The sequence below is a fragment of the Pseudomonas sp. SDO5522_S412 genome (assembly GCF_054071215.1).
Map to the genome: position 1 here is coordinate 1 of NZ_JBSVWQ010000026.1, position 50220 is coordinate 50220.

58 protein-coding genes and 4 tRNA genes are annotated in these 50220 nt (G+C 57.1%); 55 read left to right on the forward strand and 7 right to left on the reverse strand.

From position 1 onward, the window contains the following. Positions 1-176 precede the first annotated feature (176 nt). From birA to bfr, 49 genes are all read left to right on the forward strand, one after another. Positions 177-1136: a bifunctional biotin--[acetyl-CoA-carboxylase] ligase/biotin operon repressor BirA gene (gene birA, locus ACW9I6_RS08630; protein WP_457339187.1), complete on the forward strand. Its 960-nt coding sequence runs from the start codon at positions 177-179 to the stop codon at positions 1134-1136. Beyond that, a complete protein-coding gene (locus ACW9I6_RS08635; RefSeq protein WP_087692333.1) occupies positions 1126-1875 on the forward strand; it encodes a pantothenate kinase in 750 nt (249 codons plus the stop codon). Before birA ends, ACW9I6_RS08635 begins: the two co-directional genes overlap by 11 nt. Before the next feature lie 7 nt (positions 1876-1882). After that, complete coding sequence (locus ACW9I6_RS08640; RefSeq protein WP_003210101.1) at positions 1883-2329, forward strand: hypothetical protein; 447 nt, start codon at positions 1883-1885, stop codon at positions 2327-2329. Positions 2330-2472: 143 nt separating this feature from the next. Continuing rightward, positions 2473-2557: transfer RNA gene (locus ACW9I6_RS08645), tRNA-Tyr, on the forward strand. A gap of 23 nt (positions 2558-2580) precedes the next feature. Next, a tRNA-Gly gene (locus ACW9I6_RS08650) sits at positions 2581-2654 on the forward strand. 26 nt (positions 2655-2680) lie between these two features. After that, positions 2681-2756: transfer RNA gene (locus tag ACW9I6_RS08655), tRNA-Thr, on the forward strand. 163 nt (positions 2757-2919) lie between these two features. Further along, positions 2920-2995, forward strand: a tRNA-Trp gene (locus ACW9I6_RS08660). 45 nt (positions 2996-3040) lie between these two features. Next, a complete protein-coding gene (gene secE, locus ACW9I6_RS08665; protein ID WP_003210099.1) occupies positions 3041-3409 on the forward strand; it encodes a preprotein translocase subunit SecE in 369 nt (122 codons plus the stop codon). A gap of 9 nt (positions 3410-3418) precedes the next feature. Continuing rightward, positions 3419-3952 (forward strand): transcription termination/antitermination protein NusG, encoded by a 534-nt coding sequence (gene nusG, locus ACW9I6_RS08670; protein WP_003176436.1) that lies wholly within the window; start codon positions 3419-3421, stop codon positions 3950-3952. Positions 3953-4069: 117 nt separating this feature from the next. Beyond that, the gene (rplK, locus tag ACW9I6_RS08675) at positions 4070-4501 is read left to right on the forward strand and encodes a 50S ribosomal protein L11 (protein ID WP_003210097.1); all 432 of its coding nucleotides are present in this window, start codon (positions 4070-4072) and stop codon (positions 4499-4501) included. Beyond that, positions 4501-5196: a 50S ribosomal protein L1 gene (gene rplA / locus ACW9I6_RS08680; RefSeq protein WP_003176434.1), complete on the forward strand. Its 696-nt coding sequence runs from the start codon at positions 4501-4503 to the stop codon at positions 5194-5196. The genes rplK and rplA overlap by 1 nt, the downstream gene beginning before the upstream one ends. 198 nt (positions 5197-5394) lie before the next feature. Beyond that, a complete protein-coding gene (gene rplJ, locus ACW9I6_RS08685) occupies positions 5395-5895 on the forward strand; it encodes a 50S ribosomal protein L10 (RefSeq protein WP_003210095.1) in 501 nt (166 codons plus the stop codon). A 78-nt stretch (positions 5896-5973) separates the two neighbouring features. Further along, positions 5974-6339, forward strand: coding sequence for a 50S ribosomal protein L7/L12 (gene rplL, locus ACW9I6_RS08690; RefSeq protein ID WP_003210093.1), 366 nt, complete (start codon positions 5974-5976; stop codon positions 6337-6339). Positions 6340-6559: 220 nt separating this feature from the next. After that, positions 6560-10633: a DNA-directed RNA polymerase subunit beta gene (gene rpoB / locus ACW9I6_RS08695; protein WP_017476319.1), complete on the forward strand. Its 4074-nt coding sequence runs from the start codon at positions 6560-6562 to the stop codon at positions 10631-10633. 64 nt (positions 10634-10697) lie between these two features. Beyond that, complete coding sequence (gene rpoC / locus ACW9I6_RS08700) at positions 10698-14897, forward strand: DNA-directed RNA polymerase subunit beta' (protein ID WP_003210090.1); 4200 nt, start codon at positions 10698-10700, stop codon at positions 14895-14897. 216 nt (positions 14898-15113) lie between these two features. Then, on the forward strand, positions 15114-15485 hold the full coding sequence (rpsL, locus tag ACW9I6_RS08705; RefSeq protein ID WP_002555494.1) for a 30S ribosomal protein S12: 372 nt from the start codon (positions 15114-15116) through the stop codon (positions 15483-15485). Positions 15486-15603: 118 nt separating this feature from the next. After that, positions 15604-16074, forward strand: coding sequence for a 30S ribosomal protein S7 (gene rpsG / locus ACW9I6_RS08710; RefSeq protein ID WP_002555493.1), 471 nt, complete (start codon positions 15604-15606; stop codon positions 16072-16074). Between the two features lie 30 nt (positions 16075-16104). Then, complete coding sequence (gene fusA / locus ACW9I6_RS08715) at positions 16105-18210, forward strand: elongation factor G (RefSeq protein WP_003210087.1); 2106 nt, start codon at positions 16105-16107, stop codon at positions 18208-18210. A 30-nt stretch (positions 18211-18240) separates the two neighbouring features. Then, positions 18241-19434: an elongation factor Tu gene (tuf, locus tag ACW9I6_RS08720; RefSeq protein WP_003210085.1), complete on the forward strand. Its 1194-nt coding sequence runs from the start codon at positions 18241-18243 to the stop codon at positions 19432-19434. A 141-nt stretch (positions 19435-19575) separates the two neighbouring features. Further along, positions 19576-19887 (forward strand): 30S ribosomal protein S10, encoded by a 312-nt coding sequence (gene rpsJ, locus ACW9I6_RS08725; protein WP_003210084.1) that lies wholly within the window; start codon positions 19576-19578, stop codon positions 19885-19887. 81 nt (positions 19888-19968) lie between these two features. Next, the gene (gene rplC, locus ACW9I6_RS08730; protein WP_003194649.1) at positions 19969-20604 is read left to right on the forward strand and encodes a 50S ribosomal protein L3; all 636 of its coding nucleotides are present in this window, start codon (positions 19969-19971) and stop codon (positions 20602-20604) included. Positions 20605-20616: 12 nt separating this feature from the next. Then, a complete protein-coding gene (rplD, locus tag ACW9I6_RS08735) occupies positions 20617-21219 on the forward strand; it encodes a 50S ribosomal protein L4 (RefSeq protein ID WP_003210082.1) in 603 nt (200 codons plus the stop codon). Continuing rightward, positions 21216-21515 (forward strand): 50S ribosomal protein L23, encoded by a 300-nt coding sequence (gene rplW / locus ACW9I6_RS08740; protein WP_002555488.1) that lies wholly within the window; start codon positions 21216-21218, stop codon positions 21513-21515. The genes rplD and rplW overlap by 4 nt, the downstream gene beginning before the upstream one ends. Before the next feature lie 14 nt (positions 21516-21529). Beyond that, positions 21530-22354 (forward strand): 50S ribosomal protein L2, encoded by an 825-nt coding sequence (rplB, locus tag ACW9I6_RS08745; protein WP_003210080.1) that lies wholly within the window; start codon positions 21530-21532, stop codon positions 22352-22354. A gap of 16 nt (positions 22355-22370) precedes the next feature. Next, the gene (rpsS, locus tag ACW9I6_RS08750; RefSeq protein ID WP_002555486.1) at positions 22371-22646 is read left to right on the forward strand and encodes a 30S ribosomal protein S19; all 276 of its coding nucleotides are present in this window, start codon (positions 22371-22373) and stop codon (positions 22644-22646) included. 13 nt (positions 22647-22659) lie between these two features. After that, positions 22660-22992, forward strand: a complete 333-nt coding sequence (rplV, locus tag ACW9I6_RS08755) for a 50S ribosomal protein L22 (RefSeq protein ID WP_003210077.1) — start codon at positions 22660-22662, stop codon at positions 22990-22992. A 13-nt stretch (positions 22993-23005) separates the two neighbouring features. Next, on the forward strand, positions 23006-23692 hold the full coding sequence (rpsC, locus tag ACW9I6_RS08760; RefSeq protein WP_003176422.1) for a 30S ribosomal protein S3: 687 nt from the start codon (positions 23006-23008) through the stop codon (positions 23690-23692). Positions 23693-23704: 12 nt separating this feature from the next. Continuing rightward, the gene (rplP, locus tag ACW9I6_RS08765) at positions 23705-24118 is read left to right on the forward strand and encodes a 50S ribosomal protein L16 (protein ID WP_003210075.1); all 414 of its coding nucleotides are present in this window, start codon (positions 23705-23707) and stop codon (positions 24116-24118) included. Then, complete coding sequence (gene rpmC / locus ACW9I6_RS08770; protein ID WP_002555481.1) at positions 24118-24309, forward strand: 50S ribosomal protein L29; 192 nt, start codon at positions 24118-24120, stop codon at positions 24307-24309. Before rplP ends, rpmC begins: the two co-directional genes overlap by 1 nt. A 2-nt stretch (positions 24310-24311) precedes the next feature. Further along, positions 24312-24578: a 30S ribosomal protein S17 gene (gene rpsQ / locus ACW9I6_RS08775; protein WP_003176419.1), complete on the forward strand. Its 267-nt coding sequence runs from the start codon at positions 24312-24314 to the stop codon at positions 24576-24578. Between the two features lie 23 nt (positions 24579-24601). Beyond that, the gene (gene rplN / locus ACW9I6_RS08780; RefSeq protein WP_002555479.1) at positions 24602-24970 is read left to right on the forward strand and encodes a 50S ribosomal protein L14; all 369 of its coding nucleotides are present in this window, start codon (positions 24602-24604) and stop codon (positions 24968-24970) included. A gap of 11 nt (positions 24971-24981) precedes the next feature. Next, on the forward strand, positions 24982-25296 hold the full coding sequence (gene rplX / locus ACW9I6_RS08785; RefSeq protein WP_007896770.1) for a 50S ribosomal protein L24: 315 nt from the start codon (positions 24982-24984) through the stop codon (positions 25294-25296). 20 nt (positions 25297-25316) lie between these two features. Then, a complete protein-coding gene (gene rplE / locus ACW9I6_RS08790; RefSeq protein ID WP_003210069.1) occupies positions 25317-25856 on the forward strand; it encodes a 50S ribosomal protein L5 in 540 nt (179 codons plus the stop codon). A gap of 13 nt (positions 25857-25869) precedes the next feature. After that, positions 25870-26175 (forward strand): 30S ribosomal protein S14, encoded by a 306-nt coding sequence (rpsN, locus tag ACW9I6_RS08795; RefSeq protein WP_003176414.1) that lies wholly within the window; start codon positions 25870-25872, stop codon positions 26173-26175. Between the two features lie 208 nt (positions 26176-26383). Continuing rightward, positions 26384-26776 carry a 30S ribosomal protein S8 gene (gene rpsH / locus ACW9I6_RS08800; RefSeq protein ID WP_003186040.1) on the forward strand — a complete coding sequence of 131 codons (393 nt, stop codon included), beginning with the start codon at positions 26384-26386 and terminating at the stop codon, positions 26774-26776. Between the two features lie 12 nt (positions 26777-26788). Then, positions 26789-27322 (forward strand): 50S ribosomal protein L6, encoded by a 534-nt coding sequence (gene rplF, locus ACW9I6_RS08805; RefSeq protein WP_003176412.1) that lies wholly within the window; start codon positions 26789-26791, stop codon positions 27320-27322. A gap of 10 nt (positions 27323-27332) precedes the next feature. Then, positions 27333-27683 carry a 50S ribosomal protein L18 gene (gene rplR, locus ACW9I6_RS08810; RefSeq protein ID WP_003186037.1) on the forward strand — a complete coding sequence of 117 codons (351 nt, stop codon included), beginning with the start codon at positions 27333-27335 and terminating at the stop codon, positions 27681-27683. Between the two features lie 3 nt (positions 27684-27686). After that, positions 27687-28187 carry a 30S ribosomal protein S5 gene (gene rpsE / locus ACW9I6_RS08815; protein WP_003186035.1) on the forward strand — a complete coding sequence of 167 codons (501 nt, stop codon included), beginning with the start codon at positions 27687-27689 and terminating at the stop codon, positions 28185-28187. 2 nt (positions 28188-28189) lie between these two features. Continuing rightward, the gene (gene rpmD / locus ACW9I6_RS08820) at positions 28190-28366 is read left to right on the forward strand and encodes a 50S ribosomal protein L30 (protein WP_003186033.1); all 177 of its coding nucleotides are present in this window, start codon (positions 28190-28192) and stop codon (positions 28364-28366) included. Positions 28367-28370: 4 nt separating this feature from the next. Next, complete coding sequence (rplO, locus tag ACW9I6_RS08825) at positions 28371-28808, forward strand: 50S ribosomal protein L15 (protein ID WP_003210066.1); 438 nt, start codon at positions 28371-28373, stop codon at positions 28806-28808. Beyond that, positions 28809-30137: a preprotein translocase subunit SecY gene (secY, locus tag ACW9I6_RS08830; protein WP_003210064.1), complete on the forward strand. Its 1329-nt coding sequence runs from the start codon at positions 28809-28811 to the stop codon at positions 30135-30137. Between the two features lie 27 nt (positions 30138-30164). Next, the gene (gene rpmJ / locus ACW9I6_RS08835; protein ID WP_002555468.1) at positions 30165-30281 is read left to right on the forward strand and encodes a 50S ribosomal protein L36; all 117 of its coding nucleotides are present in this window, start codon (positions 30165-30167) and stop codon (positions 30279-30281) included. A 129-nt stretch (positions 30282-30410) separates the two neighbouring features. Continuing rightward, positions 30411-30767 (forward strand): 30S ribosomal protein S13, encoded by a 357-nt coding sequence (gene rpsM / locus ACW9I6_RS08840; protein WP_003210063.1) that lies wholly within the window; start codon positions 30411-30413, stop codon positions 30765-30767. A 30-nt stretch (positions 30768-30797) separates the two neighbouring features. Next, positions 30798-31187: a 30S ribosomal protein S11 gene (gene rpsK, locus ACW9I6_RS08845; RefSeq protein ID WP_002555466.1), complete on the forward strand. Its 390-nt coding sequence runs from the start codon at positions 30798-30800 to the stop codon at positions 31185-31187. Positions 31188-31205: 18 nt separating this feature from the next. Beyond that, the gene (gene rpsD, locus ACW9I6_RS08850; protein ID WP_003210056.1) at positions 31206-31826 is read left to right on the forward strand and encodes a 30S ribosomal protein S4; all 621 of its coding nucleotides are present in this window, start codon (positions 31206-31208) and stop codon (positions 31824-31826) included. Between the two features lie 22 nt (positions 31827-31848). Continuing rightward, on the forward strand, positions 31849-32850 hold the full coding sequence (locus ACW9I6_RS08855) for a DNA-directed RNA polymerase subunit alpha (protein ID WP_003176403.1): 1002 nt from the start codon (positions 31849-31851) through the stop codon (positions 32848-32850). 41 nt (positions 32851-32891) lie between these two features. Continuing rightward, the gene (gene rplQ, locus ACW9I6_RS08860; RefSeq protein WP_003210053.1) at positions 32892-33278 is read left to right on the forward strand and encodes a 50S ribosomal protein L17; all 387 of its coding nucleotides are present in this window, start codon (positions 32892-32894) and stop codon (positions 33276-33278) included. A 248-nt stretch (positions 33279-33526) separates the two neighbouring features. Beyond that, entirely contained in the window at positions 33527-34975 is a 1449-nt protein-coding gene (locus ACW9I6_RS08865; protein WP_457339188.1) for a catalase, read from the forward strand. A 155-nt stretch (positions 34976-35130) separates the two neighbouring features. Further along, positions 35131-35595 (forward strand): bacterioferritin, encoded by a 465-nt coding sequence (gene bfr, locus ACW9I6_RS08870; protein ID WP_003210048.1) that lies wholly within the window; start codon positions 35131-35133, stop codon positions 35593-35595. Positions 35596-35663: 68 nt separating this feature from the next. On the opposite strand, the gene uvrA is transcribed toward bfr, so the two are convergent. Beyond that, positions 35664-38498: an excinuclease ABC subunit UvrA gene (uvrA, locus tag ACW9I6_RS08875; protein WP_003210046.1), complete on the reverse strand. Its 2835-nt coding sequence runs from the start codon at positions 38496-38498 to the stop codon at positions 35664-35666. A gap of 178 nt (positions 38499-38676) precedes the next feature. Here uvrA and ACW9I6_RS08880 point away from each other — a divergent pair, with 178 nt between their 5' ends. Both ACW9I6_RS08880 and ACW9I6_RS08885 read left to right on the forward strand, forming a co-directional pair. Beyond that, positions 38677-40071 carry an MFS transporter gene (locus ACW9I6_RS08880; RefSeq protein WP_457339190.1) on the forward strand — a complete coding sequence of 465 codons (1395 nt, stop codon included), beginning with the start codon at positions 38677-38679 and terminating at the stop codon, positions 40069-40071. Positions 40072-40080: 9 nt separating this feature from the next. Beyond that, on the forward strand, positions 40081-40599 hold the full coding sequence (locus tag ACW9I6_RS08885; protein WP_003210042.1) for a single-stranded DNA-binding protein: 519 nt from the start codon (positions 40081-40083) through the stop codon (positions 40597-40599). A gap of 91 nt (positions 40600-40690) precedes the next feature. Here the strand turns inward: ACW9I6_RS08885 and ACW9I6_RS08890 are convergent, their stop codons facing one another. Continuing rightward, positions 40691-41599 carry a LysR family transcriptional regulator gene (locus ACW9I6_RS08890; protein ID WP_174717791.1) on the reverse strand — a complete coding sequence of 303 codons (909 nt, stop codon included), beginning with the start codon at positions 41597-41599 and terminating at the stop codon, positions 40691-40693. Between the two features lie 103 nt (positions 41600-41702). On the opposite strand from ACW9I6_RS08890, the gene tam reads away from it, so the two are divergent. After that, entirely contained in the window at positions 41703-42464 is a 762-nt protein-coding gene (gene tam, locus ACW9I6_RS08895) for a trans-aconitate 2-methyltransferase (protein WP_457339191.1), read from the forward strand. Between the two features lie 11 nt (positions 42465-42475). On the opposite strand, the gene ACW9I6_RS08900 is transcribed toward tam, so the two are convergent. Further along, complete coding sequence (locus tag ACW9I6_RS08900) at positions 42476-43027, reverse strand: cysteine hydrolase family protein (RefSeq protein WP_102370002.1); 552 nt, start codon at positions 43025-43027, stop codon at positions 42476-42478. Positions 43028-43122: 95 nt separating this feature from the next. On the opposite strand from ACW9I6_RS08900, the gene ACW9I6_RS08905 reads away from it, so the two are divergent. The 3 genes from ACW9I6_RS08905 (at position 43123) to ACW9I6_RS08915 (ending at position 46126) form a co-directional block, all read left to right on the forward strand. Then, positions 43123-44103 carry a GlxA family transcriptional regulator gene (locus ACW9I6_RS08905; RefSeq protein ID WP_457339192.1) on the forward strand — a complete coding sequence of 327 codons (981 nt, stop codon included), beginning with the start codon at positions 43123-43125 and terminating at the stop codon, positions 44101-44103. A gap of 171 nt (positions 44104-44274) precedes the next feature. Further along, positions 44275-45384 (forward strand): DUF3182 family protein, encoded by a 1110-nt coding sequence (locus tag ACW9I6_RS08910; RefSeq protein ID WP_457339193.1) that lies wholly within the window; start codon positions 44275-44277, stop codon positions 45382-45384. Next, on the forward strand, positions 45374-46126 hold the full coding sequence (locus ACW9I6_RS08915; protein ID WP_003210032.1) for an alpha/beta hydrolase family protein: 753 nt from the start codon (positions 45374-45376) through the stop codon (positions 46124-46126). The genes ACW9I6_RS08910 and ACW9I6_RS08915 overlap by 11 nt, the downstream gene beginning before the upstream one ends. Here the strand turns inward: ACW9I6_RS08915 and ACW9I6_RS08920 are convergent. The 4 genes from ACW9I6_RS08920 to ACW9I6_RS08935 are packed head-to-tail and all read right to left on the reverse strand — an operon-like array spanning position 46113 to position 50065. Further along, positions 46113-47093 carry a lysylphosphatidylglycerol synthase domain-containing protein gene (locus tag ACW9I6_RS08920; protein ID WP_177021471.1) on the reverse strand — a complete coding sequence of 327 codons (981 nt, stop codon included), beginning with the start codon at positions 47091-47093 and terminating at the stop codon, positions 46113-46115. The two genes, ACW9I6_RS08915 and ACW9I6_RS08920, sit on opposite strands and share 14 nt — an antisense overlap. Beyond that, positions 47071-48369: a cardiolipin synthase ClsB gene (gene clsB, locus ACW9I6_RS08925; RefSeq protein WP_457339194.1), complete on the reverse strand. Its 1299-nt coding sequence runs from the start codon at positions 48367-48369 to the stop codon at positions 47071-47073. Before clsB ends, ACW9I6_RS08920 begins: the two co-directional genes overlap by 23 nt. After that, positions 48366-49142, reverse strand: coding sequence for an endonuclease/exonuclease/phosphatase family protein (locus ACW9I6_RS08930; RefSeq protein WP_008436458.1), 777 nt, complete (start codon positions 49140-49142; stop codon positions 48366-48368). Before ACW9I6_RS08930 ends, clsB begins: the two co-directional genes overlap by 4 nt. Beyond that, positions 49139-50065, reverse strand: coding sequence for a DUF72 domain-containing protein (locus tag ACW9I6_RS08935; protein WP_457339195.1), 927 nt, complete (start codon positions 50063-50065; stop codon positions 49139-49141). The genes ACW9I6_RS08930 and ACW9I6_RS08935 overlap by 4 nt, the downstream gene beginning before the upstream one ends. Positions 50066-50220 lie beyond the last annotated feature (155 nt).

Here is a 50220-nt window from a genome sequence, read left to right on the forward strand (position 1 = left end):
CGTCAAGATTAAATTCCAGAACCCCTGATTGCTTATGCAGTCAGGGGTTTTGTTTTGCGCGGTCGGAAAATTTGGGTGGTCGAATTTCAGGCATCTTCAATGCTAACGTCCTGCCTTTCTATGCAATGGCCTAATGCATGGCTATCATGCGTGCCTCATTGTGAGGCGAGACCTGCATGCTGACGTTGTTGAAACTTCTAAAAGATGGTCGATTCCACTCCGGGGAGGCGCTCGGTGCTGCCTTGGGTGTCAGTCGCAGTGCTGTATGGAAGCAGCTTCAGCATCTCGAGGCGGAATTGGGTCTACCTATCCATAAAGTGCGCGGCAGGGGGTATCAGTTGGCTGCGCCCCTGATACTGTTAAGTGCCGATGAAATAGCTCGGCATGTACCTGTTCCTGCATGGCCTGTTCATATCTCTGACTCCATTGACTCTACCAATGCCGAGGCATTGCGGCTGATTGAATCGGGTCGCACTGCGCCATTTCTTGTGCTTTCAGAGCAGCAAACTGCAGGCAGGGGAAGGCGCGGACGAAAGTGGGTCAGTCCTTTCGCTCAAAACGTCTACTACAGCCTTGTGATGCGGATCGAAGGCGGCATGCGTCAGTTGGAAGGGCTAAGCCTGGTGGCCGGACTTGCAGTTATGCAGGCGCTGCGCGACGCGGGTGTTCGTGGTGCAGGATTGAAGTGGCCAAATGACGTTTTGGTCGGGCAGAAAAAAATCGCCGGAATTCTCCTGGAACTGGTCGGGGATCCCGCTGACGTCTGTCACGTCGTTATTGGTATCGGCATCAACGTGAACATGCAGAAGGCGGATGAGGTCGATCAGCAATGGAGCTCCGTACAGTTGGAGAGCGGCAGTGCTGTTGATCGCAACTACCTGGTAGCGCGTCTTGGAGTGCAGCTGCAGGCTTATCTTGAGCGTCACCAGGCATCTGGATTTTCGGCAATCCAGGGTGAGTGGGAGCAAAGCCATTTATGGCAGGGCCGGCCTGTATCGCTCATCGCGGGCGTGAACCAGATTGACGGCGTGGTGCTGGGGGTCGATGGGCAAGGTGCATTGCGGTTGAGCGTGGATGGTGTTGAGAAAGTATATAGCGGTGGTGAGCTAAGCCTGAGGTTGCGTGATGATTCTTGAGCTCGACTGTGGGAATAGCTTTATCAAATGGCGGGTACTTGAGTCGGATAAGGCTCGTATCTTTGCCGAAGGTGTCGTTGGGTCGGATGCCTCGCTGATCGACAGCCTGTTCGCGCTCACGGGGCTCGCGTTAAAAGACTGCCGGCTGGTGAGTGTTCGCGCTTCGGATGAGACAAGTCAACTGGTCGCTACCCTGGTCGAGGCATTTGGCGTCAAGGTGCTGTGTGCTGCTTCGGCGAGGCAGATGGGTGGGGTGCGGAACGGGTACGAAGATTTCGAGCGCCTGGGACTGGATCGTTGGCTCGCGATGCTGGGTGGGTTTCAGCTGGCGTCGGGCGCGTGCCTGGTGCTCGATTTTGGCACCGCCGCAACAGCAGACTTCATTTCCGCAGACGGTGAGCATCTCGGCGGTTTCATTTGTCCGGGGATGCCGCTGATGCGAAATCAGCTTCGAACACATACCCGCAAAATACGCTATGACGATATCGCCGCTGAACGGGCTCTTGAGGCGCTGTCTCCAGGGCGCACAACTGTGGAGGCGGTAGAGCGCGGCTGTACGCTCATGCTGAGGGGTTTTGTGTTGACCCAGCTGGAGTTGGCTCGAAGCTATTGGGGGAGCGATTTTACCGTCTTCCTTACCGGTGGGGACGCTGAGCTCGTGGCTGACGCTGTGCCTCACGGTAGGCTTGTCCCTGATCTGGTTTTTGTTGGCTTGGCGATGGCGTGCCCTTTGTCCTGAGGTTTTTATGCGTTGGCTGTTTCTGCTTTTGCTGGTCCTCAATGTCTTCTATTACATCTGGCATCAGCAGGAGGCCCCTCTGCGCGCTAAAGATGTCACGCCTTTGGCTCTCTATCGTGGTTCTCAGCAAGATATCCGCCTGTTGAGCGAATCGGCTGATGCGATGGTTCGGCGAGACAGGGCAAAAGCGCCTGATGCGCAGGCGATGTGCTTGTATATCGGCGGTTTGCCTGATCAGAAAGAGGCTCAATCCGTTGAGCAGCGCCTCACGAGCCTGGATATCAAGGTCAGGCTGCAGTCTCTGAACCTGCCTGATGCGTCGGGATACTGGCTGCGAGTGGCCCCTGAAAGCAGGCGTCTGGCCGATGATCTGCCCTTTGAAAACCTTGCTAATGAATTCAATGAGTTAAAACATAAAATAATGCCGTGCGAAGGCATTGCAACCTTCGAATAGTTTGCATAGAATGGCGCCCGCTTCGCAGTGAAGACCTTCTAGGTCGACAGGGTGAAGTGAAGGTCAACGCAGCTAACCTCATATTTTTTAATGAGAAAATGCTTGACAGAAGGCTGGCATGATGTAGAATGCCGGCTCGCTTAGGAGGGGTTCCCGAGCGGCCAAAGGGATCAGACTGTAAATCTGACGTCTACGACTTCGAAGGTTCGAATCCTTCCCCCTCCACCATTTTAGCGTGAGCTGCAAGCTCCGCGGGTATAGTTTAGTGGTAGAACCTCAGCCTTCCAAGCTGATGATGCGGGTTCGATTCCCGCTACCCGCTCCAAGTTTGCAGGTTGTGCAAGTTGTTTCGCTCTTGTAGCTCAGTTGGTAGAGCACACCCTTGGTAAGGGTGAGGTCAGCGGTTCAAATCCGCTCAAGAGCTCCATATAACAAGGCAGATATGAAAATATCTGCCTTTGTTTTAACAGCTACCTCCGGTTGAATATGCCCTCTCTCGCTGTTTTGTTTGGGTGGGTTTCAGGTCTGCAGGGGTTTGTTGTTGTAAAGTCTTTTTCAGATCGGCATAATTGTCGGCCTGATTTTGTTTTAGGTCAGTAGCTCAATTGGCAGAGCGACGGTCTCCAAAACCGTAGGTTGGGGGTTCGATTCCCTCCTGACCTGCCAGATTCACTTGGTGTGTCTGGCTTTCTTTTCACAGGATCTTCATAGATGACTCCTAAGGCTGAAGCTCAAGGCTCTCGCTTCGATCTGCTCAAGTGGCTTGTAGTAGTCGCTGTTGTGGTTGTAGGCGTTGTTGGCAACCAGTACTACTCTGGGTCGCCAATCCTGTACCGTGTCCTCGCATTGCTCGCCCTTGCTGCTGTTGCTGCCTTTGTTGGCCTGCAGACTGCAAAAGGCAAGTCGTTTGCGGTCCTGGTGAAGGAAGCTCGTACCGAGATCCGTAAAGTCGTTTGGCCGACTCGCCAAGAAACCACGCAGACCACGTTGATCGTGGTAGCTGTTGTTCTGGTTATGGCGTTGCTGTTGTGGGGGCTTGATTCCCTGCTCGGCTGGCTTGTTTCCTTGATTGTTGGCTAAGGGTGTCCCGTGGCTAAGCGTTGGTACGTTGTGCATGCTTACTCGGGTTACGAGAAGCATGTCATGCGCTCTTTGCTAGAGCGCGTAAAGCTGGCAGGCATGGAAGATGGCTTCGGCGAAATTCTGGTTCCCACTGAAGAAGTGGTTGAAATGCGTAATGGCCAGAAACGCAAAAGCGAACGTAAGTTCTTCCCTGGCTACGTGCTGGTTCAAATGGACATGAATGAGGGTACTTGGCACTTGGTCAAGGACACTCCTCGCGTCATGGGTTTCATCGGCGGTACCGCTGATAAGCCTGCTCCGATCACTGACAAAGAAGCAGAAGCAATTCTGCGTCGCGTTGCTGATGGTAGCGACAAGCCCAAGCCGAAGACGTTGTTCGAGCCGGGTGAGGTTGTTCGTGTCACAGATGGTCCGTTCGCTGATTTTAACGGCACCGTCGAAGAAGTTAACTACGAAAAGAGCCGGATCCAAGTGGCAGTGCTCATTTTCGGTCGCTCTACTCCGGTAGAGCTAGAGTTCAGCCAGGTCGAAAAAGTCTAGCTGAGCAAGCATCCCAACCCCGCAGCCTTAGGCTGTGGGGTTTTGTCGTCACTGGGATAAACGCGCAAGTAACCGGGGAGCCTTTCGAGGCGTTCGAACCCGTAATTGGAGTGCCTCATGGCCAAGAAGATTACCGCTTACATCAAGCTGCAAGTGAAGGCCGCTCAGGCCAACCCAAGCCCACCTGTTGGTCCAGCTCTGGGTCAGCACGGCGTGAACATCATGGAGTTCTGCAAGGCCTTCAACGCCCGTACTCAGGGTATTGAGCCAGGTCTGCCGACTCCAGTGATCATCACTGTATACAGCGACCGTAGCTTCACCTTCGAAACCAAGTCGACCCCGGCTTCGGTTCTGTTGAAGAAAGCTGCTGGTCTGACTAGCGGTTCCGCTCGTCCTAACACCGTTAAGGTTGGCACCGTGACCCGTGCTCAGCTGGAAGAAATCGCGAAAACCAAAAACGCGGATCTGACTGCAGCTGATATGGATGCAGCCGTGCGTACCATCGCCGGTTCTGCTCGTAGCATGGGCCTTAACGTGGAGGGTGTGTAATGGCTAAGCTGACCAAGCGCCAAAAGGCTATCGCCGGCAAAATCGAAGCGGGCAAGTCCTACAATTTTGTAGACGCTGCTGCTCTGCTGACCGAGCTGTCGACTGTCAAGTTCAGCGAGTCTGTTGACGTTGCTGTAAACCTGGGCGTTGACCCACGTAAATCCGACCAGGTCGTTCGTAGCGCTACTGTGCTGCCACACGGTACTGGCAAGACCGTACGTGTAGCTGTCTTCACCCAAGGCCCAGCAGCTGAAGCTGCTCTGGCCGCCGGCGCCGATCGCGTTGGCATGGACGACCTGGCTGCCGAAATGAAAGGCGGCGACCTGAACTATGACGTCGTAATTGCTTCCCCGGATGCAATGCGCGTTGTAGGTCAGCTGGGTCAGATCCTTGGTCCACGTGGTCTGATGCCTAACCCTAAAGTCGGCACCGTGACTCCAGACGTAGCTACCGCGGTTAAAAACGCCAAGGCTGGTCAGGTTCGTTATCGCACCGACAAAAACGGCATCATTCACACCTCCGTTGGCAAAGTCGGCTTTGATGCCGTCAAGCTGAAGGAAAACGTTGAAGCCCTGATCGCTGATCTGAAGCGTATCAAGCCAGCTTCCTCGAAAGGTATCTACGTCAAGCGCGTTACCCTGAGCACCACTATGGGCCCAGGTCTGGTCATCGACCAAGGCTCGCTGGACGTATAAGACGCAAATTGGCGCAAGTAATTGCGCCAATTGAAAGATTGGGGTCCCTGCCTGGCGGGGGCTATCCAAGACCGTAGGCGACGCAAGTCTTAAACCACAAGCCTACGCAGATGGTGCTCCCGGTTCCTTACCGAATCAGACACCAAAACGACATCCGGCCCAGGCCAGATGAAACGGTAACAAGCAGGAGTTAAACCCGTGGCAATTAATCTCGAAGACAAGAAGGCCATCGTCGCTGAAGTCAACGAGGCTGCCAAAGCTGCTCTGTCCGCTGTCGTGGCTGATGCCCGTGGTGTGACAGTAAGCGCTATGACCGGACTCCGTAAAGAGGCTCGTGAAGCTGGCGTATACGTACGTGTTGTACGTAACACCCTGCTCAAGCGCGCTGTTGCTGACACTGAATACAGTGTCCTCAACGACGTGTTCACCGGCCCGACCCTGATTGCGTTCTCCAAGGAACATCCTGGCGCTGCTGCCCGTTTGTTCAAGGAATTCGCCAAGGGTCAGGATAAGTTCGAGATCAAGGCAGCTGCGTTCGAGGGCAAGTTCCTCGCAGCTAACCAAATCGACGTACTGGCAACACTGCCGACCCGTAACGAAGCTATTTCTCAGCTGATGAGCGTGATTCAAGGCGCTACCAGCAAGTTGGCTCGTACTCTGGCCGCAGTTCGCGAGCAAAAAGAAGCTGCCGCAGCCTAAGGCTGAGCATCTCCTCTCGCGTATTTTTGTTTATTTCGATGGCCGCGTAGGCCGTCCCCCAATTCAGGAATTACAGCAATGTCTATCTCCCAAGACGATATCCTCAACGCCGTAGCTGAAATGTCGGTTCTGCAGGTTGTTGAGCTGATCAAAGCTTTCGAAGAAAAATTCGGTGTTTCCGCTGCCGCTGCTTCGGCTGGCCCAGCTGTTGCCGCTGTTGCTGCTGAAGAGCAAACCGAATTCAACGTCATGCTGCTGGAAGCTGGCGAGAAGAAAGTAAACGTGATCAAGGCAGTACGTGAACTGACCGGTCTGGGCCTGAAAGAAGCCAAGGCAGTAGTTGACGGCGCCCCTGCCCAGGTTCTGGAAGCAGTGTCGAAAGACGCAGCTGACAAAGCTAAAGCAGTGCTGGAAGAAGCAGGCGCTAAAGTCGAGCTGAAGTAAGCATCGACCTTGCGTCTCCAGCCCAAGCGTTAAGCTGAAGGCTGATGGCTGGTGGCTCTTGCCACCGGCCTTTTTCCGTTATTGGCAATCGACTCGGTCGTCGCCTATAACGCGCTGTAACCACCCGATGCGGTGGCGCAAACCATGGGGTTTGCAAGATTTTCTGGCTGCTCCCGTCGGGAGGGGCCAAACAAGCAGGTGACCAAGCTGGGGAACGCTGATGGCTTACTCATATACTGAGAAAAAACGTATCCGCAAGGACTTTAGCAAGTTGCCGGACGTCATGGATGTCCCGTACCTTCTGGCTATCCAGCTGGATTCGTATCGTGAATTCTTGCAGGCGGGAGCGACCAAAGATCAGTTCCGCGACGTGGGCCTGCATGCGGCCTTCAAATCCGTTTTCCCGATCATCAGCTACTCCGGCAATGCTGCGCTGGAGTACGTCGGTTATCGCCTGGGCGAACCGGCATTTGATGTCAAAGAATGCGTGTTGCGCGGTGTTACGTACGCCGTACCTTTGCGGGTAAAAGTCCGTCTGATCATCTTCGACAAAGAGTCGTCGAACAAAGCGATCAAGGACATCAAAGAGCAAGAAGTCTACATGGGTGAAATCCCCCTGATGACTGAGAACGGTACCTTCGTTATCAACGGTACCGAGCGCGTTATCGTTTCCCAGTTGCACCGTTCCCCGGGCGTGTTCTTTGACCACGACCGCGGCAAGACGCACAGCTCCGGCAAGCTCCTGTACTCCGCGCGGATCATTCCGTACCGCGGTTCGTGGTTGGACTTCGAGTTCGACCCGAAAGACTGCGTGTTCGTGCGTATCGACCGTCGTCGCAAGCTGCCGGCCTCGGTACTGCTGCGCGCGCTCGGCTATACCACTGAGCAAGTGCTGGACGCTTTCTACACCACTAACGTATTCCACCTGAGCGGCGAAACCCTCAGCCTGGAACTGGTGCCTCAGCGCCTGCGTGGTGAGATTGCCGTTCTGGACATCCAGGACGAAAAAGGCAAGGTCATCGTTGAAGCCGGCCGCCGTATTACCGCGCGCCACATCAACCAGATCGAAAAAGCCGGTATCAAGACGCTGGAAGTGCCTCTGGACTACGTCCTGGGTCGCACCACCGCCAAGGTCATCGTGCACCCGGCCACCGGCGAAATCCTGGCTGAATGCAACACCGAGCTGAACACCGAGATCCTGGCGAAAATCGCCAAGTCCCAGGTTGTTCGCATCGAGACCCTGTACACCAACGACATCGACTGCGGCCCGTTCGTCTCCGACACCCTGAAGATCGACTCCACCAGCAACCAATTGGAAGCGCTGGTCGAGATCTATCGCATGATGCGTCCTGGCGAGCCACCAACCAAAGACGCTGCCGAGACCCTGTTCAACAACCTGTTCTTCAGCCCTGAGCGCTATGACCTGTCTGCGGTCGGCCGGATGAAGTTCAACCGTCGTATCGGTCGTACCGAGATCGAAGGTTCGGGCGTGCTGTGCAAGGAAGACATCGTCGCGGTACTGAAGACCCTGGTCGACATCCGTAACGGCAAAGGCATCGTCGATGACATCGACCACCTGGGTAACCGTCGTGTTCGCTGCGTAGGCGAAATGGCCGAGAACCAGTTCCGCGTTGGCCTGGTACGTGTTGAGCGTGCGGTCAAAGAGCGTCTGTCGATGGCCGAAAGCGAAGGCCTGATGCCGCAAGACCTGATCAACGCCAAGCCAGTGGCTGCGGCGGTGAAAGAGTTCTTCGGTTCCAGCCAGCTCTCGCAGTTCATGGACCAGAACAACCCGCTCTCCGAGATCACCCACAAGCGCCGTGTTTCCGCACTGGGCCCGGGCGGTCTGACTCGTGAGCGTGCAGGCTTTGAAGTTCGTGACGTACACCCGACTCACTACGGTCGTGTATGCCCGATTGAAACGCCGGAAGGTCCGAACATCGGTCTGATCAACTCCCTGGCTGCCTATGCGCGCACCAACCAGTACGGCTTCCTCGAGAGCCCGTACCGCGTGGTGAAAGACGCACTGGTCACCGACGAGATCGTGTTCCTGTCCGCCATCGAAGAAGCTGATCACGTGATCGCTCAGGCTTCGGCCACGATGAACGACAAGAAAATGCTGATCGACGAGCTGGTAGCTGTTCGTCACTTGAACGAGTTCACCGTCAAGGCGCCGGAAGACGTCACCTTGATGGACGTATCGCCGAAGCAGGTAGTTTCGGTTGCAGCGTCGCTGATCCCGTTCCTGGAGCACGATGACGCCAACCGTGCGTTGATGGGTTCCAACATGCAGCGTCAAGCTGTACCGACCCTGCGCGCTGACAAGCCGCTGGTAGGTACCGGCATGGAGCGTAACGTAGCCCGTGACTCCGGCGTTTGCGTCGTGGCTCGTCGTGGCGGCGTGATCGACTCCGTTGATGCCAGCCGTATCGTGGTTCGTGTTGCCGATGACGAAGTTGAAACTGGCGAAGCCGGTGTCGACATCTACAACCTGACCAAATACACCCGCTCCAACCAGAACACCTGCATCAACCAGCGTCCGCTGGTCAGCAAGGGTGATCGGGTTCAGCGCAGCGACATCATGGCAGACGGTCCGTCCACCGATATGGGTGAGCTGGCACTGGGTCAGAACATGCGCATCGCGTTCATGGCCTGGAACGGTTACAACTTCGAAGACTCCATCTGCCTGTCCGAGCGTGTGGTTCAGGAAGATCGCTTCACCACGATCCACATTCAGGAACTGACCTGTGTGGCGCGTGACACCAAGCTTGGGCCAGAGGAAATCACTGCAGACATCCCGAACGTGGGTGAAGCTGCACTGAACAAGCTGGACGAAGCCGGTATCGTTTACGTAGGTGCTGAAGTTGGCGCAGGCGACATTCTGGTAGGTAAGGTCACTCCGAAAGGCGAGACCCAACTGACTCCGGAAGAGAAGCTGTTGCGTGCCATCTTCGGTGAAAAAGCCAGCGACGTTAAAGACACTTCCCTGCGTGTACCTACCGGTACCAAGGGCACTGTCATCGACGTACAGGTCTTCACCCGTGACGGCGTTGAGCGTGATGCTCGTGCACTGTCCATCGAGAAGACCCAACTCGACGAGATCCGCAAGGATCTGAACGAAGAGTTCCGTATCGTTGAAGGCGCGACCTTCGAACGTCTGCGTTCCGCCCTGGTAGGCCACAAGGCTGAAGGCGGCGCAGGTCTGAAGAAAGGTCAGGACATCACCGACGAAGTACTCGACGGTCTTGAGCACGGGCAGTGGTTCAAACTGCGCATGGCTGAAGATGCTCTGAACGAGCAGCTCGAGAAGGCCCAGGCCTACATCGTCGATCGTCGCCGTCTGCTGGACGACAAGTTCGAAGACAAGAAGCGCAAACTGCAGCAGGGCGATGACCTGGCTCCAGGCGTGCTGAAAATCGTCAAGGTTTACCTGGCAATCCGTCGCCGCATCCAGCCGGGCGACAAGATGGCCGGTCGTCACGGTAACAAAGGTGTGGTCTCCGTGATCATGCCGGTTGAAGACATGCCGCACGATGCCAATGGCACCCCGGTCGATGTCGTCCTCAACCCGTTGGGCGTACCTTCGCGTATGAACGTTGGTCAGATCCTTGAAACCCACCTGGGCCTCGCGGCCAAAGGTCTGGGCGAGAAGATCAACCGTATGATCGAAGAGCAGCGCAAGGTTGCGGACCTGCGCAAGTTCCTGCACGAGATCTACAACGAGATCGGCGGTCGCAACGAAGAGCTGGACACCTTCTCCGACCAGGAAATCCTGGATCTGGCGAAGAACCTGCGCGGCGGCGTTCCAATGGCTACCCCGGTGTTCGACGGTGCCAAGGAAAGCGAAATCAAGGCCATGCTGAAACTGGCAGACCTGCCAGAAAGCGGCCAGATGCAGCTGTTCGACGGCCGTACCGGCAACAAGTTTGAGCGCCCGGTTACTGTTGGCTACATGTACATGCTGAAGCTGAACCACTTGGTAGACGACAAGATGCACGCTCGTTCTACCGGTTCGTACAGCCTGGTTACCCAGCAGCCGCTGGGTGGTAAGGCTCAGTTCGGTGGTCAGCGTTTCGGGGAGATGGAGGTCTGGGCACTGGAAGCATACGGTGCTGCTTACACTCTGCAAGAAATGCTCACAGTGAAGTCGGACGATGTGAACGGTCGGACCAAGATGTACAAAAACATCGTGGACGGCGATCACCGTATGGAGCCGGGCATGCCCGAGTCTTTCAACGTGTTGATCAAAGAAATTCGTTCCCTCGGCATCGATATCGATCTGGAAACCGAATAACACGTGACGCGAATCGAGAGCGGGGCTGTTTAGCCCGCTCTCTGCTCCGCCAGGAGGAAAGGCCTTGAAAGACCTACTGAATTTGCTGAAAAACCAGGGTCAAGTCGAAGAGTTCGACGCCATCCGTATTGGGTTGGCATCGCCTGAGATGATCCGTTCGTGGTCGTTCGGTGAAGTTAAAAAGCCGGAAACCATCAACTACCGTACGTTCAAACCAGAGCGTGACGGCCTGTTCTGCGCCAAGATCTTTGGCCCGGTAAAGGATTACGAGTGCCTGTGCGGTAAGTACAAGCGCTTGAAGCACCGTGGTGTGATCTGCGAGAAGTGCGGCGTTGAAGTTGCACTGGCCAAGGTTCGTCGTGAGCGCATGGCGCACATCGAGCTGGCTTCGCCGGTTGCCCACATCTGGTTCCTGAAATCACTGCCGTCCCGTATCGGCTTGCTGATGGACATGACCCTGCGTGATATCGAACGCGTTCTCTACTTCGAGAGCTATGTCGTTATCGATCCAGGCATGACCACCCTTGAAAAGGGTCAGCTGCTGAACGACGAGCAGTACTTCGAAGCGCTGGAAGAGTTCGGCGACGATTTCGATGCCCGCATGGGTGCCGAAGCTGTCCGCGAACTGCTGCACGCTATCGACCTGGAACACGAGATTGGCCGTCTGCGTGAAGAAATTCCGCAAACCAACTCCGAAACCAAGATCAAGAAGCTGTCCAAGCGTCTGAAGTTGATGGAAGCCTTCCAGGGTTCCGGCAACTTGCCAGAGTGGATGGTGCTGACCGTTCTGCCGGTTCTGCCGCCAGACCTGCGTCCGCTGGTACCGTTGGATGGCGGTCGCTTCGCGACTTCCGACCTCAACGACCTGTACCGTCGCGTGATCAACCGTAACAACCGCTTGAAGCGTCTGCTCGACCTGTCCGCTCCGGACATCATCGTGCGCAACGAAAAGCGTATGTTGCAGGAAGCTGTCGATGCCCTTCTCGACAACGGTCGTCGTGGCCGCGCTATCACCGGTTCGAACAAGCGTCCTCTGAAATCCCTGGCTGACATGATCAAGGGTAAGCAGGGTCGTTTCCGTCAGAACTTGCTCGGTAAGCGTGTTGACTACTCCGGTCGTTCGGTAATTACCGTAGGCCCGACCCTGCGTCTGCACCAGTGCGGTCTGCCGAAGAAGATGGCTCTCGAGCTGTTCAAGCCGTTCATTTTCGGCAAGCTGGAAATGCGTGGTCTCGCGACCACCATCAAAGCTGCCAAGAAAATGGTCGAGCGCGAGCTGCCAGAGGTTTGGGACGTTCTCGCTGAAGTGATCCGTGAACACCCGGTTCTCCTCAACCGTGCACCGACCCTTCACCGTCTGGGTATCCAGGCGTTTGAACCAGTACTGATCGAAGGTAAGGCTATCCAGCTGCACCCGCTGGTCTGTGCTGCGTACAACGCCGACTTCGACGGCGACCAAATGGCCGTGCACGTACCGCTGACGCTGGAAGCCCAGCTGGAAGCGCGTGCGTTGATGATGTCGACCAACAACATTCTGTCGCCAGCCAACGGTGAGCCAATCATCGTTCCGTCGCAGGACGTTGTATTGGGTCTGTACTACATGACTCGTGAAGCGATCAACGCCAAGGGCGAAGGTCGTGTGTTCGCGGATCTGCAGGAAGTTGACCGTGTGTTCCGTGCCGGCGAAGCCGCACTGCACGCCAAGGTTAAAGTCCGCATCCACGAAACCATCAACGATCGTGACGGTGGCAGCGTCAAGAACACCCGTATCGTCGACACCACTGTCGGCCGTGCGCTGCTGTTCCAGGTTGTTCCACCTGGCCTGTCGTACGACGTGGTCAACCAGCCAATGAAGAAAAAGGCGATCTCCAAGCTGATCAACCAGTGCTACCGCGTGGTTGGTTTGAAAGAGACCGTTATCTTCGCTGACCAGTTGATGTACACCGGTTTTGCTTATTCGACCATTTCCGGCGTTTCCATCGGTGTTAACGACTTCGTTATCCCGGACGAGAAAGCCGCCATCATCGGTGCTGCCACCGATGAAGTGAAAGAGATCGAAAGCCAGTACGCCTCCGGCCTGGTAACCCAGGGCGAGAAGTACAACAAAGTGATCGACCTTTGGTCCAAGGCCAACGACGAAGTGTCGAAGGCGATGATGTCGAACCTCTCGAAAGAGCGTGTTATCGACCGTCATGGCGTGGAAGTCGATCAAGAGTCGTTCAACTCGATGTACATGATGGCCGACTCGGGCGCACGGGGTTCTGCTGCGCAGATCCGTCAGCTCGCCGGTATGCGTGGCCTGATGGCCAAGCCGGACGGTTCCATCATCGAAACGCCGATTACTGCGAACTTCCGTGAAGGTTTGAGCGTACTTCAGTACTTCATCTCGACTCACGGTGCTCGTAAAGGTCTGGCGGATACCGCGTTGAAAACCGCTAACTCCGGTTACCTGACTCGTCGTCTGGTAGACGTTGCGCAAGACTTGGTTGTGACTGAAGTTGACTGCGGCACCGAACACGGTCTGCTGATGACTCCGCACATCGAAGGCGGCGACGTTGTAGAACCGTTGGGTGAGCGCGTACTGGGTCGAGTAATCGCCCGTGACGTATTCAAGCCAGGTACCGAGGAAGTCATCGTTCCTGCCGGCACCCTGGTAGACGAGAAGTGGGTCGAGTTCATCGAACTCAACAGCATCGACGAAGTGATTGTTCGCTCGCCGATCAGCTGCGAAACCCGCTACGGCATTTGTGCCAAGTGCTACGGCCGTGACTTGGCTCGTGGTCACCAGGTGAACATCGGTGAAGCGGTCGGCGTTATCGCTGCCCAGTCCATCGGTGAGCCGGGTACCCAGCTGACCATGCGTACGTTCCACATCGGTGGTGCGGCAAGCCGGACCTCCGCAGCCGACAGCGTTCAGGTGAAGAATGGCGGTACCGTCCGTCTGCACAACCTGAAGCACGTTGAGCGAGTGGATGGCCACCTGGTTGCTGTGTCCCGCTCCGGTGAGCTGGCAATCGCTGATGACTACGGTCGTGAGCGTGAGCGTTACAAGCTGCCGTACGGTGCTGTGATTTCGGTTAAAGAAGGTGACAAGGTCGACGCTGGCGCAATCGTGGCCAAGTGGGATCCGCACACTCACCCAATCGTTACCGAAATGAAAGGTACCGTGACCTACGTGGGCATGGAAGAAGGCATCACGATCAAGCGTCAGACTGACGAATTGACCGGTATGACCAACATTGAAGTACTCGACGCCAAAGACCGTCCAGCTGCAGGCAAAGATATCCGTCCTGCCGTGAAGATGGTTGATGACAACGGCAAGGATCTGTTGCTGCCAGGCACTGACGTTATCGCTCAGTACTTCCTGCCAGCCAACGCCCTGGTCGGTGTTGCGGATGGTGCGAAGATCGCGATCGGTGATGTTATCGCTCGTATCCCGCAAGAAACTTCGAAGACCCGTGACATCACCGGTGGTCTGCCGCGTGTTGCCGACTTGTTCGAAGCTCGTCGTCCGAAAGAAGCGTCGATTCTGGCTGAAGTCAGCGGCACCATTGCGTTCGGTAAAGAGACCAAGGGCAAGCGCCGCCTGGTTATCACCCCGAACGACGGTAGCGATCCGTACGAAGAGCTGATTCCGAAGTGGCGTCACCTGAACGTCTTCGAAGGCGAACAGGTAAACCGCGGCGAAGTTATCTCCGACGGCCCGAGCGATCCACACGACATCCTGCGTCTGCTGGGTGTGAGTGCGCTGGCCAAGTACATCGTTAACGAGATCCAGGACGTTTACCGTCTGCAAGGCGTGAAGATCAACGATAAGCACATCGAGACCATCCTGCGTCAGATGCTGCGTAAAGTTGAAATCGCTGAATCCGGCGATTCGAGTTTCATCAAGGGCGACCAGATGGAACTGACTCACGTACTGGTAGAGAACGAGCGCCTGGCGAACGACGAGAAATTCGTTTCCAAGTTCACTCGTGTGTTGCTGGGTATCACCAAGGCGTCGTTGTCCACTGAGTCGTTCATCTCGGCGGCCTCCTTCCAGGAGACCACTCGCGTACTGACCGAAGCAGCGGTAACCGGCAAGCGCGATTACCTGCGCGGCCTGAAAGAAAACGTGGTTGTGGGTCGTCTGATCCCGGCCGGTACCGGTTTGGCCTACCACAGCGAGCGTAAGCGTCGCCGTGAACTCGACAAGCCGTTGCGCGTAAGCGCCAGTGAAGTGGAAGCTGCACTGACCGAAGCGCTGAACTCAAGCGGTAACTGAGTTCTGCGGTAAATAAGACCGGGCCCTGGCAGCCCCGTTCGTCGGATCGAGACAGATTTGTCCCGGTTCGATGGAAGGGGAGGTCGGGGCCTTGCCTTGACTGGGGACAAGATCCTCTTTAGACTCTTGTACCCCTAAATTTGGCGGGAATTCGTTCCTGCCATTTTGCTTTTCTTGCAAGACAATAGCGTCGCAAGACAACAGTGGAGCTAGTAGATGGCAACTATCAACCAGCTGGTACGTCAGCCGCGTAAGCGTATCGTCGAGAAATCCGACGTGCCTGCGCTGCAGAACTGCCCGCAACGTCGTGGCGTATGCACTCGCGTGTATACCACTACGCCGAAAAAACCTAACTCGGCACTGCGTAAAGTATGCCGTGTGCGCCTGACCAACGGTTTCGAGGTTTCCTCGTACATCGGCGGTGAAGGTCACAACCTGCAAGAGCACAGCGTGGTACTGATCCGCGGCGGTCGTGTAAAAGACTTGCCAGGTGTTCGTTACCACACCGTACGCGGCTCCTTGGATACTTCCGGCGTTAAAGGTCGTAACCAGGGTCGTTCGAAGTACGGTACCAAGAAGCCTAAGTAGTAGCGGCTTTTTGTAAAACTGAATCATCTTATTTTCTGAGTCGATAAGAGTAAGGTCGGAGGCGTCCCGAAAGGGCACCGATTCCGAGCGAACCTGAAGACCGTTTGAGGGCTTATCCATGCCAAGAAGACGCGTAGCAGCCAAGCGCGAAGTGCTTGACGATCCAAAATACGGAAGCCAAATCCTGGCCAAGTTCATGAACCACGTAATGGAAAGCGGCAAGAAAGCCGTTGCCGAGCGTATCGTTTATGGCGCGCTGGAAAAGGTTAAAGAACGCAAGAACAGCGACCCCCTGGAAATCTTCGAGAAAGCTCTCGACGCCATCGCTCCGCTGGTCGAAGTGAAGTCGCGCCGTGTAGGCGGTGCTACTTACCAGGTTCCGGTTGAAGTTCGCCCGTCCCGTCGTAACGCTTTGGCAATGCGCTGGTTGGTAGACTTCGCCCGTAAGCGCGGCGAGAAGTCTATGGCCCTGCGTTTGGCTGGCGAACTGTTGGACGCTGCTGAAGGTAAAGGTGCTGCTGTTAAGAAGCGTGAAGACGTGCACCGTATGGCTGAAGCCAACAAAGCTTTCTCGCACTACCGCTTCTAATTCTAGCTTCACTAATTTTGCGAGGGCTTTATGGCTCGTACTACTCCGATTAGCCGCTACCGTAACATCGGTATCGTTGCTCACGTGGATGCTGGTAAAACCACCACCACCGAGCGCGTACTGTTTTACACCGGCAAAAGTCACAAAATGGGCGAGGTGCATGACGGCGCCGCGACCACAGACTGGATGGTTCAGGAGCAGGAGCGTGGTATTACCATTACTTCTGCTGCTATTACCGCCTTCTGGAAAGGTTCCGAGAAGCAGTACAAGGACGAGCACCGCTTCAACGTAATCGATACCCCGGGCCACGTAGACTTCACCATTGAAGTTGAGCGTTCCCTGCGTGTACTCGACGGCGCTGTCGTTGTGTTCTGCGGTACTTCGGGTGTTGAGCCTCAGTCGGAAACCGTATGGCGTCAGGCCAACAAGTACGGCGTTCCACGTCTTGTTTACGTAAACAAGATGGACCGTGCTGGTGCCAACTTCCTGCGCGTGATCGGTCAGATCAAACAGCGTCTGGGTCACACTCCGGTGCCAATCCAGTTGGCTATCGGTTCCGAAGACAACTTCCAGGGTCAGATCGATCTGATCAACATGGAAGCTGTTTACTGGAATGACGCTGACAAAGGCATGGTTCCTGTTCGTAAGCCTATCCCTGCAGAACTGCAGGAGCTGGCTGACGAGTGGCGTAACAACATGGTTGAGGCTGCTGCTGAAGCCAGCGAAGAGCTGATGAACAAGTACCTCGAAGGTGAAGAGCTCACCAACGTGGAAATCAAGGCCGCTCTGCGTCAGCGTACTATCGCTGGTGAGATCGTTCTGGCTGTTTGCGGTTCTTCCTTCAAGAACAAGGGTGTTCCCCTGGTTCTCGACGCCGTTATCGACTACCTGCCTGCTCCAACCGACATTCCTGCTATCAAGGGTACCAACCCTGATAACGAGGAAGAAGAGATGGAGCGTCACGCCGATGACAGCGAGCCGTTCTCGGCTCTGGCGTTCAAGATCGCTACTGACCCATTCGTGGGTACTTTGACCTTCGTCCGCGTTTACTCGGGCGTGTTGGCCTCCGGCGACGGCGTGATCAACTCGGTTAAAGGCAAGAAAGAGCGTGTGGGTCGTATGGTGCAAATGCACGCAAACGCCCGTGAAGAGATCAAGGAAGTACGTGCTGGTGACATCGCGGCCCTGATCGGCATGAAGGACGTCACCACTGGTGAGACCTTGTGCGACGCTGCCAAGCCAATCATCCTGGTTCGCATGGACTTCCCGGAGCCGGTTATTTCGGTTGCCGTTGAGCCTAAGACCAAGGATGACCAGGAAAAAATGGGTATCGCTCTGGGCAAGCTTGCTCAGGAAGATCCATCTTTCCGCGTCAAGACTGATGAAGAGACTGGTCAAACGATCATCTCCGGCATGGGCGAGCTTCACCTGGACATCCTGGTTGACCGGATGCGCCGTGAGTTCAACGTCGAAGCCAACATCGGTAAGCCTCAGGTTTCCTATCGTGAGCGCATCACGAAGAACTGCGAAATCGAAGGCAAATTCGTTCGTCAGTCCGGCGGTCGTGGCCAGTTCGGCCATTGCTGGATCCGTTTTGCTCCTGCTGATGAAGGTCAGGAAGGTCTGCAATTCGTGAACGAAGTAGTGGGCGGTGTTGTTCCTAAGGAATACATCCCGGCTATCCAGAAGGGTATCGAAGAGCAGATGAAGAACGGTGTTGTTGCCGGCTATCCGCTCATCGGCCTGAAGGCGACCGTTTTTGACGGTTCTTACCACGACGTCGACTCCAACGAGATGGCGTTTAAGGTGGCTGCTTCCATGGCTACCAAGCAACTGGCCCAGAAGGGCGGTGGTGAGTTGCTTGAGCCAATCATGGCAGTAGAAGTCGTTACGCCTGAAGACTACATGGGTGACGTGATGGGCGACCTTAACCGTCGTCGCGGCATGATCTTGGGTATGGAAGATACGGTTTCCGGCAAAGTGATTCGTGCCGAGGTTCCGTTGGGCGAGATGTTCGGTTATGCGACCGACGTTCGTTCCATGTCTCAGGGTCGCGCAAGCTACTCTATGGAATTCAAAAAATACAACACAGCTCCGGCGCACATCGCTGAAACTGTATCCAAAAAACAAGGCTGATTCAGTCCTTTAGGCAAGGAGTTAATTGTCGTGGCTAAAGAAAAATTTGATCGTTCCCTACCGCACGTAAACGTTGGCACTATCGGCCACGTTGACCACGGTAAAACCACTCTGACCGCTGCTCTGACTCGCGTCTGCTCCGAAGTTTTCGGTTCGGCTCGTGTTGACTTCGACAAGATCGACAGCGCACCAGAAGAAAAAGCTCGTGGTATCACCATCAACACCGCGCACGTTGAGTACAACTCGCTGATCCGTCACTACGCTCACGTTGACTGCCCAGGTCACGCTGACTATGTGAAGAACATGATCACCGGTGCTGCCCAGATGGACGGCGCGATCCTGGTTTGCTCGGCCGCTGATGGTCCGATGCCACAAACCCGTGAGCACATCCTGCTGTCCCGTCAGGTAGGCGTTCCGTACATCGTGGTTTTCCTGAACAAGGCTGACCTGGTAGACGACGCTGAGCTGCTGGAACTGGTTGAGATGGAAGTGCGCGATCTGCTGAGCACTTACGACTTCCCGGGCGACGACACTCCGATCATCATCGGTTCTGCTCGTATGGCTCTGGACGGTCTTGACGACAACGAAATGGGCACCACTGCCGTTCGTAAACTGGTTGAGACTCTGGACAGCTACATCCCAGATCCAGTTCGTGTTATCGACAAGCCGTTCCTGATGCCAATCGAAGACGTATTCTCGATCTCCGGTCGTGGTACTGTTGTGACTGGTCGTATCGAGCGCGGTATCGTTAAGGTTCAAGATCCACTGGAAATCGTTGGTCTGCGTGACACTACCGTCACCACCTGCACCGGTGTTGAAATGTTCCGTAAACTGCTCGACGAAGGTCGTGCAGGCGAGAACTGCGGCGTTCTGCTGCGTGGTACCAAGCGTGACGACGTTGAGCGTGGCCAGGTTCTGGTCAAGCCAGGTTCGGTTAAGCCGCACACTACCTTCGAAGCTGAAGTGTACGTGTTGAGCAAAGAAGAAGGCGGTCGTCACACTCCGTTCTTCAAAGGCTACCGTCCACAGTTCTACTTCCGGACCACTGACGTGACCGGTAACTGCGAACTGCCGGAAGGCGTTGAAATGGTAATGCCAGGCGACAACATCAAAATGGTTGTCACCCTGATCAAAACCATCGCAATGGAAGATGGTCTGCGTTTCGCTATCCGTGAAGGCGGTCGTACCGTCGGCGCTGGCGTCGTAGCCAAAATCATCGCTTAATAAGTGATGACTTGAAAAAGCCCCCGCTCAGCGGGGGCTTTTTTATTGAGTTGACACCCATATGGGGCGTCTATAGAATTGCGCCTCCTTTTAACGGGCGTGTTGCGCTCGCTGGGAATAGCAGCCGGAGTCTGAAATCCAATGGCAAATCAGCAAATTCGTATCAGGTTGAAGGCTTTTGACCACAAACTGATCGACCAATCCACCCAGGAAATCGTGGAAACCGCGAAACGTACTGGTGCTCAAGTGCGTGGTCCAATTCCACTGCCTACCCGTAAAGAGCGGTTCACCGTTCTGGTCTCCCCGCACGTCAACAAAGACGCGCGTGACCAGTACGAGATCCGTACTCATAAGCGCGTGCTGGACATCGTCCTGCCAACGGATAAAACCGTTGATGCACTTATGAAGCTTGATCTGGCGGCCGGTGTGGAAGTACAGATCAGCCTCGGCTAAGACTTGGGTCTTAGTCGTGTAACGCTCTGAAATGGGCGGCCATAGCGGGTGAAAGCCCCGTACACTCATGAGGTTTACAACATGACTATTGGTGTAGTCGGTCGTAAATGCGGTATGACCCGTATTTTCACCGAAGAAGGTGTCTCCATTCCGGTCACGGTCATTGAGATCGAACCGAATCGCGTCACCCAGTTTAAAACTGAAGAAACCGATGGCTATCGTGCAGTGCAAGTCACTGTCGGCGAGCGTCGTGCTTCGCGTGTGACTGCTGCTCAAGCAGGTCACTTCGCTAAAGCAAACGTTGCAGCTGGTCGTACTGTCATGGAGTTCCGTCTAGAAGACGGCGACTACCAGGCTGGCGATCTGATCAACGCTGAAATCTTCGCCGCTGGTCAACTGGTTGATGTAACCGGTCAGTCCAAGGGTAAAGGCTTCCAGGGTACGATCAAGCGTTGGAATTTCCGTGGCCAAGACAACACTCACGGTAACTCCGTTTCCCACCGCGTCCCGGGCTCTATTGGCCAGTGCCAGACTCCTGGTCGTGTATTCAAGGGCAAAAAAATGTCCGGTCATATGGGCGCTGAGCGCGTGACCGTGCAGTCCCTCGAAGTAGTGCGCGTCGACGCTGAACGCAATCTGTTGTTGGTCAAGGGTGCTGTTCCTGGCGCTACTGGCGGCAACCTGGTTGTACGTCCAGCGGCCAAGGCTCGCGGTTAAGGGGAAGCTGACATGCAATTAAACGTAAATGACGCTCAAGCGATCGAAGTTTCCGAACTGACATTTGGCGGCGAATTCAACGAGACGCTGGTTCACCAAGCAGTCGTGGCCTACATGGCCGGCGGCCGTCAAGGTAGCAAGCAGCAAAAGACCCGTTCCGACGTTCGTGGTGGCGGTAAGCGCCCTTGGCGTCAGAAAGGTACTGGCCGCGCTCGTGCCGGTACTATCCGTAGCCCAATCTGGCGTGGCGGCGGTACCACTTTCGCAGCACGTCCACAGGATCACACCCAGAAGCTCAACAAGAAGATGTATCGCGCAGCACTGCGCTCCATCCTTGCTGAACTCGTGCGTACTGATCGTCTGGTCGTGGTTCAGGACTTCGCTGTTGAAGCGCCGAAAACCAAAGATCTGCTGAACAAGCTGAACGGCATGGGCCTGACTGACGTCCTGATCGTGTCTGAAGCTGTTGATCAGAACCTGTACCTGGCTGCTCGCAACCTGCCACACGTTGATGTACGTGACGTGCAAGGTTCCGATCCAGTTAGTCTGATCGCATACGACAAGGTGTTGATCACCGTGTCGGCCGTGAAGAAATTCGAGGAGCTGCTGGGATGAACCAGGAACGCGTATTTAAAGTTCTGCTTGGCCCGCACGTTTCCGAAAAGGCTACGGTTCTGGCTGACAAGAAAGGCCAGTTCGTTTTCAAGGTTGCAACTGACGCAACCAAGCTGGAAATCAAGAAGGCCGTCGAAAGCCTGTTCAGCGTGAAAGTAGAGCGTGTTACTACCCTGAATGTTCTGGGTAAGAGCAAGCGCACTGCTCGCGGTCTGGGCAAGCGTAATGACTGGAAGAAGGCAGTTATCTCCCTTCAGCCAGGCCAAGATCTCGATTTCAGCAGCAGTGCTGAGTAAGGAAGGGGTGCATCATGGCAATCGTTAAATGCAAACCGACTTCCCCTGGCCGCCGTTTTGTGGTCAAGGTGGTCAACCAGGAGCTGCATAAAGGCGCTCCTCACGCACCGCTGCTCGAGAAGAAATCGAAGACTGGTGGTCGTAACAACAATGGTCGTATTACCACTCGTCACATCGGTGGTGGCCATAAGCAGCATTATCGTCTGGTCGACTTCCGTCGCAACGACAAAGATGGCATCGCTGCCACTGTCGAGCGTATCGAATACGATCCAAACCGTACTGCTCACATCGCTCTGCTGCTGTACGCAGATGGCGAGCGTCGCTACATCATCGCCCCTAAAGGCGTGAGTGCTGGTGACCAGCTGATCGCAGGTGCTTTGGCACCGATCAAGCCGGGCAACGCTCTGCAACTGCGCAACATTCCAGTTGGTAGCACCGTACACGGCATCGAATTGAAGCCGGGTAAAGGCGCGCAAATCGCTCGTTCCGCTGGTGCTTCGGCTCAGCTGATCGCTCGTGAAGGTGTCTACGTGACCCTGCGTCTGCGCTCTGGTGAAATGCGTAAAGTATTGGCTGAATGCCGTGCGACCCTGGGCGAAGTCTCGAACTCCGAGCACAGCCTGCGTTCGCTGGGTAAAGCTGGTGCCAAACGCTGGCGTGGCGTTCGCCCAACCGTTCGTGGTGTTGCCATGAACCCGGTTGACCACCCACACGGTGGTGGTGAAGGTCGTACCTCTGGTGGTCGTCATCCGGTATCGCCATGGGGCTTCCCGACTAAGGGCGCGAAGACTCGTGGTAATAAGCGTACCGACAAAATGATCGTCCGTCGTCGCAAGTAAATAGAGGGATACGACAGTGCCACGTTCTCTGAAAAAAGGTCCTTTTATTGATCTTCACCTACTGAAGAAGATCGAAGTGGCGGCGGAAAAGAACGATCGCAAACCGGTGAAAACCTGGTCGCGTCGTTCGATGATCCTGCCACAAATGGTCGGTCTGACCATTGCAGTGCATAACGGTCGTCAACATGTTCCAGTTCTCGTGAACGAAGACATGGTCGGCCACAAACTAGGCGAGTTTGCCGGTACCCGCACATATCGTGGGCACGTGGCAGACAAGAAAGCCAAGCGTTAAGGGGTAAGGAACGATGGAAGTAGCCGCTAAGTTGTCGGGCGCTCGAATCTCCGCCCAGAAAGCCCGCTTGGTCGCCGACCAGATCCGCGGGAAGAAGGTGGGCGAAGCGCTCAACCTGTTGGCTTTCAGCAGTAAGAAAGCCGCCGAGATCATCAAGAAAGTGCTGGAGTCGGCCGTAGCCAACGCCGAGCACAACGAAGGCGCAGACGTTGATGACCTGAAGGTCAGCACCGTTTTCGTCAACGAAGGGCGTTCGCTGAAGCGCATCATGCCTCGTGCCAAAGGCCGAGCTGATCGCATCGTCAAGCGGTCTTGCCATATCACTGTCAAGGTTGCTGACAAGTAACGGAGTCGAAGAGATGGGTCAGAAAGTACATCCCATTGGCATTCGCCTGGGAATCGTCAAGGAGCACACCTCCGTCTGGTACGCAGACGGTCGGACTTATGCGGACTACTTGTTCGCTGATCTGAAGGTGCGTGAGTATCTCCAAGACAAACTAAAAAGCGCGTCCGTGAGCCGTATCGATATCCATCGTCCAGCTCAAACTGCACGTATCACCATCCACACCGCTCGTCCAGGTATCGTTATCGGGAAGAAAGGTGAAGATGTTGAGAAACTGCGTCAGGACCTGACCAAGCAAATGGGTGTGCCTGTGCACATCAATATCGAAGAGATCCGCAAGCCGGAGCTCGACGGTATGCTGGTTGCGCAGAGCGTAGCTCAGCAGCTGGAGCGTCGCGTTATGTTCCGTCGCGCTATGAAGCGCGCAGTACAGAACGCCATGCGCATTGGTGCCAAAGGCATCAAAATCCAAGTGAGCGGTCGTCTCGGCGGTGCTGAAATCGCACGTACTGAATGGTATCGCGAAGGTCGTGTGCCACTGCACACCCTGCGTGCCGACATCGACTATGCCAACTACGAAGCTCACACCACCTACGGTGTGATCGGTGTAAAGGTTTGGATCTTCAAAGGCGAAGTAATTGGTGGTCGCCAAGAAGAACTGAAACCACAAGCACCAGCGCCTCGTAAAAAAGCTGCTAAGTAAGGGGTACGCCAAATGTTGCAACCAAAGCGTACGAAGTTCCGCAAGCAGATGACAGGCCACAACCGTGGTCTGGCTCAGCGCGGTAGCAAAGTCAGCTTCGGCGAATATGCGCTGAAGTCTGTAGCTCGTGGTCGTCTCACCGCTCGTCAGATCGAGTCAGCGCGTCGTGCACTGACCCGTCACGTTAAACGTGGCGGCAAGATCTGGATCCGTGTATTCCCGGACAAGCCTATCTCCAAAAAGCCCCTCGAAGTTCGGATGGGTAAAGGTAAGGGTAACGTGGAATATTGGGTTGCCCAGATTCAGCCAGGCAAAGTCCTGTATGAAATCGAGGGTGTTACTGAAGAGCTGGCGCGTGAGGCTTTCGCCCTGGCTGCTGCAAAGCTGCCGCTCGCCACCTCCTTTGTTAAACGGACGGTGATGTGATGAAAGCGAATGAACTTCGTGAAAAATCCGCACAGCAGCTGAACGAGCAACTGCTCGGCCTGCTGCGCGACCAGTTCAATCTGCGTATGCAGAAAGCAACTGGCCAGTTGGGGCAGTCTCATCTGCTCTCGCAAGTTAAGCGTGACATTGCTCGCGTGAAGACTGTGCTCAACCAGCAGGCAGGTAAGTGATCATGGCTGAAGCCGAAAAGACTGTCCGTACGCTGACTGGCCGTGTTGTCAGCGACAAGATGGACAAAACCATCACCGTTTTGATCGAGCGTCGCGTTAAGCACCCGATCTACGGTAAATACGTTAAGCGTTCGACTAAGCTGCACGCGCACGACGAAACCAACCAGTGCCACATCGGCGACAAAGTCACTATTCGTGAAACTCGTCCGTTGGCCAAGACCAAGTCTTGGGCCCTGGTTGATGTTCTCGAACGCGCTGTGGAAGTCTAAGGACTAGGGGTCGGAGAAATTATATGATTCAGACTCAATCCATGCTCGATGTGGCCGATAACAGCGGCGCACGCCGCGTTATGTGCATCAAGGTGCTGGGTGGCTCCCATCGTCGTTACGCTGGTATCGGTGACATCATCAAAGTTACCGTGAAGGAAGCAATTCCTCGCGGTAAAGTGAAAAAAGGCCAAGTGATGACTGCTGTTGTAGTCCGCACTCGTCACGGCGTACGCCGTGCAGATGGCTCCATTATCCGCTTTGATGGCAACGCTGCTGTTCTTCTGAACAACAAGCAAGAGCCGATCGGCACCCGTATCTTTGGGCCAGTGACCCGTGAACTTCGTACTGAGAAGTTCATGAAGATCGTCTCGCTCGCCCCAGAAGTGCTGTAAGGAGATCCGACATGCAAAAGATTCGTCGTGACGACGAGATCATCGTGATCGCCGGCAAAGACAAAGGTAAGCGCGGTAAGGTGCTGAAGGTTCTTGCTGATGACCGTCTGGTCGTTGGTGGTCTGAACCTGGTCAAGCGTCATACCAAGCCTAACCCGATGTCGGGCGTACAAGGCGGTATCGTCGAGAAAGAAGCGCCACTGCACGCTTCTAACGTCGCCATCTTCAACGGCGAAACCAACAAGGCTGACCGCGTTGGTTTCAAAGTAGAAGACGGTAAGAAAATTCGTGTCTTCAAGTCGACCCAAAAAGCGGTTGATGCTTGAACACTGCTAGGTAGAAGACCATGGCACGACTAAAAGAGATTTACCGGAAGGAAATCGCACCGAAACTTAAGGAAGAACTTAAGCTTTCGAACGTGATGGAAGTTCCGCGCGTTACCAAAATCACCCTGAACATGGGTCTGGGCGAAGCGATCGGCGACAAAAAAGTCATCGAGCACGCTGTTGCTGACCTGGAAAAGATCACCGGCCAAAAAGTCGTTGTGACCTACGCTCGTAAATCCATCGCTGGCTTTAAAGTCCGTGAAGGATGGCCGATCGGCGTCAAAGTGACTCTGCGCCGTGAGCGTATGTACGAATTCCTGGATCGTCTGCTGTCGATCTCCCTGCCTCGGGTCCGCGACTTCCGCGGCCTGAATGCCAAGTCCTTCGATGGTCGTGGTAACTACAGCATGGGCGTTAAAGAGCAGATCATCTTCCCGGAAATCGACTACGACAAGATCGATGCTCTCCGCGGTCTGGACATCACCCTGACCACCACTGCCAAGAACGATGATGAAGGCCGCGCTCTGCTGCGTGCGTTCAAATTCCCGTTCCGCAACTGATTGGAGTAGGACCATGGCCAAGATGAGCATGAAAAACCGCGAGCTGAAGCGTCAGCTCACGGTTGCCAAGTACGCCAAGAAGCGTGCAGCACTGAAAGCAATCATCGTTGATCTGAACGCAAGTCCAGAAGCGCGTTGGGAAGCTACAGTTGCTCTGCAGAAGCAGCCACGTGACGCAAGCGCTTCGCGCATGCGTAACCGCTGCCGCCTGACCGGTCGTCCACACGGCGTTTACCGCAAGTTCGGCCTCGGCCGTAACAAACTGCGTGAAGCGGCAATGCGTGGTGACGTACCAGGTCTGGTTAAAGCCAGCTGGTAAGTACGTTCGAAGTCTCGGTGGCCAGGATCGCAAGATACTGACCGCCGGTGGCCTAGAATCTGGAACAAGCCCCTTTTGGGGCTTGTTTCATTTCCGGAGTGTGTCTAAAATACGCGGCTCGCCTGAGCCCGTGTGTTTTGTGCTCGGAGATTCTCGGCGACACGTAATGGCCGCAAGGCTAATTTTTTTGTATTAGGAGCGTCTAGCCATGAGTATGCAGGACCCGTTAGCGGACATGCTAACTCGTATCCGTAATGCCCAGATGGCTGAAAAGTCCGTCGTAAGCATGCCATCTTCCACGTTGAAGGTTGCTGTTGCCAAAGTCCTGAAAGACGAAGGCTACATTGCGGGTTATCAGATCAGCAGCGAAATCAAACCACTGCTGTCCATCGAGCTGAAGTACTTCGAAGGCCGTCCGGTCATCGAAGAAGTGAAGCGCGTTAGCCGTCCAGGCCTGCGTCAGTACAAGTCCGTTGATGATCTGCCAAAAGTTCGTGGCGGTCTCGGTGTGTCTATCGTCTCCACCAACAAAGGTGTGATGACGGATCGTGCTGCGCGCGCTGCCGGTGTCGGCGGCGAAGTTCTTTGCACTGTGTTCTAAGGGGGGATAAGCATGTCACGCGTCGCTAAGAACCCCGTTAAGCTGCCAGCCGGTGTCGAAGTAAAATTCGCAGGCCAACAGCTTTCGGTGAAGGGTGCCAAGGGCACTCTGGAACTGAACATCCATTCGTCCGTTGAGATCGTTGAAGAAGCTGGTGAGCTGCGTTTCGCTGCTCGCAATGGCGATCAACAAACTCGCGCAATGGCCGGTACCACTCGTGCGTTGGTAAACAACATGGTCCAAGGCGTAAGCCAAGGCTTCGAGCGCAAGCTCCAGCTGGTCGGTGTTGGTTACAAAGCGCAAGCAAAAGGCACGGTTCTGAACCTGGCCCTTGGCTTCTCGCACCCAGTGGATTACGAACTGCCGGAAGGCATCACCGCTGAGACCCCTAGCCAAACCGATATCCTGATCAAGGGTATTGATAAGCAGCTGGTAGGTCAGGTGGCCGCTGAGATCCGCGACTTCCGTCCACCAGAGCCGTACAAAGGCAAAGGTGTGCGCTACGCGGACGAAGTCGTCCGTCGTAAAGAAGCCAAGAAGAAGTAGGGCATAGCAAATGACCGACAAAAAAGTTACTCGACTGCGTCGCGCTCGCAAAGCACGCCTGAAAATGCACGAACTCGAAGTCGTGCGTCTCTGCGTGTTCCGCTCGTCGCAGCACATCTACGCCCAGGTCATCTCGGCCGACGGCAACAAAGTCCTGGCAAGCGCCTCGACTTTGGATAAAGAACTGCGTGATGGTGCCACTGGCAACATCGACGCGGCCACTAAGGTTGGCCAGCTGGTCGCTACGCGTGCTAAGGCCGCCGGCGTCTCGCAAGTGGCTTTCGACCGCTCTGGCTTCAAGTACCACGGCCGCGTGAAAGCGCTGGCTGATGCTGCTCGTGAAGCTGGGCTGGAGTTCTAAGTTATGTCAAATAACGACCAAAAGCGCGACGAAGGCTACATTGAGAAGCTGGTTCAAGTTAACCGCGTAGCCAAAACCGTTAAAGGCGGCCGTATCTTCACTTTCACCGCGTTGACCGTGGTAGGTGATGGTAAAGGGCGCGTTGGCTTCGGCCGTGGCAAGTCACGTGAAGTGCCTGCTGCGATCCAGAAGGCAATGGAAGCTGCTCGTCGCAACATGATCCAAGTTGATCTGAACGGCACCACTCTGCAGTACGCAATGAAGTCCGCTCACGGCGCTTCGAAGGTGTACATGCAGCCTGCCTCTGAAGGTACCGGTATCATCGCTGGCGGCGCTATGCGTGCTGTCCTCGAAGTTGCTGGCGTTCAGAACGTTCTGGCCAAGTGCTACGGCTCGACTAACCCGGTAAACGTGGTTCACGCCACTTTCAAGGGTTTGAAAGCAATGCAGTCTCCTGAATCCATTGCCGCCAAGCGTGGCAAAAGCGTCAAGGAGATCTTCTGATCATGGCTACCGTTAAAGTAACGCTGATCAAAAGCATGACCGGCCGCATCCCTAACCACAAATTGTGCGTTAAGGGTTTGGGTCTGCGTCGCATCGGTCACACTGTAGAAGTACTTGATACTCCCGAGAATCGCGGGATGATCAACAAGGCTTACTACATGCTGCGTGTCGAGGGTTAATTCGATGAAACTCAATGATCTGAGTCCAGCGCCGGGTTCCCGTCGCGAAAAGCATCGTCCGGGCCGTGGTATCGGTAGTGGTTTGGGCAAGACCGGTGGCCGTGGCCACAAAGGTCAGTCCTCCCGCTCCGGTGGCACCATCGCTCCAGGCTTTGAAGGCGGTCAACAGCCGCTGCATCGTCGCCTGCCGAAGTTCGGTTTCGTTTCCCTGAAAGCCATGGATCGCGCAGAAGTGCGTCTGTCCGAGCTGGCCAAAGTGGAAGGCGACATCGTTACCGTGCAGACCCTGAAAGATGCCAACGTGATCAACGTCAACGTACAGCGTGTGAAAATCATGCTGTCCGGTGAAGTGACTCGCGCTGTCACTATCGGCAAGGGAATCGGCGCCACCAAAGGTGCGCGTTCGGCTATCGAAGCAGCTGGCGGCAAGTTCGAGGAATAAATGGCTAAGCAAGGTGCTCTCTCAGCGCTCGGCAAAGGCGGTATGTCTGAACTTTGGGCTCGTCTGCGTTTTCTGTTCCTGGCGATTATCGTCTACCGAATAGGCGCACACATCCCGGTTCCAGGTATCAACCCGGACCGACTCGCAGACCTGTTTCGACAGAATGAGGGGACCATTCTTAGCTTGTTCAACATGTTTTCCGGCGGCGCGCTGGAACGGATGAGCATCTTTGCACTGGGGATCATGCCGTACATCTCGGCATCGATCATCATGCAACTGATGACCGCCGTCAGTCCGCAGTTGGAGCAGTTGAAGAAGGAAGGTGAAGCTGGCCGTCGCAAGATAAGCCAGTACACCCGCTACGGCACTGTCATCCTCGCCCTGGTCCAGGCTATCGGCATGTCCGTTGGCCTGGCCGGGCAGGGTGTTGCGTTCACTGGTGACTTTGGCTTCCATTTCGTCGCGGTATCCACATTTGTGGCTGGTGCGATGTTCATGATGTGGCTGGGTGAGCAGATTACTGAGCGTGGTGTTGGTAACGGTATCTCGATGTTGATTTTCGCAGGTATCGTTGCCGGTCTTCCGAGAGCGATTGGGCAGTCTTTCGAGTCTGCACGTCAGGGTGATATCAATATCTTCGCCCTGGTTGCCATCGGTTTGTTGGCAGTAGCGATTATCGGTTTTGTGGTGTTCATTGAGCGTGGCCAGCGTCGTATTGCTGTTCACTACGCCAAGCGTCAGCAGGGCCGCAAGGTCTTTGCCGCGCAGACCAGCCACCTGCCGCTGAAAGTGAACATGGCCGGGGTTATTCCTGCCATTTTCGCGAGCAGCATTTTGCTGTTTCCGGCTTCGTTGGGTGCCTGGTTCGGTCAGTCTGAAGGTATGGGCTGGTTGCAGGACATCTCGCAGTCGATCGCTCCTGGTCAGCCGTTGAATATTCTGCTGTTTAGTGCAGGGATTATTTTCTTCTGCTTCTTCTATACGGCGTTGATGTTCAATCCGAAAGACGTAGCGGAAAACCTGAAGAAGTCCGGTGCCTTTATTCCGGGTATTCGTCCAGGTGAGCAGTCTGCGCGCTACATTGATGGCGTTCTGACTCGCTTGACCATGTTCGGTGCTCTATATATGACGGCCGTCTGCCTGTTGCCCCAGTTCCTGGTGGTTGCAGCAAACGTTCCGTTCTACCTTGGCGGGACCTCGTTGCTGATCGTCGTCGTGGTTGTGATGGACTTCATGTCCCAAGTACAATCGCACCTCGTTTCGCACCAGTACGAATCCCTGATGAAGAAAGCCAACCTGAAGGGTTACGGCAGCGGCATGTTGCGCTGAGTACCCATAAGGTTCGAGGAGTTGGTGATGAAAGTTCGTGCATCGGTGAAAAAGCTGTGCCGTAACTGCAAGATTATTCGCCGCGAAGGTGTTGTTCGAGTAATTTGCAGCGCGGAACCGCGTCACAAACAGCGCCAAGGCTGAGTGTGATCCGCTTGAAGCCCGGCAGCTAGTGCGCTGCCGGGTTGATTATTTGTTATTACAGCGATATTATCTCGCGCCCTATTTCTTGGCTTCCGGGGCGTAGGTAGCTGTCAATTGGAGTCCCACTGAATGGCCCGTATTGCAGGCGTTAACATTCCAGATAACAAGCACACTGTTATCTCGCTGACCTACATCTATGGTGTTGGTCGCACTACTGCGCAGAAAATTTGCGCAGACACTGGGGTAAACCCAGCCGCAAAGATCAAGGATCTGAGCGACGAGCAGATTGAGCTGTTGCGTGGCGAAGTGGCGAAGTTCACCACTGAAGGTGACCTGCGCCGCGAAATCAACATGAAAATCAAGCGTTTGATGGACCTCGGTTGCTACCGTGGTCTGCGTCATCGTCGTGGTCTTCCAGTACGCGGTCAGCGTACCAAGACTAACGCGCGTACCCGTAAAGGTCCGCGTAAGCCGATCCGCAAGTAATCGCCCACGCGAATCGACAGGAAATTAATCATGGCAAAACCTGCTGCTCGTCCTCGTAAAAAAGTTAAAAAGACAGTGGTTGATGGCATCGCCCACATCCATGCATCTTTTAACAACACAATCGTGACCATCACCGACCGTCAAGGTAACGCGCTTTCTTGGGCTACCTCCGGTGGTTCGGGTTTCCGCGGTTCCCGCAAGTCCACCCCGTTTGCTGCTCAAGTAGCTGCTGAACGTGCTGGTCAAGCTGCGCTGGAATATGGCCTGAAAAACCTCGACGTCAACGTCAAAGGTCCAGGTCCAGGTCGTGAGTCTGCTGTCCGTGCATTGAACGGCTGTGGCTATAAGATCGCCAGCATCACCGACGTGACGCCAATCCCGCACAACGGGTGCCGTCCGCCGAAGAAGCGCCGCGTGTAATCCAGGAGATTGTAAAGAATGGCTCGTTACATTGGTCCAAAATGCAAACTCGCTCGTCGTGAAGGCACCGATCTCTTTCTGAAGAGCGGCGTGCGCGCGATCGAATCGAAGTGCAACATTGAAGCAGCACCTGGTATCCACGGCCAACGCCGCGGTCGCCAGTCCGACTACGGCACCCAACTGCGTGAAAAGCAGAAGGTCCGTCGTATCTACGGCGTTCTCGAGCGTCAGTTCAGCGGCTACTACAAAGAAGCTGCTGGCAAGAAAGGTGCAACCGGTGAAAACCTGCTGCAACTGCTCGAATGCCGTCTGGACAACGTTGTATACCGTATGGGCTTTGGTTCGACTCGTGCCGAATCCCGTCAGCTGGTATCGCACAAATCCGTCAGCGTAAACGGCCAAACCGTTAACGTCCCGTCGTACCAGGTTCGTGCTGGTGACGTGGTCGCGATTCGCGAGAAAGCAAAAAATCAACTTCGCATTGTCCAAGCTCTCGATCTGTGTGCCCAACGTGGCCGCGTAGAATGGGTAGAAGTAGACACTGAGAAGAAGTCGGGCGTTTTCAAGAACGTTCCTGCTCGCAGTGATCTGTCCGCCGACATCAACGAAAGCCTGATTGTCGAGCTCTACTCCAAGTAAGGGCTAGAAAATAGGTGCATCCATGCAGATTTCGGTAAATGAGTTCCTGACACCCCGTCACATTGATGTGCAGGTTGTCAGTCCAACCCGCGCCAAGATCACTCTCGAGCCTCTCGAGCGTGGTTTTGGCCACACCCTGGGCAACGCGCTGCGCCGCATCCTGTTGTCCTCAATGCCCGGCTGTGCAGTAGTCGAGGCCGAGATTGACGGTGTGCTCCACGAGTACAGCGCCATCGAAGGTGTACAGGAAGACGTAATTGAAATCCTGTTGAACCTTAAAGGTCTGGCTATCAAGCTGCACGGCCGTGACGAAGTTACGCTGACCTTGTCGAAGAAGGGTTCGGGGGTGGTTACCGCTGCCGATATTCAGCTGGATCATGATGTCGAGATCGTTAATCCCGATCACGTAATCGCTAACCTGGCGTCTAACGGCGCCCTGAACATGAAGCTCACCGTAGCTCGTGGTCGTGGTTATGAACCGGCCGACTCGCGTCAGAGCGATGAAGACGAAAGCCGCAGCATTGGTCGCTTGCAGCTCGACTCTTCGTTCAGCCCGGTTCGCCGTATCGCATACGTGGTGGAAAACGCCCGTGTCGAACAGCGTACTAACCTGGACAAGCTGGTTATTGATCTGGAAACCAACGGTACTCTGGATCCTGAAGAGGCTATCCGCCGCGCTGCAACCATTCTGCAACAGCAGTTGGCTGCGTTCGTCGACCTCAAGGGTGACAGCGAACCAGTGGTAATCGAGCAGGAAGACGAGATCGATCCGATCCTGCTTCGCCCGGTTGACGATCTGGAACTGACTGTACGTTCGGCTAACTGCCTTAAGGCGGAAAACATTTACTACATCGGTGATCTGATTCAGCGCACCGAAGTAGAACTGTTGAAGACTCCGAACCTGGGCAAGAAATCCTTGACTGAAATCAAGGACGTTCTGGCCTCCCGCGGTCTGTCCCTCGGCATGCGCCTCGACAACTGGCCGCCTGCAAGTCTTAAGAAGGACGACAAGGCGACTGCCTGATCGTCGTAATCACCGAACGTGAGTTTGGTAAGGAATGAACCATGCGTCATCGTAAAAGTGGTCGTCACCTGAGCCGTACCAGCTCGCACCGTAAGGCTATGTTCCAGAACATGGCGGTGTCGCTGTTCGAGCACGAGCTGATCAAAACTACACTGCCGAAAGCTAAAGAACTGCGTCGCGTTGCTGAGCCGCTGATTACTTTGGCCAAGACAGACAGCCTGGCTAACCGCCGTCTGGCTTTCGACCGTACTCGTTCGAAAGCTATCGTTGGTAAGCTCTTCAACGACCTGGGCAAGCGTTACGCTACCCGTGAGGGTGGCTACCTGCGCATCCTCAAGTGCGGTTTCCGCGCTGGTGACAACGCGCCTATGGCGTACGTTGAGCTGATCGATCGTCCAGTTGGCGGTGAAGCTGTATCCGCTGAGTAAGACGTCAGTCTGTAACGAAGAACCGGGCCTAGTGCCCGGTTTTTTGTGCGCGTTGGAAAACTGGAATTACCTCGAGCGAATACACGTTCATCCCGTGCAGCAACTTTTGATATCCGTTCGGATGTATCGTTAGTTAATTTCTATCGGTTGGCATGATTTAATAAATTTGATGGTGTCATCTTCCTGGTCAATAATCGCTCCAAGCCGATTAGCCGGCAGTTCCAAGACTGACCTGAGGAAGATTGAGCATGAGCCAGAATAAAACCCTTACTACCGCCAGCGGCGCACCTGTCGCGGATAACCAGAATTCCCGTTCCGCCGGTCCACGCGGCCCGCTGCTGCTCGACGACTTTCACCTGATCGAGAAGCTCGCTCACTTCAACCGTGAAAACATTCCTGAGCGTCGTGTACACGCCAAAGGCTCGGGCGCTTACGGTACCTTCACCGTCACTCAAGACATCACGCAGTACACCAGCGCCAAGCTGTTCGATTCTGTGGGCAAGCAAACTCAGACTTTCCTGCGCTTCTCCACGGTGGGTGGCGAGCGTGGTTCGGCCGATACTGAGCGCGACCCGCGTGGTTTCGCGTTGAAGTTCTACACCGAAGAAGGCAACTGGGACATCGTTGGTAACAATACCCCGGTGTTCTTCATCCGCGACCCGCTGAAGTTTCCCGACTTTATCCACACCCAAAAGCGCCTGCCGCAAAGCAACCTGAAAAGTGCACAGATGATGTGGGACTTCTGGTCGCACTCCCCTGAGGCGCTGCACCAGGTCACCATCCTGTTTTCGGACCGTGGCATCCCGGACGGCTACCGTCACATGCACGGCTTCGGCAGTCACACCTACAGCTTGATTAACGCCAAAGGCGAGCGTCACTGGGTGAAGTGGCACTACAAGACCAAGCAAGGTATCAAGAACCTGGCGCCGGCTGACGCTGCACGCCTGGCGGGTACCGACCCTGATTACGCTCAGCGCGATCTGTTCGGTGCTATTGAGCGTGGTGACTTCCCGAAATGGCGCGTGTGCATTCAGATCATGACTGAGGCCCAGGCCAACGCTCACTACGAAAACCCGTTCGACGTGACCAAGACCTGGTCGCAGAAAGAGTTCCCGCTGATCGAAGTGGGTGAGCTGGAACTGAACCGCAACCCGCTGAACTACTTCGCTGAAGTTGAACAGGCGGCTTTCGGTCCAAGCAACATGGTCCCGGGTGTTGGCCTGTCGCCAGACCGCATGCTGCAAGGGCGCGTGTTCGCTTACGCCGATGCCCATCGCTACCGCGTAGGTACCAATCACCAGCAACTGCCGGTGAATGCGCCACGCAGCCCAGTCAACAGCTACCAGCGTGATGGTTCGATGGCATTCGGCTCCAATGGTGGTGCGGCCCCCAATTACGAGCCAAACAGCTACGCCGATGCGCCGAAGCAGGCTCCTCAGTACGCCGAGCCAGCCTTGGCCCTGAGCGGTGCGGCTGATCGTTACGATCACCGCGAAGATACCGACTACTACAGCCATGCCGGTGCGCTGTTCCGCCTGATGAACGATGAGCAGAAAGCCCTGCTGATCAACAATATCGCCGGCGCAATGGCGGGTGTTTCCAGCGACGTGGTGCAGCGCCAGTTGCAGTACTTCTTCAAGGCCGACCCGGCTTATGGAGAAGGGATCGCATCTGCACTGGGTGTATCGCTGAACTGACTCTAAACGATAAGCAGAACCGCCCTCATTTGGGCGGTTTTTGCGTTATTTAAGCTACTTTTCACCGGAAATCTTCACTTTTCTGCCGTTGGTCCCGTGACCTCCGGGTCATCATGGTTCAAACTACAGACTTTCAAGCAGGGAGATGTAGGGCGATGCAAGGTCACCCCGACGTAATCGATTACCTCAACACGTTGCTGACGGGCGAACTGGCAGCTCGTGACCAATATTTCATTCACTCGCGGATGTACGAAGACTGGGGCTTTACCGAACTCTACGAGCGTATCAACCATGAAATGGAAGAAGAGGCACAGCACGCCGACGCACTGATGCGCCGTATCCTGATGCTCGAAGGCACGCCCCGTATGCGTCCCGACGACCTGGATACCGGCACCACGGTGCCTGAGATGCTCGCCAGCGACTTGCGCCTTGAGTACAAGGTCCGTGCCGCGCTCTGCAAGGGCATTGAGCTCTGCGAGCAGCACAACGACTACGTCACGCGGGAAATCCTGCGGGTGCAGTTGAATGACACCGAAGAAGATCACACCTACTGGCTGGAAAAGCAGTTGGGCCTGATCAAGCTGATTGGCCTGGAGAATTACCTGCAATCGCAGTTCTGATTCCTCCAGCTACGAAAAAGCCCCTGTCACTTACACGGTGACAGGGGCTTTTTCGTGGGGCTGAACAATCAGTCCTTGTCGCGAGCCAGCAGAGGCTTGAGGTAGAAGCCGGTGTGAGACTGCTTCATCTCCGAGACTTGCTCCGGTGTGCCGACCGCAATGATCTGCCCACCTTTGGAACCGCCTTCCGGCCCCAGGTCCACCAGCCAGTCGGCGGTCTTGATCACATCCAGATTGTGCTCGATCACTACCACCGTATTGCCGTGGTCACGCAGGCGATGCAGCACATCCAGCAATTGCTGGATATCCGCGAAGTGCAGGCCTGTGGTCGGCTCGTCGAGGATGTACAGCGTCTTGCCGGTATCACGCTTGGACAGCTCGCGAGACAGCTTGACCCGCTGGGCCTCGCCACCCGAGAGCGTCGTCGCCGACTGACCCAGCTTGATGTACGACAGGCCAACATCCATCAGTGTCTGCAGCTTGCGCGCCAGGGCCGGTACCGCGTCGAAGAACACCCGCGCTTCCTCGATCGTCATCTCGAGGGTTTCGTGGATGCTCTTGCCCTTGTACTTGATCTCCAGGGTTTCGCGGTTGTAGCGCTTGCTCTTGCACACGTCGCACGGCACGTAGATGTCCGGCAGGAAGTGCATCTCCACCTTGATCAAGCCATCGCCCTGGCACGCTTCGCAGCGGCCGCCCTTGACGTTGAACGAGAACCGGCCAGGCCCGTAGCCACGGGAGCGCGATTCCGGCACGCCGGCGAACAGCTCGCGAATCGGCGTGAACAGCCCGGTGTAGGTCGCCGGGTTGGAGCGCGGTGTGCGGCCAATCGGGCTTTGGTCGATATCGACCACCTTGTCCAGGTGTTCCAGGCCCTTGATGCTGTCGTGAGCGGCGGCTTCCAGGGTGGTCGCGCCGTTCAGTGCAGTGGCACTCAACGGGAACAGCGTGTTGTTGATCAGCGTTGATTTGCCCGAACCGGATACACCGGTCACACAGGTCAGCAGGCCCAGCGGGATCTCCAGGTCTACATTGCGCAGGTTGTTGCCACGCGCGCCCTTGAGGTGCAGTGCCATCTTCTTGTTGCGCGGGGTGCGTTTGGCCGGCACGGCGATCTTCACGCGACCCGACAGGTACTTACCGGTCAGCGAGTCAGGATGCGCCATCACTTCAGCCGGCGTGCCCTCGGCGACAATATGCCCACCGTGAACGCCCGCTCCCGGGCCGATATCGACCACATAATCGGCCAGGCGAATCGCGTCTTCATCGTGCTCGACCACGATCACCGTATTGCCGATGTCCCGCAGGTGCTTCAGCGTGCCCAGCAAACGGTCGTTGTCCCGTTGATGCAAACCAATCGACGGTTCATCGAGGATGTACAACACGCCCACCAGGCCGGCACCGATCTGGCTGGCCAAGCGAATCCGCTGGGCTTCACCGCCGGAAAGCGTGTCGGCACTGCGGTCCAGCGACAGGTAGTCCAGGCCCACGTTGACCAGGAACTGCAGCCGTTCACGAATCTCCTTGAGGATCTTGTCGGCAATTTCCCCGCGGCGGCCCGTCAGTTTCAGCGTGCCGAAGTATTCGCAGGCATCGCCAATCGGCAGGTTGGTCACTGCCGGCAGGGTCTTCTCGCCAACCCACACATGCCGCGCCTCACGGCGCAGGCGTGTGCCACGGCAATCCGGGCAAGGCTGGGTGCTGAGGAACTTGGCCAGCTCCTCGCGCACGCTGGCGGACTCTGTCTCGCGGTAGCGCCGCTCCAGGTTCGGCACGATGCCTTCGAACGGGTGCGAGCGTTTGACGATATCGCCACGGTCATTCAAATACTTGAAGTCGACGTTCTGCGAACCGCTGCCATGCAGGATGAATTTCTGCTGTTCGGCGGGCAGTTCGTTGAACGGCACTTCCAGGCTGAACTTGTAGTGCGAAGCCAACGACCCCAGCATCTGGAAGTAATAGACGTTACGCCTGTCCCAGCCACGTATCGCACCCTCCGCCAGTGTGAGGTCACCGTTGACCAGGCGCTTGATGTCGAAGAATTGCTTAACCCCCAGGCCATCACAGGTCGGGCAAGCGCCGGCCGGGTTGTTGAAGGAAAACAGCTTCGGTTCCAGCTCGCTGATGGCATGGCCGCAGATCGGGCAGGCGAAGCGCGCGGAGAAGATGATTTCTTCCCCGGGCTCGTCGTCCATCGGCGCCACCAGGGCAATGCCGTCTGCCAGCTTCAGCGCGGTCTCGAAAGACTCCGCCAGGCGCTGCTGCAAATCGGCACGCACCTTGAAACGGTCGACGACCACATCAATCGAGTGCTTCTTCTGTTTATCCAGCTTCGGCGCTTCGTCCAGCTCGTAGAGCTTGCCGTTGATGCGGGCACGCACGAAACCCTGGGCACGCAGTTCTTCAAAGACCGAAAGGTGTTCACCCTTGCGCTCGCGAATCACCGGTGCCAGCAGCATCAGCTTGGCGCCCTCCGGCTGGGCCAGCACCAGGTCGACCATCTGGCTGACGGTCTGGGCTTCCAGGGGAATGTCGTGGTCCGGGCAGCGGGGAATACCCACGCGGGCATACAGCAGGCGCAGGTAGTCGTAGATCTCGGTGATGGTGCCCACGGTGGAACGCGGGTTGTGGGAGGTGGATTTCTGTTCGATGGAAATCGCAGGCGACAGGCCTTCAATGGTGTCGACGTCGGGCTTTTCCATCATCGACAGGAACTGGCGGGCATAGGCCGACAGGGATTCCACATAGCGGCGCTGGCCTTCGGCGTACAGCGTGTCAAACGCCAGGGACGACTTGCCGGACCCGGACAAGCCGGTGATGACGATCAGTTTGTCCCGTGGCAGGGTCAGGTCGATGTTCTTCAGGTTGTGGGTTCGAGCCCCACGAATCAGGATCTTGTCCAAGATGGCCTCGCACGGCGGGCGTAAATAATGCAGGAGTATACGGCTAAAGACTGGATGAATATACACTGTCAAAGTGCCGGGTGCAGCCTTACATGAAAGCTGCGCGGCAAAGCGCCGCATATACCCTCTCAATCGATGGGACTGGTAGAATCGCCGCCGGTTCACACGAGGTTTATCCATGCACGATCCCCACAGCGAACGCATGAGTGGCAGCGAGACCCGCGCAGCAAGCGGTCTGGCCCTGGTGTTCGCATTCCGTATGCTTGGCATGTTTATGGTGTTGCCGGTGCTGGCGACCTATGGAATGGATCTCGCAGGAGCGACCCCGGCCCTGATCGGCCTGGCGATTGGCGCCTATGGCCTGACCCAGGCGCTGTTTCAGATTCCGTTCGGCGTCATTTCCGACCGCATCGGCCGCCGGCCGGTGATCTACCTCGGCCTGATCGTCTTCGCCCTGGGCAGTCTGCTTGCGGCCAATGCCGACTCTATCTGGGGCGTGATCGCCGGACGCGTCCTGCAAGGCGCCGGCGCGATTTCCGCCGCCGTCATGGCACTGCTCTCCGACCTGACCCGCGAACAACACCGTACCAAGGCCATGGCGATGATCGGCATGACCATCGGTCTTTCGTTCGCCGTGGCGATGGTAGTCGGCCCGCTGCTGACCCGCGCGTTCGGCTTGCACGGTCTGTTCCTGGCCACCGGTGGCATGGCGCTGTTCGGCATCGTGATTGTCGCCTTCATGGTTCCGCATTCCACGGGGCCGTTGCAGCACCGTGAGTCGGGCGTCGCCAAGCAGGCATTGCTGCCGACACTCAAGCACCCGGACCTGTTGCGCCTGGATTTGGGTATCTTCGTATTACACGCAATGCTGATGTGCAGCTTCGTCGCCTTGCCCCTGGCCCTGGTGCAAAAAGCCGGGTTGCCCAAGGAGCAGCACTGGTGGGTCTATCTCACCGCGCTGCTGATTTCGTTCTTCGCCATGATCCCATTCATCATCTACGGCGAGAAGAAACGCAAAATGAAACGAGTTCTGCTGGGCGCCGTCGCGACATTGATGCTCACTGAGCTATTCTTCTGGCAGTTCGGCGACAGCCTGCGGGCGCTGGTGATCGGCACGGTGGTGTTCTTCACCGCGTTCAACCTGCTGGAGGCTTCACTGCCTTCGCTGATCAGTAAGGTTTCACCGGCCGGCGGCAAAGGCACGGCGATGGGCGTGTATTCCACCAGCCAGTTCCTCGGTTCTGCACTGGGCGGGATCATGGGCGGCTGGATGTTCCAGCATGGCGGTTTGTCGGTTGTGTTCCTGGGATGCGCAGGTCTGGCTGCCCTCTGGCTAGCCTTTGCTGTTACCATGCGCGAACCTCCCTATGTGACGAGCCTGCGCTTGCCGTTATCGCCCGAAGCGATCCGCGAAGCCGGTCTGGTCGAGCGCCTTAAGGCCGTTGTTGGGGTTACGGATGCTGTGGTTGTTACTGAAGAAGCCGCCATCTACATCAAATTGGACACCGAATTATTGGATCGCGCGACGCTCGAGCAACTGGTCAACCCAGTGCCGACAGCGCGCCCAGCCTAGGAGAACGTTATGGCCCGTGGGGTTAACAAAGTCATATTGGTCGGTACATGCGGCCAGGATCCCGAAGTTCGCTACTTGCCGAACGGTAACGCCGTGACCAACCTGAGTCTGGCGACCAGCGAACAGTGGACCGACAAGCAAACCGGCCAGAAGGTCGAGAAAACCGAATGGCACCGTGTGTCGATGTTCGGCAAGGTTGCAGAGATCGCCGGTGAATACCTGCGCAAAGGTTCGCAGGTCTACATCGAAGGCAAGCTGCAAACCCGCGAGTGGGAAAAAGACGGCATCAAGCGTTACACCACCGAAATCGTGGTCGACATGCAAGGCACCATGCAACTGCTGGGCGGCCGTCCACAGGGCGACCAACAGGGCCAGGGCGGCATGTCCAACTCGGCGCCGCGTCCACAGCAGCAGTCCCGTCCGCAGCCAACCCAGCAGCCACAGCGTGAGTCGCGTCCAGCGCCACAGCAGGCCGCTCCTCAGCCGGCAGCCGACTTCGACAGCTTTGATGACGATATTCCGTTCTAAGGTCGCTTGAGACCCAGAACTGTCGCGTAACACCAGAAAACCCCCGGTGGCCTTGGCCCCGGGGGTTTTTCATTGCGGACACGGCAATCCGCTAAACGTCAGTAGAAGCGGCGCTCACCACCAACTCCCGAAACCTCTCCAATACCGACGACGTATCACCTACCCGGGTAGCCAGGTGCAACGGCGCCACCAGGCTCCGGCACTCCGAAAGCTCGCGATAAACAATCCCGTCGCCCCGCAACCGTTGCATTGAGGCAGGCACAATCGAAACCCCAAGCCCCGCAGCCACCAGGCTCAATGTCGCCGTCATGCGCGGCGCCTCTTGCACAACCTGCGGGCTGAAACCTGCTTCGCGACACGCCACCAGAATCGCGTCATACAACCCAAGCCCCACCCGGCGGCGATACAGCACAAACGCCTCGGTGGCCAATGCCGCCAATGGCAGCGGCGTCGACGGGTTGATAGCCAGTGGATGATCGGTAGGGAGCGCCAGCAACATTGGCTCTACCAGAATTGGCTGGTCCTGCAACGCCTGCGTCCCGCTCAGCGGCGAGCGAATGAACGCCGCGTCGAGCTTTTCGTGCAGCAACGCGTCCAGCAGTTCACCGGTACCGGCTTCTTCCAGTACCACTGAAACGCCGACAAAGGTTTCCCGAAACAGGCGCAGTACGCTGGGCACAAACGGATGCAAGGCGGCAGAGCTGGTGAAACCAATCGCCAGGCGTCCGCGTTCACCTCGGGCAGCGCGGCGCACAATGTCGGCCACACCATCGACGCCGGCCAAGATATGCCGCGCCTCTTCCAGCAAGGCCAGCCCCGCAGTGGTCGGGCGCACGCCTCGTGGCAGGCGCTCCATCAGCACCACACCCAACTCGGCTTCAAGACTTTGCAACAGGCGGGTCAGCGGCGGTTGCTGCATGCCCAGTCGTTCTGCCGCGCGGGTGATATAGCCTTCTTCGGCAATCGCGACGAAGGCCCTGAGCTGCCTGAGCTCCAGCATAGGAATACTTTTCAGGTATGGGAGATGATCAATCGTGGCATTTGTTCTCATGGATCACAAGATTTAGGCTGTCCTCACTCCTCACAGAAGAAGGAATGCCGCAATGACCTGGTCAGCCAAGCAATACTCGATGTTCGAACAACAGCGCACTCGTCCCGTCCGGGATCTGGTAGCGGCCATCCCTGAGGGTGATGTGCGCACCGCCGTCGACCTGGGTTGCGGCCCGGGCAATTCGACTGAAGTCCTGGCTGATCGCTTTCCGCAGGCAGTGGTCACCGGCATGGACAGTTCCGATGACATGCTGGTCGACGCCCGCAAGCGCCTGCCCGCGTTGAACTTCGAATTGGCTGATATCGGCGCCTGGAACCCTGTGCAGAAATTCGACGTCATCCTCGCCAATGCATCGCTGCAATGGCTGCCTGATCACGCCCCGCTGTATCCGCATTTAGTCAATCAACTGACCTCCGGCGGCACCCTGGCGGTGCAGACGCCCGACAATCTTGACGAGCCGGCCCACAAGCTGGCGCGGGAAGTCGCGGCGGACGGCCCGTGGGCCGCAAAGATCGGCAGCGTCAAACACAATGAACGCCATACCGCGAGCTACTACTTTGAGTTGCTGAGCCAACACTGTTCCACCGTGGATGTATGGCGCACCACTTACCACCATCCGCTGGCAGGTTCCGCCGCGGTGGTGGAGTGGTTCAAGGGTTCGGCGTTGCGTCCATTCCTGGCGCCCCTGACCGAGTCAGAAAGGAACGCCTTCCTCGACGAGTACCTGGCGCGGATCACCAAGGCTTATCCAGCGTTGGCCGATGGCACTGTGTTGCTGCCGTTTCCGCGCCTGTTCATCATCGCTACCCGGTAAGCGCGGAGAGGTCAATCGGCGGACAAGAACTGTTCCGCCGATACCACGCTCGCATAAGCAAACCCCAGCGACGACATAAACGCCGCATGCACCTGGGCTGCCGGCACGACGCTGCCATTGAATTCCAGGTCCCGCGTGGCGCAGGCATCGTGGATCACGGTCACGCTGTAGCCCAGGTCCGACGCGGCGCGCACCACGCCGTCGATGCACATATGGCTCATGCTGCCCACCACCACCAGTTCGGTGATGCTGCGTTGTTCCAGCAGGGCCCGCAGGTTGGTTTCGCGGAACGCATTGACGAAATGCTTGAGCACCACGGGCTCGTCGGCCTGGTTCAGCACCTTGGGGTGCAGGTGTGCACCTTCCGAGCCCGGGGTGAAGAAGGGGGCATCGTCGGAGGTGAATTCGTGGCGTACGTGAATCACCGTATCGCCTGCCTGGCGAAATGCCTGTAGCACTTGCTGCGCCTTGTCTGCCGCCGCGTCCACTCCGTCTAGCGGCCACTTGCCCTGGGGGAAGTAGTCGTTCTGGATATCGATTAGGATGAGCGCTTGCTTGGCCATGTTGGTTTCCTTGTGAGGGTTGATGCGTCCAGTATCCTGGCTGGCGTGACGCCTGGGGATTGGCCGCACCGACAATAACAGAGGGAAAACTGACAATGGCGATCGTCGAGCTCGGCGTGCTGATCTACAGCGGTGCGCAAATGGCCGCCGTGCATGGCTTGACCGACCTGTTCGCGGTCGCCAACCGGATTGCGACCGAGCATCAGTCCGAGCAACTGCCGTCCCTGCGCATCAGCCATTGGCAGGCTGAAACAGGCGGTGCGCCGACCCGTGTATTCGATAGCGAGCCCGGTAGCGGGGATAGGTTGACAGCCTTGCTGATTCCACCCTCCATTGCCGGCTTTTCCGAGGGCCAGGCGTCCGCCGAATTGCTGGATTGGCTGCGCCAGCAACATCGCTCCGGGACCATTCTGGGCGGCGTGTGCGTAGGTTCGATCCTGATGGCGGAAAGCGGCCTGTTGGACGGTCGCAGCGCCACCACGCACTGGACGTCGGCGAAAACCTTCGCCGCCCGTTATCCGGCGATTCGCCTGGAAGCCGACAAACCCATCGTCGACGACGGCGACTTGATCACCACCGCCGGCCTCATGGCCTGGTCCGAATTGGGCCTGCGCCTGGTGGACCGTTTGCTCGGCCCGAGCATCGCTGCCAGCACCGCGCGTTTCCTGGTGATCGAACACAGCGACAGCGCCAGTGAATGCGGCAGTAACTTTGCGCCGATCCTTGCCCATGGCGACGCTGCGATTCTCAAGGTGCAACATTGGCTGCAGGCCAGCGGTGCGGTGGATGTTTCGTTGGCTGCCATGGCGCAGGAGGCGGGACTTGAGGAACGCACCTTCCTGCGACGGTTCCGCGCCGCCGCCGGTTTGAAACCCACCGAATATTGCCAGCACCTGCGTGTCGGCAAGGCGCGCCAAATGCTCGAGTTCACCAACGGCACCATTGATCACATCGCCTGGACCGTGGGGTATCAGGACCCCGGCGCCTTCCGCGCCACCTTCAAGAAAATCACCGGGCTGGCGCCAAGTGATTACCGCAGCCGTTTCGGCGTGACGCCCTCTAAGGCGCAAGCCTGAATCGTGCAGAAAACCGCGACACCTTGAGCATTTCGTGCAGAATAAAACAGGCCAAGTGCTATCGCTTTTCCCGCAACTGATTGATTCCCCGCGCGTTTAAACAAACGCCGCCTTGGCTTGATCCCTGCTACCGTTTCCTTACACACATGGCAGCAGAGCCAAGGGGGACGCATGACCCCGACAAATCGCAAAAAAATCGTGGTGGCGCATTCAATCCGTCCGCAAGCGCCATTGCACGAAGTGGAGACCAACCGCGCCCTGGCCCGTTGGCTGGCGCACGTCCTTGGGCTCAAATATGGCGGCAGCTATAACCCTGAGCTGCACAGTGGGCGCGACCTCTATCTATTGCCCACTCAGACGCTGGTCGGCGCGGCCCAGGCGCGGCAATTCGGCGTCAAAGGCCCTGAGGATTTGTGGGGCGGCTACGTCGATCACGATTTCATCTGCACCAAGGCCATCAGCCACGGTTTGCTGAATAAAAACGCGGTTGCGCCCGAAGGCTGGTCGCCGCTGTTTTCCGAGCGCATCCGCAATGTGGTGCTGGATGGGTTGAGTGTGCACGCCCTGGAAGATGCGCGGCCGGCGGCGACCCATTTGCTGTACACCGGCCCGATCCGTCTCAAGCCCGTGCATGCCTGCGCCGGTCGCGGCCAGGAAGTGATCCGCAGCCTCGACGAGTTCGACGCCATCCTCGCGCGCCCTGATGCGGCGCAATTGTTCAGCGACGGCGTGGTGCTGGAGCAGGACCTGAGTGACGTGGTCACCCACAGTGTCGGCCAGAGCTTTATCGGCGATCACGTTATCAGCTACTGCGGCGATCAATACCTGACCCGGGACGGGCAGGGCGAAGAGGTCTATGGTGGTTCCAACCTGTTGGTGGTCCAGGGCTACTACGAGGATCTGCTCAAGCTCGACCTGCCCGCTGACGTGCGCCTGGCCATCCAGCAAGCGCAGGCCTTCGATAACGCGGCGGATGAGGCCTATCCCGGGTTCTACGCCTCGCGGCGCAATTACGATATCGCCCAGGGCCTGGACAGCGACGGCCAACGCCGCAGCGGCGTGCTCGAGCAATCCTGGCGCATGGGCGGGGCCAGCAGCGCGGAAGTCGCGGCGCTGCAAAGCTTCGTCAACAATCCCGGGCTGCGGGCGATTTATGTCTCGTCGGTAGAAACCTACGTCGACCAGCCACTGCCGGCTGACGCGATCGAGGTGTACCGGGGCCCGGCAGAAAACAGCGACTTTCTTCTCAAGTACGTGACGGTCAAATCCTATGACGGCTAGAAGCGAAACCATTGCCATTGATATCGACGACGAACAGATGAGCGGGACCTTCCTCAGTCCCAAATCGAAAGTACCGGGGGTGTTGTTTGTGCACGGCTGGGGCGGGAGCCAGGAGCGTGACCTGGAACGCGCCAAGGGTATCGCCGGGCTCGGTTGTGTATGCCTTACATTCGACCTGCGCGGCCATGCCGGCAACGGCATTCCGTTATCCCGCGTCACCCGCGAAGACAACCTGCGCGACCTGCTCGCGGCCTACGACCGCCTGTTGTCACACCCGGCCATCGACACCTCGGCGGTGGCGGTGGTTGGCACCAGCTACGGCGGTTACCTGGCCGCCATCCTCACTTCGCTGCGCCCCGTGCGCTGGCTGGCTTTGCGGGTGCCGGCGCTGTACCGCGACCAGGAATGGCTCAAGCCCAAGCGCGACCTCGATAAAGCCGACCTGATGGATTATCGCGGCACCTTTGTGCACGCCGAAACCAATCGCGCGCTGCATGCCTGCGCGGCGTTCACCGGTGATGTGCTGATCGTTGAATCCGAAACGGATGACCACGTGCCCCACGCCACCATCATGAGCTACCGCGCCGCCTGCCAGCAGACGCACTCGCTGACCCACCGGATTATCGACGGTGCGGACCACTCCCTGAGCGACCCTGTGTCCCAGCAGGCCTACACCTCGATCCTGGTGGACTGGATTACCGAGATGGTGGTGGGCGAGCGCTTGAGCATCATCCAGTCGTAGGCGTTTTCTTCACGCGCAACGCCTTGGCCTTGGCTTCGACCGCGAGGTACATCACCAGGGCCACCAGCAACGGCAGGATGAAGTAGATTGCGCGGTAGGCGATCAGCCCCGCGAGCAGACTGCCGCGGGACGCTTCGTGCTGCAGCAAGGCAATGAACACTGCCTCCAGCACACCCAGCCCTGCCGGGATATGCGTGACCACCCCGGCAATGCTGCTGATCAGCAACACCCCGAGCACCACGGGGTAATCCAGCTGCTTGGGCAGCAGGGTAAAAATCACTGCTGCCATCAGCGACCAGTTCAGCGCGCCGAGCGCCAACTGCAACACTGCCATGCGCAGCGACGGCAGGCTGATTTCAATCCCGCGTATCGACCATGCGCGCTTTTTCGACAAGCGACAGGCCAGCAGGTAACCCAGGCTCGCCAGTACCAACAGCACGCCGACGCCTTGCAACGCACCGCTGCTGAGCTTCCACCCCGGCGGCAATGTCACCAGCCCGCTGCTGAATACCGCGCCGGCAATCGCCATGTAGCCGAACCAGTTGGTGGCCAGGCTCAAGCCGAGGATCTTCGCGATGTTCCCGCTGCTCACCCCGAGTCGGGAATACAACCGATAGCGCATGGCGATGCCACCTACCCACGCGCTCAGGTTGAGGTTGAACGCATAGCTGATGATGCCCACCGGCAAAATCTGCTTCCAGCCCAACGGCTGGCGGATGTAGGTGCGGCCGATCAGGTCGAAGCACGAATACACCAGGAAACTGCACAGGGTCAGCGCACCCGCGATGAGCAGCGTGCGCAGCTTGAAGTCGCCCAGGGTGTCGAGCACTTCGCTCCAGTCGATACGCCGGGCGAGCAGGGTGAACAACACGATCAGCACCAGGAAAAACACCACCGTCAGCGGTTTTTTCCAGCGTTTCAAGAAGCCGGGGCGAGCGCTTTCTTCAGCGATGCGAGCTTGGGTCATGATCCGCACGCTCCTCAAGAACGAAGGGTTTCAACCTCGGCTTGTGGGCCGGCAACCAGCCGGTCCACGACGGAAAATGCCGCAGCACATGGAACACCACGAAACCCACGGTCACCCGCCAGAACCAGCCGCGAGGCGCGCGGTTTTCCGGCATGGTCTTGCAGTGGTTCTGGCTCAGGTATTCCAGGCGCTCGAACAACTGCTGGTTGAAGGCACGATCACGAACCAGCACATTCGCCTCCAGGTTCAGCGACAGGCTCAACGGGTCGAGATTGCTCGAACCCACCGTGCTCCACTCTTCATCCACCAGCGCCACCTTGCCGTGCAACGGACGCTGGCAGTACTCGTGGATCACCACGCCTTCCTTGAGCAAATAGTCATAGAGCATGCGTGCCGCCAGCTTGGCCAGCAGCACATCCGGCTGGCCCTGCATGATCAACTGCACGTGCACGCCGCGCCGCGCGGCATTACGAATTTCCCGCAGCAGGCGGTAGCCGGGAAAGAAATAGGCGTTGGCGATCACCACCCGCCGCTCGGCCTTGCGCAGGGCGTGCAGGTAGGCCTCCTCGATATCGGTACGGTGTTGCAGATTGTCCCGGTAGATCAGCCGTACCAGGCCATCGCCATCGCCGGCAGCCCATGGCGACGGGCGTTGCTCGCGCCGCCAGCCGCGCCGCTTGCGCACACGCCGGCCACTTTGTGCGAGGGCGAAATGATGCAGGTCGGCGACTGCCGGGCCCTGCACCTGCACGGCATAATCCTGCTTGGCCTCGGGGCCGAAATCCCCCAGGTGATCCGCCGAGAAATTGATCCCGCCGATAAACGCCACACTGGCATCCACCACCACAATCTTGCGGTGCAGGCGGCGAAACCAGTTGGTGCGAAAACCCAATGTCTTGCTCGCCGGGTCGAACATCTGCACGGTCACGCCGGCCTGGCTCAATTCGCTGAGAAACCCCGGTGTCAGCTCACCACAACCAAAGCCATCGAGGCTGGCGACGACCTTGACGCCACGCTGCGCCGCCTCGATCAAAATGCCTTTGAGCTCGTGGCCGACCTTGTCTTCGAAAAGGATAAAGGTCTCCAGCAAGATCTCCCGCTGGGCCTGGCGCATCGCCTCGAACACTTTGGGAAAGTAGGCCTCGCCGTTCTCCAGCAACTCGATCTGGTTACCGCTCTGCCAGCCGTAATCCAGATCCCGGGCCACGGCATCGTCCGGCGGTTGGTCGGTCGCGATGTGTTCCACCGCGACCTTTTCCAGTGGTGCGCTGTTCATAGCTCGATCTCCACCGACAGCGGCGCATGGTCCGACAAGTGTGACCACGGGCGGCTGGTCAGGACTTGGGGCTGATGCACCTTGAGGTTGCGCACATAGATGCGGTCCAGCGGCAGCAGCGGCAGGCGCGCCGGGAAGGTGCGGGCCGGCTTGCCGTGGGTTTCGATAAACACTTCCCGCAGCCCGCAGTGGGCGAGATCGGCGCGCTGGCGCCAGTCATTGAAATCACCGGCGACAATCACCGGCGCGTCGGCGGGAATCTCGGCGACCCGCTGCGCGATCAGGCGCAGTTGCTGCTGGCGATGGACTTCCCGCAGCCCCAGGTGCACGCAGATGGCATGCACGTCCTGCACGTTGCCCGGCAAGCGCAGCACGCAATGCAGCAGCCCGCGACTTTCGTGCCCGCTCTGGGAGATGTCGAGATTGTCGTAGCGGATGATCTGGAATTTTGACAGCAACGCATTACCGTGGTCGCCATGGGGATACACCGCGTTGCGACCGTAGGCGTATTGCGGCCAGATACTGTCGGCGAGGAACTCGTACTGCGGCATGCTCGGCCAGTTGCTGTAGCGCTTGGGATGGCGCTCGTGGGTGCCGTGGATTTCCTGGAGGAACACCACGTCGGCGGCCACGCTGCGGATCGCCTCGCGCAACTCGGGCAGGATGAAGCGCCGGTTGAGCGCGGTGAAGCCCTTGTGGGTATTGACCGTCAGCACCCTGAAGCGGGTGATGGTTTCGCTGGGCGTGGTTGGCATCAGTTCCGGATGGGTCATGACAGCACCCCCGTGTCCGGCAACTTGCCGGGTTCGGTGGCCAGTGCCTGATCCAGGCCAAAACGCTGCAGTAATTGGCGCGCGTCGAAGGGCGCGCGCACCTTGATGTCGTTATCGAAGTAGCAAAACACCTCGCGCTGCTTGCGGGCGCGGGGTTTGTGCTTCGGGTCGATCAACTGTGCATCGGCGGGTTGTTTGCCGTGGCTCCAGCGTTCGATGCGATTGCCCCAGCGCTTGAGCGCTTCGGACGTATAGCCGCTGGCATACAGCGCTTTGTCCCCATGCAGGCGCAGGTACACAAAGTTGGCCGTGACGTCTTCCAGGTACGGCCACTTGCCGGCTGTGTCGGCCACCACCAGGGCCACGCCGTGCTTGTCGAGCATCTCGACAAACTCCGGCACGGCGAAACTCTTGTGGCGAATCTCCACCGCATGGCGCAGCGGCTTTTTACCGTGGGCTTGCAGGCTCGCCTTGCCGTTCAGGCGCGGCTCATGCTCGCGGGCGAGGGCGGCGGCCTGCTGGGTAGTAGTGGGTAATTCGGCGAGAAAGGCTTCAAACAACGGCGGGTCGAATTTGAAACTGGGCGGGAACTGCCAGAGGATCGGCCCGAGCTTTTCCTTGAGTTCCAGCACCCCGGAGGCGAAGAAATTCGCCATCGGCTTGTGCACCTCCCGCAACCGCAGGATATGCGTGATATAGCGCGGCGCCTTGACGCTGAACACAAACCCTTCAGGCGTGTCGCCATACCACTCGGCGTAGCGCTTGGGTGTTTGCAGCGCGTAGAACGAGCCGTTGATCTCGATGCTGTTGACCGCCCGTGAGGCAAACCGCAGCTCGCGCTTCTGGGTCAGGCCCTCGGGGTAGAAATCCCCCCGCCAGGGCGTGTAGCGCCAGCCGGAAATGCCGATATGAATCGCGGCCATGATGACTCCCGTGGGTTAACTGTGTGGTGACCTCCGTTTTTGGATGACTGTGAGGATCGGGAGAAAGTTTCGACGGTCCTACAGACGGCACCTCTCAAAATGTGGGAGCGGGCTTGCTCGCGAAAGCGGTGGGTCAGTCGATGTCTCTGTTGACT

Excerpts from the sequence above, each read along its gene's own strand:
- secY (WP_003210064.1), top strand. The coding sequence starts at position 28,809 with ATGGCTAAGCAAGGTGCTCTCTCAGCGCTCGGCAAAGGCGGTATGTCT.
- secE (WP_003210099.1), top strand. The coding sequence starts at position 3,041 with ATGACTCCTAAGGCTGAAGCTCAAGGCTCTCGCTTCGATCTGCTCAAG.
- ACW9I6_RS08865 (WP_457339188.1), top strand. The coding sequence starts at position 33,527 with ATGAGCCAGAATAAAACCCTTACTACCGCCAGCGGCGCACCTGTCGCG.
- rpsJ (WP_003210084.1), top strand. The coding sequence starts at position 19,576 with ATGGCAAATCAGCAAATTCGTATCAGGTTGAAGGCTTTTGACCACAAA.
- rpmD (WP_003186033.1), top strand. The coding sequence starts at position 28,190 with ATGGCTACCGTTAAAGTAACGCTGATCAAAAGCATGACCGGCCGCATC.
- rplK (WP_003210097.1), top strand. The coding sequence starts at position 4,070 with ATGGCCAAGAAGATTACCGCTTACATCAAGCTGCAAGTGAAGGCCGCT.
- rplN (WP_002555479.1), top strand. The coding sequence starts at position 24,602 with ATGATTCAGACTCAATCCATGCTCGATGTGGCCGATAACAGCGGCGCA.
- rpmC (WP_002555481.1), top strand. The coding sequence starts at position 24,118 with ATGAAAGCGAATGAACTTCGTGAAAAATCCGCACAGCAGCTGAACGAG.
- rpmJ (WP_002555468.1), top strand. The coding sequence starts at position 30,165 with ATGAAAGTTCGTGCATCGGTGAAAAAGCTGTGCCGTAACTGCAAGATT.
- ACW9I6_RS08900 (WP_102370002.1), bottom strand. The coding sequence starts at position 43,027 with ATGGCCAAGCAAGCGCTCATCCTAATCGATATCCAGAACGACTACTTC.
- rpsD (WP_003210056.1), top strand. The coding sequence starts at position 31,206 with ATGGCTCGTTACATTGGTCCAAAATGCAAACTCGCTCGTCGTGAAGGC.
- rplX (WP_007896770.1), top strand. The coding sequence starts at position 24,982 with ATGCAAAAGATTCGTCGTGACGACGAGATCATCGTGATCGCCGGCAAA.
- ACW9I6_RS08915 (WP_003210032.1), top strand. The coding sequence starts at position 45,374 with ATGACGGCTAGAAGCGAAACCATTGCCATTGATATCGACGACGAACAG.
- rplB (WP_003210080.1), top strand. The coding sequence starts at position 21,530 with ATGGCAATCGTTAAATGCAAACCGACTTCCCCTGGCCGCCGTTTTGTG.
- ACW9I6_RS08885 (WP_003210042.1), top strand. The coding sequence starts at position 40,081 with ATGGCCCGTGGGGTTAACAAAGTCATATTGGTCGGTACATGCGGCCAG.
- ACW9I6_RS08910 (WP_457339193.1), top strand. The coding sequence starts at position 44,275 with ATGACCCCGACAAATCGCAAAAAAATCGTGGTGGCGCATTCAATCCGT.
- rpsK (WP_002555466.1), top strand. The coding sequence starts at position 30,798 with ATGGCAAAACCTGCTGCTCGTCCTCGTAAAAAAGTTAAAAAGACAGTG.
- bfr (WP_003210048.1), top strand. The coding sequence starts at position 35,131 with ATGCAAGGTCACCCCGACGTAATCGATTACCTCAACACGTTGCTGACG.
- rpsN (WP_003176414.1), top strand. The coding sequence starts at position 25,870 with ATGGCCAAGATGAGCATGAAAAACCGCGAGCTGAAGCGTCAGCTCACG.
- ACW9I6_RS08930 (WP_008436458.1), bottom strand. The coding sequence starts at position 49,142 with ATGACCCATCCGGAACTGATGCCAACCACGCCCAGCGAAACCATCACC.
- rplC (WP_003194649.1), top strand. The coding sequence starts at position 19,969 with ATGACTATTGGTGTAGTCGGTCGTAAATGCGGTATGACCCGTATTTTC.
- rpsM (WP_003210063.1), top strand. The coding sequence starts at position 30,411 with ATGGCCCGTATTGCAGGCGTTAACATTCCAGATAACAAGCACACTGTT.
- rplE (WP_003210069.1), top strand. The coding sequence starts at position 25,317 with ATGGCACGACTAAAAGAGATTTACCGGAAGGAAATCGCACCGAAACTT.
- rpoB (WP_017476319.1), top strand. The coding sequence starts at position 6,560 with ATGGCTTACTCATATACTGAGAAAAAACGTATCCGCAAGGACTTTAGC.
- rplL (WP_003210093.1), top strand. The coding sequence starts at position 5,974 with ATGTCTATCTCCCAAGACGATATCCTCAACGCCGTAGCTGAAATGTCG.
- tam (WP_457339191.1), top strand. The coding sequence starts at position 41,703 with ATGACCTGGTCAGCCAAGCAATACTCGATGTTCGAACAACAGCGCACT.
- rplO (WP_003210066.1), top strand. The coding sequence starts at position 28,371 with ATGAAACTCAATGATCTGAGTCCAGCGCCGGGTTCCCGTCGCGAAAAG.
- ACW9I6_RS08880 (WP_457339190.1), top strand. The coding sequence starts at position 38,677 with ATGCACGATCCCCACAGCGAACGCATGAGTGGCAGCGAGACCCGCGCA.
- ACW9I6_RS08640 (WP_003210101.1), top strand. The coding sequence starts at position 1,883 with ATGCGTTGGCTGTTTCTGCTTTTGCTGGTCCTCAATGTCTTCTATTAC.
- rplV (WP_003210077.1), top strand. The coding sequence starts at position 22,660 with ATGGAAGTAGCCGCTAAGTTGTCGGGCGCTCGAATCTCCGCCCAGAAA.
- rplP (WP_003210075.1), top strand. The coding sequence starts at position 23,705 with ATGTTGCAACCAAAGCGTACGAAGTTCCGCAAGCAGATGACAGGCCAC.
- rplW (WP_002555488.1), top strand. The coding sequence starts at position 21,216 with ATGAACCAGGAACGCGTATTTAAAGTTCTGCTTGGCCCGCACGTTTCC.
- rpsG (WP_002555493.1), top strand. The coding sequence starts at position 15,604 with ATGCCAAGAAGACGCGTAGCAGCCAAGCGCGAAGTGCTTGACGATCCA.
- rpsL (WP_002555494.1), top strand. The coding sequence starts at position 15,114 with ATGGCAACTATCAACCAGCTGGTACGTCAGCCGCGTAAGCGTATCGTC.
- ACW9I6_RS08905 (WP_457339192.1), top strand. The coding sequence starts at position 43,123 with ATGGCGATCGTCGAGCTCGGCGTGCTGATCTACAGCGGTGCGCAAATG.
- birA (WP_457339187.1), top strand. The coding sequence starts at position 177 with ATGCTGACGTTGTTGAAACTTCTAAAAGATGGTCGATTCCACTCCGGG.
- rplF (WP_003176412.1), top strand. The coding sequence starts at position 26,789 with ATGTCACGCGTCGCTAAGAACCCCGTTAAGCTGCCAGCCGGTGTCGAA.
- rpsQ (WP_003176419.1), top strand. The coding sequence starts at position 24,312 with ATGGCTGAAGCCGAAAAGACTGTCCGTACGCTGACTGGCCGTGTTGTC.
- ACW9I6_RS08890 (WP_174717791.1), bottom strand. The coding sequence starts at position 41,599 with ATGCTGGAGCTCAGGCAGCTCAGGGCCTTCGTCGCGATTGCCGAAGAA.
- ACW9I6_RS08635 (WP_087692333.1), top strand. The coding sequence starts at position 1,126 with ATGATTCTTGAGCTCGACTGTGGGAATAGCTTTATCAAATGGCGGGTA.
- rplQ (WP_003210053.1), top strand. The coding sequence starts at position 32,892 with ATGCGTCATCGTAAAAGTGGTCGTCACCTGAGCCGTACCAGCTCGCAC.
- ACW9I6_RS08920 (WP_177021471.1), bottom strand. The coding sequence starts at position 47,093 with ATGACCCAAGCTCGCATCGCTGAAGAAAGCGCTCGCCCCGGCTTCTTG.
- rplR (WP_003186037.1), top strand. The coding sequence starts at position 27,333 with ATGACCGACAAAAAAGTTACTCGACTGCGTCGCGCTCGCAAAGCACGC.
- rpsH (WP_003186040.1), top strand. The coding sequence starts at position 26,384 with ATGAGTATGCAGGACCCGTTAGCGGACATGCTAACTCGTATCCGTAAT.
- clsB (WP_457339194.1), bottom strand. The coding sequence starts at position 48,369 with ATGAACAGCGCACCACTGGAAAAGGTCGCGGTGGAACACATCGCGACC.
- rpsC (WP_003176422.1), top strand. The coding sequence starts at position 23,006 with ATGGGTCAGAAAGTACATCCCATTGGCATTCGCCTGGGAATCGTCAAG.
- rplA (WP_003176434.1), top strand. The coding sequence starts at position 4,501 with ATGGCTAAGCTGACCAAGCGCCAAAAGGCTATCGCCGGCAAAATCGAA.
- ACW9I6_RS08855 (WP_003176403.1), top strand. The coding sequence starts at position 31,849 with ATGCAGATTTCGGTAAATGAGTTCCTGACACCCCGTCACATTGATGTG.
- ACW9I6_RS08935 (WP_457339195.1), bottom strand. The coding sequence starts at position 50,065 with ATGGCCGCGATTCATATCGGCATTTCCGGCTGGCGCTACACGCCCTGG.
- rplD (WP_003210082.1), top strand. The coding sequence starts at position 20,617 with ATGCAATTAAACGTAAATGACGCTCAAGCGATCGAAGTTTCCGAACTG.
- rpsE (WP_003186035.1), top strand. The coding sequence starts at position 27,687 with ATGTCAAATAACGACCAAAAGCGCGACGAAGGCTACATTGAGAAGCTG.
- fusA (WP_003210087.1), top strand. The coding sequence starts at position 16,105 with ATGGCTCGTACTACTCCGATTAGCCGCTACCGTAACATCGGTATCGTT.